We start from the raw sequence: 57,671 nt of genomic DNA, 5'->3' as shown, positions 1-57,671 counted from the left end.
CCGAACCGCATCCCGGCTGGGTCGACGTGATACACGTTGCCGCCGGGCACATTGAAGCGCGTCGCCAGGTCCGGAATGTTGAACACCCGTCGCTCGATGACCATCGAGTCCAGTCCTTTGTAGAAGTCGGCTGCTGCGCTCAATGCGCGGTCTCCTATCTTGTCCCGGACGTCCTCCCACGGCTCGTCCGGATGTGCCGGCGTGATGCCGGACCAGTACCAGAAGGTGTCCTTGCCGGCCGGTGCCTGGCTGGGGTCCAGGGCTGTCGGAATGATCCCGATGCCGCAGATCGGATCCGGCCAGCGACCGGCAATGGTGTCCTCCCACGCCCGGATATGCTCTTCGAATGTCTGCCAGGCGCAGATCGGTTCGCGCAGATCCAAGCCGTCATCTCGCCAAGCCTGGTGGCGCGGCAGGGACAACTGACCGTCGAGTGCGACATCGATCTTGAGCGTCGCAGCCTCGACCACATCGACCGGGATGGCGTCCGCGCGTCGTTGCATGGTGTCGTCGAGAACCCCGCGCGGCAAAAGCTCACACAGCGTGAGTTTCGGGCTGCACGACGCCAACACATAAGGCGCGCGCACTACCTCGCCCCCTTCGAGTCGAACACCGCTGATCTGACCGCGGTCGAGCAACAACTCTTCCACGCGTGCGGACAGACGTACCTTGCCACCATGCGCCTCGAACGAACGCTGAATGGCCCCCGGCAACGCGCCCGAACCTCCGACCATGCGAGACGAGTTGGTACGCATGCACATTGCGATATAGATCAACGCCCAGCCGGTGCCATCCTGAGTCATCCAGCAAAACGGCGGCATCGACGCCAGTGCGGCGCGCAATAACGGGGTGTCGAAACGCTCGGTGATGATCTCGGCATGCGAACGGGTCAGGAAGCTGATCAGAGGCAGCAGATCCTTGCGCCGACGCAGCGCCACGGGTATCGCATTGAGGATCGCTTTACCTGATGGGTGGGTCGGGTGGCCGTTCATAAATGGCAGCGCGAGATCCATTGCCGCGTCCAGCTGTTGGGCGAACTCGAGATAGGCGCGAGCGTCTTTGCGCGAGAAGTAGTTCAGTTCGTCAGCCGTACGCGCCGGGTCTTTCCAGAAAGCCAGCGATGGTCCGTCAGGATCGAGGTGCACGTGGAACGGATCGGCGATGACCTGCCGCAGACCGTGGCGTTGCAGGTCCAGATCGGCCTCGACGGTGCTCGAGCGGAACAGCGAAGCCTGAATACCGCCTTCGTTGATCAGATGCTCTGGCGCCTTGTCGAAGATGGCGTTCGTGCCCAGCATGCCACCAGACGTGGGCGAGGCCTCCAGCACGACCACCCGAAGTCCCGCCCGGGCGAGGTAGGCCGCGGCCGTCAGACCGTTGTGGCCGGCGCCGATCACTACGACGTCGTAGTCATTGCTCTTCGAATGAAACACTTCCTGCCCTCCCATCACGACTGCCATGCGGCCAGCGCACGGCGCTTCATCAGTTGCTGGTACTCGTCGAACCACAGTTCTTGGTACGTCGCGTAGGCGATTCGGCCCTGTTCGTCGGTCCAGCGATAGACGCTGTCGTGGAAAGACGTGTTAGGCCACGCCGGCAGCGACGCGCAGGCGATCGCCTCGCCCTGAAACCGGTACACCTCGCCAAGCTCGTCCTCGGTAGTGATCTCTTGACGCATCGGCAGGTAGGTTCGCTGGTGGTATTCGAGGACGTTGCGGCGTACCCACTTGATCGACCGGCTTTCGTCGCCGCGCTGAATCCAGGCGAAGTGATGTGAGGCGCGGTCGCCGACCTCGTAGAGCCCGGCCCACGCGGGATCGGTGTCCAGCGGTTCAAAGCTGATCTGGTTGAAGATCAAATCCGGACCGAAGTACATCGGTGACCAACCGACCGGCGGAACCGGGACTGCGCCGCGGCGTTCCACCCGGATCTGGCACCACGATCGATCTCTCGGTGCGTAGCAGTTGACCGCGTGAACGTCGCCGCGCAGTCGTAGTTCGCCGGTGACATGCATGAATTGCTCAGTGCCGCCGGGCATCCGGGATGCTTCGTGGTGATCGTCTTCCCCCGGCATCACATGCCCTCGCGCCAGAAGCGGAGTCACCGCCTCGGCGATGACATCGATCGCGGCGGCTCCATCACCGCTGTCGTAGGTAAGCCGCGCGGTCTTTCCGGGCTCGATGAAGTCGATCGTCAGCCCGTTGTCAGTGGTGATCGTGTTTCCCGACACTGTGGGCCACGGCATCGTTATCTCGTAGTCCAGGAAAGCCATGTCGGTGTATTCGATGTTGTCGGTGCCCTGAAAGATGCAGACGCCGCCTTGTGACAACGGGAACGCCGGCTGGTAGCGGACGTAGAGGAATACGCCGATTGCCGCCTCGGGAACCGAGAAGCCGAAGTAATGCGTATGGATGAGGTGTGGATCCCACTGCTCCCCTGCTGCAGGCAGCGGTAACAGCAGGTCGGTTTCGGCGGGATGAGTGTGTAGCGGCATGAAAGCTCCTATGCATCAACGGGTGTGACGGCAGACAGCAGCCGACGGGTGGGCCAGCCGTAACCAGCCCGAGGCACGCGCGACCGTGCTCCCGACGCCGCCACGCCGGACACCAAGGTGTTCACGATTGCCTTGCCGGCCCTGGGCATCGCCCGAAAGATCGGCGGCTTCGGGATCGCCTACAGCGGAGAAACCATCGGAATCTTCCTACTCATGTGAGCCAGTTCACGGCGCCACCTAACGAAGCTAACATGAACGTGAATAAGATTTCAAGCATGAATACGTATTCAGCGCGTATGAATTCGGGCGTGGCTTCTGCTCCCAAAAGCAAGACGCTGACCCGCGTCGAGCGTCAGCGACTCCGCACGCGGCAGTCGCTGATGGATGCCGCTCGCTCGCTGATCGCAGCGAAAGGCGTTGCTCGCGTGCGTATTCAGGACATCACCGAGGAAGCAGATATCGCCTTGGGCGGTTTCTACAACTACTTTTCCTCCAAAGAAGAGCTGCTGGAGGCGGTGATCACCGAGAGCCTGTCCAAACTCGCGTTGGCAACGATCAGCGACATCAACGCGGACACCGATCCGGCGATCGTGGTCGCGCTGGCCAACCTCAGGGTGATCCGACTGGCCTACGACGAACCTGACTTCGCCCGGCTGATCGTGAACATCGGCCATTCGGAGGCCCTGTTCGGCGAAGCGGTCCACCCCCATGCTCGGGTCGCTGTCGAACGCGGTATCGCGAGCGACCGCTTCGTCGTCGCCGACATCGAGGTGGTACTGACTGCCGTGATCGGCGGCGCCTTCGCTCTCATTCGCGAGGTCCTCGACGGACGGCACGGTCCAGACGCTGACCGGGCATTTGCCCAGCACGTCCTCGCGGCGCTCGGAGTGCCGGCCACCGAAGCCGAAACCATCGTTCGCACGGCTGCCGAAGAGCTGCTCTGATTCAGCCTGTCCTCGCGGAGCCGAAAGACACGCCCAACACAGCGTCGCGCTCTAGATCCCTTGAGTCGCGCCTACCACCGAAACAAAAGAGACACAACTGCCAGGACGCCCGCCCAGGTTGTGGGTAAGCGCGGTGTGCGGATCGCGCAGTTGTCGCTGGCCTGCCTCTCCGCGGAACTGCAGCCACGCCTCGTAGAGCATCCGCAGCCCGCTGGCGCCAACGGGATGCCCGAATGACTTCAGGCCACCGTCGGGGTTGATCGGCAACCGGCCGTCAGCGTCGAAGTCACCCGCCAGCACGTCCTTGCACGCCTGACCGGCGTCGGCGAATCCGAGATCTTCCATCAACACGATCTCCGTGGGAGTGAAGCAGTCGTGGACCTCGGCCAGAGAGAATGCGGTCCGCGGATCCACTATGCCCGCCTGCCGGTAGGCGTCCTGGGCCGAGCGCACAACCTCGGGGAAACTGGTGTAGTCGTAGCCGGGATCCATCGCGCCGCGGCCCGAGCCGGCCACCAGTGAGAGTCCGAGAACATACATCGGCGTTTCGGTGTATTCATGAGCGCGTTCGGCCGGCACGATTACTGCGCAGGCGGCACCGTCGGACACCCCAGAGCAGTCGAAAACGCCGAGCCGTCCGGCCACCTTCGGCGCCCTGTCGATGGTTTCCCTGGCGACGGCAGAACGGAACTGCGCCTTGGGGTTACGGGCTCCGTTGGTGTGGTTCTTCCAGGCAACGTGAGTCATCGCCGCACGCATCTCGTCGGCGTGGGTACCGTACTTCGCGCAGTAGGCCGGATCCAGCAGCGAGAAAGCCGCAGGTGCCGTCATCGACAGTTCGGGCGCGGTGCCGTCGCTGGGCGGATCTTGACGTAACAACCCGGAGAAGCCGGAATCCTTGAGCTTCTCCACCCCGACAGCCATGGCCACGTCGTAGGCACCACTGGCGACCGCGTAACAGGCGTTGCGGAAAGCCTCCGATCCGCTGGCGCACATGTTCTCCACCCGAGTCACCGGTTTGTCGCCGGTTCCCAGTGGTCGGCTCAGCGTCAGGCCCGACATCCCCGAGCTCAAGGTGCCCAGCCAGTAGGCGTCGATATCATTTGCCCTCAAGCCCGGAACCGACGTCATGCACTCGCTGTAGGCCTCGAGTAGCAAGTCGTCGGCAGAGTCCGCCCACCGTTCGCCGAATCGCGAGCAGCCCATCGCCACGACTGCGACCTTGCCCGCTATTCCCCTGCTAGCCATCGCCGCTCCCGTCCAATCGGGCTTTCCAGAAATAGTTGTGCACGTCGCCTGCGGTGAACAGGCGCCGGAAGGTGAATCCCACCGTTGAGCCGACCTGGATGCGTTCCGGCTCGGCATCGGCAACTTGGCAGGCGAGTCGGCCGCCACCGGACACGTCTACCACGGCCTGCACGACGGGCGGCGACGGTGAGTACGCCAGGTGGTCAACGGTGTAGGTAACGACGGTCCCTCGCATGGCCGCAACGGGTATCACGCCCATCTGGTCGGTCGCACCGCAACTCTTACAGACACGGCCCGGTGGGAGATGAACAAATCCGCAAGCCTCGCAGCACGATCCGCTGAGGCCAAACTTCCACGGTGCAGACCGCTGCGCCGCCGGGCCCGAGGGCCGGTCCGGCTCCGGACGGCGCGGGGGTTCCATCTCGACCAACCCGCGCCACGACAGGTACGTCAAGTGCGCGACGGGCAGGCCGTCGGCCCGTTGCTGGGTGACCGGCTGTGGTTGACGGGCGCCCGGCAGCGCGGTCGTCGCCCGCAACAACATCGCGTCACAGCCATCGACTGCCCACAACACAAGGATGGTGTCCCCCGCATCGGCGGTATCGAGCACGCTGCACAGTGCCAGTGCGGCATCACAGGCACCCGAGAAGCCTATGGGCGAGGTGACCACCGACTTCTCCCCTTTGACCAAGGTCGCCGCTCGCTTGACGATCGCGCTATTCGGGCAAGCGAGCACCACGTGGTCAACGTCGGCTACACCGGCAACTTTCACAACGCGTTCGACCGCGGCGCGGATGAGCGCCGCGTAACGCTCGGCACCGAACCGCTCCTCCCATTGCTCGCCAGTCACCGAAGTAACCGCGCGCCAACGATCCAGGAATTCCGCTGTCAGCGATGTGCTAGCGACGACCTCGGCGAGAGCCTCATCGCTGTCTCCGAAAAGCAATGCTGCCGCCCCGTCGCCGCCAAGCTTCTCGTCCGCCGACCCGGGCCGCCCCACCCGTATGTCGGCGCTCACCGCGAGGCCGCCGGTGCCCGCGGCGGCCAAGACTGCCGCGAACCCGCTTCGGCCCGTCCCGCAGAAGTCGACGGCCAGGCTGTCCTCCGCCAGACCGAGCGCGGCGTGGATCGCGGTGGCGTTGGTCTTGTCGGCGTAAGCCGGTGTGCTCGTCGCGAAATACAGCGCAGTGGTGTTCTGTACGCCGGGTATCGCCGCTGCGGCCGCCACCGCCATCGTCGTGCTGTCCTCGTCGAACCCACCGACTACCCGGTCTCCCCGACGTAACCCGATGTCGTTGCCGGCCAATCGGTAGCGGGGCAGGTATGCCGCGTAGCCGACCAGATCCTTCATCGGCACACAACCTTCGCCTCGACTCGTCGCGCACCCTGGTCGCCGGTCATGACGACGCTCCACGGAATATCGCGGCAATACCCTGCCCGCCACCGATACACATGGTCTCCAATGCCAAACCGCCCCCGCGCCTGCGCAACTCGTGCAACATCGTGGTGAGTATGCGGACCCCGGTGGCGCCGATGGGGTGTCCCAGCGAAATGCCCGAGCCATTGACGTTCAGCCGGTCTTCGACGTCGTCGAGCTTGACGCCCCATCCGGCCAGCACCGCCAAAACCTGCACTGCGAACGCTTCGTTCAGCTCGATCAGATCCAGGTCATCGAAGTTCAATCCTGTTCGACTGAAAAGCTTTTCCACTGCACCGACCGGGCCGATGCCCATCCGTGACGGCTCACAACCGACGGCGGCCCAGCCCTCGAAATAACCGAGCGGTTCCAGGCCGAGATCGTCTAGCCGATCTTCGGCCACCACCAGGCAGGCTGCCGCGGCATCGTTCTGCTGGCTCGAGTTGCCCGCGGTAACGGTGCCGTCGGGCATTACTGTGCGCAGGCGGCTCAGCGTGTCCAATGTGGTGTCTGGACGGACGCCCTCGTCACGGTCGAAAATCAGCGCCTCGCCTTTACGCTGCGGCACGTGCACCGCGACGATCTCCTCGTCGAACAGGCCTGACCGCTGGGCCGCCGCGGCGCGTTGATGGCTGCGCGCGGCGTAGCTGTCGGCGGCTTCGCGGTCGATGCCGTAATCGGTGGCCAGGTTCTCGGCCGTCTCGATCATGCCGCTGATCGAGCCGAATCGCGCGGGGGGCTGCGATAATTCGCGTCCGCGGTCGAGGCGGTCGTAGAGAGTCTGGTTGCCCGAACGGGATCCCCACCTCGCCGTCGTGGTGTAGTGCTCGATGTTGCTCATCGACTCGACGCCGCCGGCCAGCACGACGTCGGCGGCGCCGGTCTGCACTGTCATCGCCGCGGTGACAACCGCCTGCAGTCCCCCACCGCAGCGCCGGTCGATCTGCAGACCGGGGACACTGATCGGAAGATCGGCATGCAGTGCGGCCCACCGTCCGATGCACGGCGCCTCGGAATTCGCGTAGGACTGCGCGAATATGACGTCCTCGATGGCGGCCGGATCGACGGCGCTGTGCTCGACGACCGCGTCGATCACTCGCGCAGCGAGGTCCTCGGCGCGCAACGGCCGTAGAGTGCCGCCGAAGCCGCCGACGGCCGTGCGCAGCGGGCTGACTATCGCCGCGCGCCTCACGCGTCGCCCCGCCAACGATCGGACGAGGGATTCATCAGGGCGGTCAATCGATCCTCAGGCAGCCAGACGATGGTCTCCAATTCCAACGCATCAAGGTAACGCACGCGACCAGATCGAAGGTCCTCCAACCTCAGCCGCGGAGAATTACCTCTGGTATCGAAATTTACTGACACTTGGGCGAACTCACTGCCGATAACCGGACCCACACCGGCCGCGCTCACGGCACCGCCGTCGCCGAATTCAATCGTCATCAAGGACTCAGATCAGAAATCCGAGGGTAGGAATCGGCCGGTCTTTATCCACCAGATCCACCTTCTTGTACACCAGTCGTAACTCCCCGTCCAGGCGACGCACCCGGTACGTGACGCGGCCGCCCCACAGGTGATTGCCGCGAGCCCGCGATTCCAGCACCATGAAGTTAGCGCCCACCTCCAAGTCGACTCCGCCGCTGGGATTTGGTTGAGTACCGAGGATTTCGATGTTGGACAGCAGACGACGAAGATTCGACGGCGGCGCCTGGGCGTAACGCTTGCCGGTGCGAACCTGCTTGAGGCGAGTCGCGATGCGACTGCGGTTGTCGTAGATCACCGACATCGCGCGCAGCGGATCGTCGGTCGAGGCGACCGGAACCCAGTAGAGCGCGTCATCGGTCCACAACGCCTCCCAGGCGTCGTAGTCGGACTCGTCTGCATAGCGCGCTTCCCGGTACAGGAATTGCTCGACCTCCCAGCGGTCGAAGCCCTCAGGCAGTCGCCCTACGGTGGCGGCGTCATCGCGTGTGCTCGTCACGATTCAGTCTCCATCAGCATCTTGTAATGCGACCAGAAACCGCGCATCCCAGTCTCATCGGTGGCTCCGCCGATAGTGAAGCCGTTCTCGTCGACGCTTTCGCGACTGAGTCCACGACGAACGTCGAGCCATTCTGGCGTCAGGTTCTCGAGGCCCAGTTGGTTACGCTCATACATCTCGGTGTCGTCGGCCAGCAGCATTCCGGCTGGCCCCACCGAACCCATGCACTGCGACACCATGCGCTTGTTCATCTCCGGCGCGCCGGCCAGTTGCACAGCCGTGGAGTACTGGATGCACTCACCCACCGACACCGGTTGGATGTTGAATACCTGGATCTCCGCGATGAACAGGTTGGGGAAGATCATCACGTGCGGCCCACCTTCGATGAGGATTTCATCTGCCTCATCGCCGTATCGCTTGCGGATCGCCGCGACATAGTTGGGCACCCGGTCCTCGCTGGTGCCGAACCACCGCAATGGCTGGGCGAACTTGCGGAACTCCGGCCGCAAGTCGTTTTCGCTATGACCGTTTCCCAGGTCTCGGGTCACCGCGGTCGACGATTCGCTGTACAGAGCACCGATCGGGCTACCGGTGACGCCGAAGATCGAGCCGTGCACGAACTGGGGGTGGTAACCGTCGGTTTCGTTCTCCGCCAACAATTTCCAGTTGGCACGGGTCTGATGCTGCAACCAGCCGGCGGTGAGCTGGACTTCACCCTCCGGCGAGAGCCTGACTAGCCGGTCTATCTCACCGGCGGCTGCGCCGAGGTGCTCGCTAAGGCTGGGGCCGTCGGCGGCGAAGCTGCCGAACACGAACCCGCGGTAGGTATCCATTCGCGGCACCCTGCCCATTGGCAAGTCCAGCGTGCGTTCGCCGTAGCCCTTGAAGAACGGGAACCCTACGAGTTCACCGTCGTTGCGGTAGGTCCATCCGTGATACGGACAACGGAAGGTCGACGAGTTGCCCTTTGCGTCGTCGCAGACCTGATTGCCTCGGTGCGCGCAACGATTGAGCAGTAGGTGCAGCTGCCCGTCGCGGTCGCGGGTCATGATGACGTCTTGCAATCCGAGGCGCTTACGCACATAGTCGCCCGCCTGGGATACTTCGCTCTCGTGACCGACGAAAACCCAGGACCGATACCAAACCTTGCGTAGCTCCTCGGCAAAGATGGTGGGGTCGGTATAGAGCGATCCATGCACCTTGTCGCGTTTGATCAACTGGTCGTAGCGACTGCCGGTCGCGGAGGCTGACTCGATCAACGAAGTCATTCTTGGGGCTCCTCTCGGGAGATCTCGCGCACGCTACCGTTTGCGATGAGGTCGGGTAAGGCGAACTTGCGCACCTTGCCGGTGGACGTTCTGGGAAGGTCTTCAGTGAAGAACCAACGTTGCGGAACCTTATGCGGTGTCAAGTGTTTGCGCGCATGCGCATGCAACCGATCAACGAGATCTGTCGGCAACGGATCGTGGGTCTCGATCACCGCGCCCACAACTTCGCCCAAGCGGTCATCGGGAAGACCGAAGACGCACACCCGAGCGTTCGCGTCATGCGTGGACAGACATGCCTCGATTTCTGCTGGGGCGATGTTCTCGCCACCGCGGATGATCAGCTCTTTGAGCCGGCCGGTGATGGTCAGGTAGCCACGCTCGTCCATGGCACCGATATCGCCGGTGTGCACAAAGCCGTCCGTATCAACCGTCGCAGCTGTGGCCTCAGGATCGTGCAGGTATCCGATCATCTGCTGGTAGCCGCGCGCGCAGATCTCGCCTGGCTGCCCGACCGGTAATACCACACCTGTGGCCGGGTCGACGACCTTGCAATCAACCTGCGGCAGTGCGCGACCCACGGTATGGAGCTGATCGGCACGGGCGTCGTCGGGCCGCGTTGCAGTGAGAACCGACGCCAGCTCGGTCTGACCAAAGACGGTCACCACCGCCGCGCCGAAAGTGCGTTCGGTCGCCTCGATGAGCTCCGCCGATACGGCGGACGCCCCGCCGAGGCAGATGGAAAGGCGGGGTGGAGGATTGGTGGAGGTGCGCTGCGCTGCGACGAGACTGGACAGAATCGTGGGTACGAAGAACAGCACCGACGCCTGTGTGCGACGCAGGGTCTCCAGCACCGCGGTGGGCTCGAACCGGCCGATCAGCACCTCGGTACCGCCGATCCACATCGGACCCAGCGTGCTGATCACGCAGGCGGCGGTGTGAAACATCGGCAGCGGGTTCACGGTTACCGCGCCGGCGGGGATGCCCGCATACTGGACGGTCAGCTTCGCGACGTTGATCAGCGAACGGTGGCGCAGCAGTACTCCTTTCGTCGTGCCGGTGGTGCCCGAGGTGTACTGCAGCATGACTGCTTCATCAGGGTCGGTTGGAGCCGCGGCGATCACCGCGCCGTCGACAGCGTCAGCTCGCCACTGCGGTCGGGACGACAAGCTGATGGTGCGCAAGGCCGGGAGCGACTGGGCGATCTCGGCTACGACGGAGGCACAGTCGTAGTCGCGGCTGCGGTCAGCATGGATCAGCACCGAGGCACCAGAATGCTGCAGCGCGTAGCGCAGTTCGCTGGCACGCATCGCAGGGTTGAGCGCGACAAGGACCACGCCGGCAAGGGCCGCGCCATACTGAATTACCGGCCACTCCACCACATTCGGCGCCCACAACGCGACATAATCACCGGGCTGCGTCAACCGGGACAGCGCGGTCGCTACCCGGGAGGCCTCATCCAGCAGCTCTCCGTACGTGAATCGCAGCTGCGCCCCATCGCCATGACGCGGGCCGACCAAGGCCTCCACATCGTGGTGGGTATGGGCACGTTTGGTCAGCAGGCCACCGACGGTGTGGTCCACCAACTCCGTTCCGGTGTCGGCGTCCAGGTACGACCAGTCAAGGCGCCCGGCTAGTTTCGCGCTCACCGCGCCGGCGCTCCGAATTCCGGTCGTCGCTTGGTGCGGAAAGCGTCTATCCCCTCGGCGAAGTCGTCGGTGCCGAACAATTGTGCCTGGTGCTGAGCCTCGCGATCCAAGACGTCGAACGGGTCCATCGAAGGCCCCCGTGCGAGTAGCGATTTGATTACGCCGTATGCGTGCGTGGGACCGGCGGCGAGTCGCTCAGCGTCGATTAATCCGGCTTGTAACGCAGATCCCGGCTCGGCGAGCGCATCGACGAGACCCATGCTCAATGCCTCGATCGCGTCAAACGGCGTCGGCATCATCAGCATCTGTCGGGCGCGGGCCACGCCGACACGGGCCGGCAGCGAGACGAAGGTGCCCATGTCGCCCGCCAGGCCCACATTGGTGAAAGTCGTCGCAAAGCGTACGTTTCGGGCGGCGACCACACGGTCGCACGCGGCCGCGAGCGCGACGCCCGCACCGTAGGCGGAGCCTTCCAAAGCGGCGACGACGGGCTTTGGGGTTCTCCAAATCGCGCGAATCACCTGCTGTGCCAGCTGAGCCCGTTCCAACGCCGGCTCGGGTTCCATACGTTGCATTGATGTGATGTCGCCACCCGAGCAGAATGCCGGGCCCGCACCTGTGAGCAGGATTGCATGGATCGCAGTTTCGGCGTCGGCCCGCTCGAACGCGCCGGCAAGCTCGATTCGGACCCGAAGATCGATGGCGTTGCGCTTGTCTGGCCGGTTCAAGGTGATGATCCGCACCGCACCGCGGTCTTCGGTGACTACACAATCGGCGTTCATTGTCCGGTGAATTTCGGCTTGCGGCGTTCGATGACAGCCCGCAGGCCCTCGAGTGCGTCGGCGGTTCCGGAGAGTTCGGAAACCGTGCGCGCCTCTTCGGCCAAGCGTTCTTCGACCGACGACCCCAGTCCGCTCCATACCAAGCGCTTGGTGGCCGACAGGGCGCGGTTCGGCAGCGTCGCCAGCTCGGCCGCCAATTCCTCTGCGCGATTGAGCAATTCGTCATCGTCGACGACCTCGGTGATCAACCCGATATCAAGCGCCTCGTCGGCTGTCAGGGTGGGATTGGTCAGCAGGATCCGCAACGCCTGCCGCAGACCAACCAATTGCGCCAGCGTCACTGATGAGCCACCATCTGGTGCCATGCCGACCCGGACCGCGCCGGAGAAGAATTTTGCTGATCGCGCCGAGATGACGATGTCGGAAGCGCACACCAATCCCAGTCCGCCTCCCCCGGCAGCGAAGCCCTGGACGGCCGTCACCACCGGGGCTCGAAGCTGGATCAGCGCGGCAGTGGCCAGTTGCAGCCATGCCGTGGCCTCGCGCAGATAATCGGGGAGATCTGCACCCTTGGACTCGAAGGTGTGAATATCGCCGCCGGCGCAGAAATTGCGCCCCTCGCCGGTGAGCAACACCACGCGTACCGCGGGATCCGCATGACACGCCAGCACCTTCTCGTGCAGGGCCTTGAGGAACTCGACATTCATCCCGTTGGACGCCTTCGGCCGGTTCAGACGCAGCCTGGCAACGCCGTCCGCGACATCGAGGGCGACCGGCGCCACGGTTTCTTTGACGCTCATCGTTTGACTCCTCGCTGTCTGAATGCGGCCGCCCCGTTCTGTCCGGCACCCTCGCAGATGTGGTTGACCACCGTGTCGATTTCGTCATCCAATCCGCGGGGTGATGCCACCTCGACTCCGGCGTAGACGAGGCGCTTGATCGATGTGACAGCCTCTCGGCGCCGCTCGGCCAACGCGGTGACGAACCGTCTCACGCCCTCGTCGAAACCGGCTTGCGGAAAACTTCGATATGCCAAACCGTGGCGCACCGCCTCGGCGCCGGAAAGTCGATCGCCGGAGAGCAGCAGTCCCAGTGCCTGCTGACGCCCCACCAGCCGGGCCAGCCGCTGACTGCTACCGCCGCCGGGAACCATCCCGAACTTGATGTGGTTGTCAGCGATTTTGGCGTCGTCGCTGACCAGCGCAATGTCTGCGGCTTGCATCAGCTCGAAACCGCCGGCCATTGCGACACCCTCGACCGCCGCGATGACCGGAACCTCGACGCGGGCAATGGCTTCACACGCACGCCGAAACCCCACAAAAAGTTCCCGCAGCGCATCAGGTCCCTTCGACCGCAGGCGCTCTACTTCCTCGAAATCGCCTCCCGCGCAGAAGTTTCCGTTGGCGCCCCGGATGACGGCAACAGTGACGTCGGGGTTGTCACTTACCTCCAGGATGGTCTGCGACAATTCCTCGTTCAGGCCGACGCTGATCGCATTGAGCTTCTCCGGTCGATTGAGCGTGACCCACGCTATTCCATCGACGACATCGCGTCTCACCAGCGTCATCGCTTGGGTCCTCCGGTGAACTGCGTTACGGTAACGGTCAATTCGGCCAAAATCAGCGGTACCCCTCACCCGACGCCCTTGTCGGCTATCGCCCTGTGGGCGTCCAGCCCCATTCCCGGTCGTAGCGCCGGACGGCCGGAGCCGCTGCCATCGCCAGTGGTAGCGCGAGCGCACTGGTCGATCAACGACTCAGCCATCGTGACCTCTCTCTATCGAATCCAGTTACCCCTATTTCTAATCCACATTAAACTAAGATGACGGCGGTCACAACAGCCGCCCCAATGAGGAGCTTGGAATGGACCTTGGACTGAAAGCTGCCCGCGTGGTAGTGACCGGCGGCGCTTCGAACATCGGACGCGGCATCGTGCATGTGTTCGCCTCGGAGGGTGCTCGAATCGTGATCAGCGATATCGATAAAGCTCAGGCGGACCGGGTTCGCCGCGAAGCGCAAGATGGGGGCGCCGCCGAGGTCGAAGTCGCGATAGGTGATCTTACGGCTCCCGACCAAGCCGAGGCCGCAATTGGCGTCTCGGTCGATAGTTGGGGCGGCATCGACGTCTTGGTCAACAATGCCGGTTGGAGTGTGCCCGGTTTCATCGCGACCGACACCGACCGCGAAAAGTGGGAACGCACCATCGAAGTCAACCTGTTCACCGCGATCGCGGCCACGCAGGCCGCGATCGGCCCGGTGAAGGAGGCCGGCAGCGGCGCGATCGCGTTTATCGCCAGCGACGCTGCATTCGGTCAGATACGTCAAGGCGTTTACGGTGCGTCGAAAGCAGCGATGGTCGCCCTGGCCCGCACCGTGGCGCGCAAACACGGCCGCCATGGGATCAGGTCCAATGTCATCTGCCCGGGCCTGGTGATTCCCGAGGGCCCGGAGGCGATCGGCGAATCGAGCCTGTGGTCCCCGTCGGCCAGGATGAGGTCTTCAACCAGGATCAAATCGACTACATGATCAAGGGCACTCCGCTTCGCCGCTTGACCAGCGCCGAGGACGTCGCGAAGGCAGTGGCGTGGTTCTGTTCGCCGACGGCGGCGCGGCAGGTCACCGGCCAACTCATCTCGGTCAGCGGCGGCTACACGATCCCGTAACAGCGGCCATCCCGGCAAGGGCAAGCGCCAGCATCGGCGCGCCGGCAGCAGAGCCCGTGAGCAGTCGCGATTTCGCGTTCTAGCTTTGCGACTTCGTCACTACGAGTAGCACGGGCCGCCGCCGGGTGGCGCACACGATGCCGGCCCGAGCTGGACCCAGGCCAGGTCTATCCACGGCGCCGACAGCCAGGTCTTGGTGGGTTCGATGACGAATCTCATTGGCCCGCGCTCACAGTAGGTTCTGTTGTCACCAGTTGCCGCGCAGCTCGTTCCCTCGTGGTCGATGCGGGCGTGCGGCGGCAACGGTTTGTCGGCTTGGTTGCCGGGAAACCGCGCCGCTACCGACCAGTCATAGTGCACTGCCCGGTCTCCCTCGATCCAGCCGATATGGCCGATTCCCGGACCGGTGCCGGGAATATCACCGGCACAGCCGAAGCTGCCCCGGCGCCAGATCCCACACGTCTGTCCTGTCGGGGACAAGAAAAACACTCCGCCCGGAGATGCGAAGTCTTCAGCGTTGACCTCGTCGTAGAACCGGATATCCGGAAAAGGGTCAGGCCCGGCGCCCGGTGCCGGATCGGCCTGCGCCACCCCGGGACCGCCGAGAGCCAGCATGCCTACCCCGACAGCGGCCGCAGTGCGGAAGAGGCCACCTCTGATCCCTCGAGCGAGTCCGCGTCCGCGTCGAACAGTTCTTGGCTTTGACCTGATCACCAATTCTCCCGACCACCTCTCACGGCCCGCTTAGCGAAACGATGGAAATCTGCTCTGGCTACTAAGGCGATAAGGGTGGGTCTCATCGCTGCCTACGTAATACGTGGCGTAATGCCGTAGCAAGCGGCATCACCGACATCGAGAGTGTTCTGGCACAGGAGCTTGCCCTGGTAAAAGATGCGCGCACTTACCCATTTGGACGGGCCCGCGGTCGGACGCCAATCTGCGCGAACCTGGCTTCCACTCGGTGGCGGAGCTTTTACCGAGGCTATCGTCGCTTCAATTCGCCAGGGCAGCGGCACGTTCGGTATCGCCACCCGCCCTGACGAATCCTCGTATTCGATGTTTGCCACGGTAATCACGTCGGACACGACTTCATAGGTGACGGATTCATCAGCCCGCGCAGTCGATGGGTTTATGAGCGCGGAAATGCTGATCGCCGCCAAGGCGGCGATCGATCCCGCGGCGCGCCGGAGACCGCGACTCCGCCGTTGCGCGCGCTGACCAGCCGGGATCATTTGCCCGCCAGGACGACGACAGCAAGCGAGAGGCCGGTATCTGCATTGTGGAGAAGGCTGACACCGAAATCGGTGTAGGAGCAATTCGCCAATGGCGCTGGACCCGTATCTTCCAGCGTCTTGAACACACCCGGGCTGACATTCAAGCTAACGCCGGCGCCCTGCGTAGTCCCTTCCAGTATCGCTCCTTTGATCGCGTCGGCGTCGCTGTCGTGCCCAGCGCCCTGCAGCGACCACGATTTGCCCGCGCTGCTGCCGAGGTCCTTGAGGATGGGCAGTGCGCCTGTCGGCGAGTCCGCGGGGGAATTCCTCGTCGTGTGGCTGACGTAGGCGTCGGTCGAGTGATTCACGATCTCCGCAGCGTGCTCGACGATCGGGTCATACCGCAGCGGCGGGCAACTTGTGCCACTGCGCGCCGACACGACGGCTTGTTGGAGCGCGGGGGACGGATCGGCAGTGCTCGGCGGAGCGCACAGTACAGCGCTACTCAAAGTCGCGGCGAGCGCGACCAACGTCGCGCCGACTGCCGGCGCGCGACCTTGACGTGCCCGTGCCGGCACAGCCGTGCCGACATGGATTTTCAACACGTGTGCCTCCTCATCGAGATGCCGCCCACCGGACCGCGTTCAGTCGCAGACATGGGACCGCTGGATCTTGCTGCCGTAGTGCATTACCCGCTGAAACGATGGTCCGGTGAACCAGGTCGGCTGATGGCCCTTGATGCCCGCGCTGACGTTCGACAGGTTCTGCCAGAGGATGTAAAAGCTTTGACCCTCGTAAATCGGGAAATACATATCTCCTGCGTGGTCATAGCTCTGAGTCAGCGACTGAGTACGGGGAGCAAGGAAGTCCACCGACTGATCAATATTCGCAGTCATGGCAGCTTGCCGCTCCGGGATCCCCTCAGCATCCCAGTTACCGTTCCTGCTCAATACGCTGTTGTTGAATCTCTCGATCTGGAGCCTCAAATCCGCGTAATCCGCATTGAACCACCCACACATTTCTCGCTCGGCATTGATATCCGCGTCGGTGACGTTCCCCCGAGTCTGGTCGAACGGAAATGGAAATTTGGGCTGCCAATTTGCCATGGGCTTGACCGGCGCCAACGGCGGAGGGACCGTGTCGCGGCCCGGTGGATCTAGCGGGTCAGCGCCGGCGCGAGCCATGAGAGTTGCCGTTCCAGAGAGAACGAGCAGCACGCACATCATCACCAGACTGCCCCGGAGACGAGTTCCGGTCCGGCCGGTTGCTACGGATTCCATCCCTCAGCACATCCTTTGAAACATCGCCCGTTATTTCTGTCCAAGAGCTGCGGCGATGCCGCCGACGTCGCTGATTTGCCAGTCTTTGTTGCTGTCGATTGTGAGACTGTAGGTAGCGGTCGACTGCAGTCCCTCAGGAGCTTGCATTGTCTTGGTCAGAACGCTGACGAAGGAGTCGACGACATAGGTCCCGCCCACATCTGAGCGAACTTTCGCGGCCAAGGGCCGCGCGGTCGAAACCCATTGCAGCGGAGTAAGGATCTGTTCCATCTCACCCGCGGCCTTGGTGAGCTTTTCCTTCAGTTCCGGGGAGGTGCCCTTCACGAGTTGCACCTTCCAAGCGTTGAGGTCCTGGAAGTTCATCTCGGCGGCATGCACGGCGTAGTCCTGGGCTATTTCTTCCGCATGCTTCTTGTTGCTGGTAGCGCGCGCTTCCGCACTCAATTTGTTCTGCGCGCCGATGTACAGCCACGCCAGCACTCCGATCGCGCTGGCAGCAACGCAGATAACGGCCGCGATCACCAACGTCCGCACCGATATCGACACCCGCGCGCGCGACTTCTCAGAGTCCGCCTTGGACTTGCTCTTGACGGTCGCTGCTTCGTCAGGTTCTGAAGTTGTTTCCTCTGGCTTCTGGTCCTTTGCCGGCTTCTTGTCGGCTTCTGGCTCCTCGTTCACTTCTGGCTTCTCGTCGTCGACGACGTCCGACGACGCGTTCTCGATGTCGTGGTCAGTGATGGACACGGCTTCCCCTCAAAACTTCGATGATTGCCCGGCCTACCGGTCGGGAACGGCAACGTGCAGTGTAATCGCGCCCTCCTTCGGGATGCTCTTCAATATGTTTGAGAGAATCTGTCCACTGTCGAAATTCATCAGGGCTCCGCCAATGCCTTTGAAATGCGGCAAAAGCGTCTCCGTCAGAACTTTGACGTCAGGACCCCGCGTGTCCAGGAATTTCTGAATTCGGTCCAGGTAATCACCGAACAGCGCCATGTCTCGCGGGTTATTCCATTCCAAGGTGTGCATCATGCCTTGATAAGTACCGGCGGCTCCGAAACCCGCCGCTCGAATGGGCGAAATGAGATCACCGAGCAGGGGGCCAACCCAGCCCGCGTTGCGCAGCAGCGCCTGGAAATTGTCGATCACTTCCTGTCCCCGGCCATGCATGCTGGTCGCCTGACTCCGAAGTAGCGAGCTCGCATGTGCCAGGTTGGGCAGCACCTGCTCGGGCGCGGGCAGAGCAGCGTCGGCCTCGCCCAGAATTCGTTTGAGCTGGCCGGGGTCGAGCTGGTTGAGCACGCGCACCACGCTGGTGGCCAGCTCCGAGATGGACGGCGGCGCTTCTATCGTCTTCGGCGAGATACGTTGGCCGTCCTTGTATACCGAGCCTCCGCTCGTCCGTGGCGCCAGTCCGATGTAGGCCTCCCCGAGCGCGGACAGATTGTCCAGCCGCACGTCGGTGTCGACAGGAATGTGGTGATCGCCGTCGACGTAGAACTGCACGGTAGCGTCGCTAGTGGCCGTGTTGATTTCGGTCACCTTGCCGACCGGCTGACCGCGGAGCAGCACATTCGAACCGACAACGAGGCCCTTGATGTCGGGGACCGCCATACTCAGGTTGGTCCGCTGAGCAGGCGGGCCGGTCCGAACACCGAACGACCAGATCACGCTGAGGGCGAACGCGATGATCACTCCGAACATCGCGAACGACAAGGCGCCCTTTAATTTCACGGCGTCGCTCCAAGAATCCGCAGCACGTCCTGCACGTTGTCGATGAGCTCTTTCCCATCCGGCCCTTTTATCGACGTGATGTTTATCGCCGGGTACTTATCTGCGGGAAGGAAGTAGTCCGTGAGTAGCCGCTGCCACGCGGGCGCTTCGTTCTCGAATGCCCATTTGCTCTCTTTCAGGGCTCCAAGCGCACCGCCGAGCGACTTCAGCAGGGGCACAAGCCAATAGCCACCGCTGTAGATACTACCGATCGAGGGCAACACGGTAGCGATGTAAGACCCGACTTGGAATGAGCGTTTCCAGCCGAGCATCCCCTCCGTCGACCAGAAGTACTTGTATTCGGGTAGGTCGTTGTACATGACCTGGGCTGTTCCGGATACACCCGTGAGCCACTGATCGACCATGTCCATGTTGTTGCTCAGATCCGCGAGGTCGGTGTCTACCCGCTTCACCAGGTCGCGGAATTCACCGCTTCGTGCCGGCGTCACCCTGTTGATCCCGATGATGGTGTTTTGGGCACGCTGAATGGATCCGCTGCCGACGAAGTTCGCCAAGTTGGCGATCGTGTCCTCCAGTTGGGGAGGAGACGTGGTCTGTGCCAACGGAACTGTCCCGGCCGGGCGCAGTGCCGGCGCCGGCGGACCCGACTCAGGACGCTCGAGCGCGACATAGGTGTCACCGAGCACCGTGGCTTGCTGCAACGTCGCATGCACGTTTGCCGGCACCACCACGTCGGGGTCGATCCGCGTTACGACGTCGACGTGATTGCTCGCCAGATTGATCTTGGTGACCAGTCCGACGGTCGTACCGTCCTGCACGACCTTCGCACGGTCGGGCAGGCTCAGGACGTTGGCGAACTGCAGGACGATTTCGTAACCGTCGCGGTAGCTCTTACCCGGTTGGGGTAACGAGTTGACGGTCATGGAAGCACACGACGGAACCAACATGGCACTTGCCGCGACGGCGACAGCCGACCATATCCGCCGCCTCATCGCTTCGCCGCCTGCTGTAGCACGTACTGCAGGAGCGCGACGTCGACGGCAAAGGGCTGGCCGTTGACATCCGCGCAACTGCCCGGCATCGACGCGTTCATCATGCCGCAGAGCGCGAGCCCGTCGTGGGTCCGAACCCGATACAGCGGGGGCCGATAGGCGAGGTTGAACGTGTGGAAATCACGCCTGTTGAAGTGATTGGCGATCGTGTTGATCCACCACGGCACCGGGGTGAAAAGATCCGACATCGCGGTCGCGTGGGGAGTCAGCTTCCGCACCGTGACGCTGACCGTGTCGAGCGCTTGCTGTGTTTCGTCACCCAATCTGGTTTGCAGGATCGCCACCAACTCGGCCAGTGGCCCGAGGGTCCCCATTCCGCCGCCGGGACCGGCGAGCCCTGTCGTACCGTCCAGCGCCAACGCCAAGTCCGGCGTCGTCTTGCGCGCGTCGTACATGATCTGCTTCAACGGCGGCATCAGTTCGCGCAGTACACCGGTCAGCTCGGCGGTGTTGCGGATGATCGAGCCGATGTCACTGATCGCTTCGTCCGGGCTGTCAAGTAGCGCGGACGTCCTGGTCACGAGCTGGTTGATCCCGGCTCCGTTGTTGTGCGCCAGTTCGTCAAGCCCGCGAACTGTGTCACCGACGTTCGTCGACCCGTTCGGGTTGATCGAGTTGAGAAAGGTGTAGGTCGATCCGACCACCTGCGAAATCGTCTTGGCCGAAAACGAGTGGTCGAGCCGAATGCACTTGCCGGCCTGGAGGCGCGGACCGGAACTGTAGTTGCCGACCAGTTCCAACGAACGGTCGGCAAGGATCGATGGCGACCGGATGACTGCCCTGACGTCGGGCGGGAGTGGCCTGCTCTGTGTGATTGAGAAGTCGACCCGGACCTGGGTGGGGCCAGCGGCGATGGACGTGACCTTGCCGATCTGATAGCCCATCTGGGTCACCGGGTTGCCGGCGTACAGACCGATGGTGTCTGGGAACATCGCGCAATAGGCGACGCTCTTCTCGCCGCCCATCATGGCGCACGACGAGGCACCGGCGACGGTTGCAGCGCCCGTGAGTGTAGCTACGGCGGTACGAAATATGCGGCGAACCACTTGCGAGACCATCAGCACGGACTCCCCGCCATAGGGATGCAAAGATCTGTGGCAAGCAACTCGGGCGGCGCGTTCTGCGCGTCCAGCATCCGCTCGATCTTGTTCCTGATTCGCCGAAGTCTGGGAATGATCCGGCTGTTGTGGTCCTTCCACCGGGTGACTCTGTCCTGCCAATCGCGAACCTTCTCGATGAACTCCTCGCGGTGGTTCACCCAGAAGTCGCCGAAGGGACGCAGGAACGCATCACCGACGTCGCCCATACCTTTCAGGGCCTCGCCGAAACCCTTGCCGTACAGAACGAGCGTCTCCTCGAGGATGGCAAGCTTGCTCACCAGGACCTTCAATTCGCCCGTGAAATTGCGCAGCGCCTCGATGTACTCATCGGAAAGATTGAGTATCGATGTAACCTGCCTCCGCTGACGCTCGATCGTGGACGTGAGGGCATTGCCCGCATCGATAACGGCGGAAAGGGTCTGCACGTTTGTGCCGGTGAGTCCCTCCTTGATTTGATCCAATGATTCGCGAATCGGCTTCGGATTAACTCGCTCGGTGATTTTTGTCGAATCGGTCAGCGCCCGCATCAGGCTGTACGGCATCGTCACGCGCTCTACCGGGATCGGATTTGCACCCAGTGGCTTTCTGCCCAGCGATACCAAATTGACATAATAACCGCCGACCACGGTGAGCATACGGACCTGAATTTGTGACTGATCACCGACAAATGCGTCGTGATCCACGGTTGCGCGAACCTTGACCTGATTCGGTTCGATTGACAGATCTTTCACTTTGCCGACCGTGATCCCGGCAATCCGCACGGTATCACCGGGATGGATCGCCGCCGCATCATCGGTGTAGAAGGAGATCATCTTCTGGCCCGGAGGACTGATGTTGATTTCGGCAGCAGTGATCGCCAGCACGGCGACCAGTACCAGCGCGGCGACACCCCAGAACGTCGAACTCTTGAGAAGTTTCATCGATTGCACAAGATCACCCTTTGGCCATTCAAGAGCACGTCCATTGAGTCGGGCAGTTGCGCGCGACCCCGCGAACAGGGCAATGGCGTATCAGGCGCCCCTGGCGGGGGAACGTTATCCCACATCACCGGTATCAGCTTGAGGACGTCGCGACTGTAGTCATCGAAACGCGTGATTGCCTTGTCGAGACCGTCGGCGATGTCACTCCGCGAGGAGTCGACGACGTCGATTCTGCCGTCGGGTTGCTGCACCCGAGTGGCGGGCCCGAGCGGAAACCCTGCGTTGGCAAGGACTTGGAGAGTAGGCGCGGTGAAGGCAGGCCCATACAGTTCCGACTTACGAAACTCGTCCATGACCGAGATCGCCGCGTCCAACGGCTGATTCAGCCACTTCAGGACCTGGACGAAATCTTTCGAATGCCCGCCGAACGTGTCGGCCACAGCGTCGAGGTTGCGCATCACCGTCGCGATGACTTGTTCGCGGTCGGACGCGAACTGAGTCAGCTTTCGGACGCTGTCGAGCATCGGCTTGAGTCCGCCCTCGCCCGACAGATACGTTGCGGCATTCTCGGTGAAGGTGTCGATATCGCTGGGACTCAAGGTCGCGATGACGGGCTGCAGCCCGTTGAACAGAGTGGTGATGTCGAACGACGGTTGCGTCATGGTGATCGGAACATGCGACACAATGCTCGCCGCTGGCGCCGTCTCGGACGGATTGACGACATCGACGTAGCGCAACCCGGTGAGCGCCTGGTACTTGATGGCCAACCGCGACGTGGACACCACTGCATAGCGCTTGTCGAGACTGAACTCGACCATTGCGAGGCTCTGTCCAGCCGTACGCTCGAGCGTCAGCGATTTGACTTTCCCGACCCGCACTCCCCTGACCCGCACGTCAGCGTCGACGTGCAGGCCCGACGCATCCGTGAATTGAGCTGTGTAGGAGCGTGTGGGTGCGGCAACTGGTTGTCGCAGGACATTGACCAGGACGATGAACACCGCCAGTGCGGCGGCGGCGGCCAACGCAAATCGCCATAATGCGGCCTTGGGCGTGATCACTGGGCTCCTATCGCACCGAGCGGGGCAGCCACACCGGGTAATTCATCCAGGACGATGTGTGTCTGTATCGCCCGTTGTTCAGGGGATCCCGCATACAGATTTTCCAGTCGAGTTCGCAATTCCACCAAGTCAGAGGAGATATTGGCCGGTGTTATCAGACCGGGCACTACATCGGTCAGAGTTTTGACCAGATCGACCGCAGGCATCAAATCTTGCGGGTGGGATGACAATAGCTTGCCCAATGCACCGAAGAACCTATTCGCCAGCAGGTCAAGCGTCGCTATAGACCGCTTGTTCCAATATTCATCTGTTTGATACTGCCCGATGGAAGGGGCAAGGTTGACAAAATCTTGACCGGGCAGGCAGCCGTCGGCGGTCTGCATGAACCTCACGAATCCAGAGTTGTGATCGAAGTTATAGCCAGCAGAAGTAATCGAGTCCAGCGTGCCTGGGAATGCCACACTCACACCGGTCGTATTTCTCAAAAGTTGCTCGGTACTTACCGTCTGCACCTTGGTCACCGCCTCGGCCGCGACCACGATCGTCTCGATGAGTGGATTGAGCCCGTCGGTGAACCGCGTGGCGCGGTCCATCACGCGCACCAATTGCGGCGTCACCACGCCGCCGGTGATCTCACCCAGCCGGTAGAGCAACGCCTGCAGGGTGAAGTTTCCCTTTGGAACGGTGTCGATTCGCGAGCCATTTCGCAGCGGTGCCCCGCCCGTGCCGGCAACCAGGTTGATGGCGGTGACGCCGAAATAATTGGACGGCCGAAAGTCGACGTTCATCTTGTCTGTTAACCCGGCAGTGGGTCCCGACCGGACGTCAGCGTTGAGGCGGACACCACCGCTGGCAAGGCTCGACACGGAGGTGACTTGGCCGACGTTGACCCCGTGCATTATCAGCGCGGTACCCGCGGTGACTCCCTGACCCAGATACGGCAGGTCCATGACGATCGAGATGCGGTTCGCCGGACGGCCACGGAATGGGTTCACGGCGATCAACACGCCCGTCACCAACAAGCACAGCGCGAGCACCGCGCCGATGGTGGTCAGCCGACGCGCTTCGGCAGCCTCCGACATCCGGAATAGCAAGCGTTTCCCCTAGCCCTTGAACTCGAATTTCGGCGTCCAGCCCCAAATCATGACGGTCGTCATAATGTCGAGGACCATAATGGTGACGAGACTCGCGCGAATTGCGCGTCCGGAAGCCTGCCCGACCCCAACGGGTCCGCCCGATGCAAAATAACCGTAATAACAATGAATCAACGTCGCGGCGGCGCAGTAAATAATCGCCTTAATGAGCGAATAAGCAATGTCTGTCGGGGAGAGAAATTGAACAAAATAGTGATTGTATGTTCCGGCTGGTTGATTGTAGGAAACGCGAATTACCAGATCCGAGGTGAAGAAAGCAACCATCAACTCGAGCAGAAAGCCGGGTACCACACATATCATTCCGCCGACGAGACGCGTGCCCACGACGAAGGGTATCGATCGCAGCCCCATCGACTCGGTGGCATCGATTTCATCCGCGATCCGCATGGAGCCGATTTCGGCAGTCATCCGGCAGCCGGCTTGGGAGGCGAACGCGACGCCGGTGACCAGCGGTGCCATCTCTCGGACGTTTCCCCACCCGCCGATGATTCCGGACAGCGCGCCGAGGCCGATCAAGTTGAGCGTCGCATAAGCTTCGATGGCCACCATCGCGCCGATGGTCACACCAAGGATTGTCAGGATGCTGATCACGCCGCCGTCGACGACTATTGAACCCCGGCCCCACGCCAGGCTGTTCATCACTCGCACTGTTTCCCGTGAGTACCGCCGAATAGTTGTCGGTAGCAGCCACAGGGTCTGGGCGATGAACACCACCCATTGGCCCGCGGTTCTCAGTGTCCCATTAACGAGTCTGACCGGTGCCCGGCCAAAATTAAGATACTTTGACGGGACGGCGCGAGAGCCTGGCAGTATCGGCGGCGCCACTACGCCACCGCCATGGGGAAGAACATCGTCTCCAGCTGAGTGATCGCCAGATTTGCGGTCACGATGCAGACGACGTTGAGTACGACAGCGGCGTTGACTGCATCCGCCACACCACGCGGTCCGCCCTTGGCCTCCATGCCCCGCATCGAGGAGATGATTGCGACAAAGGCGGCGAAGGTGACGGTCTTGCCCATCGCAAACCAGACGTCGACCATCTTCGCAAACGAACCGAATGACAGCCAGAAGCTTCCGGGCGTCACGTCGTTGACGGTGACGGAGATCGTGAAGGCTGCTGCCACGCCGGATGCGACGACGATGGTGCACAAGATCGGCGCGGTGAGGACGAGGGCCAGAAAGCGCGGCACGACCAGACGCTGCACCGGATCGATACCGAGTGTTCTCAGTGCATCGAGTTCCTCGCGGATCGCCCTGGCCCCGAAGTCGGCAGCGATCGCCGAGGCCGCGGCGCCACCCATCAGCAAACCCGCGGTCATCGGTGCGCCCTGACGAACCACACCGACCCCGATTGCCGACCCGATAAGTGAGTTTGCCCCCACCTCGTTGACAAGGCCGGACACCTGGACAGCGATCATCGCGCCGAAGGGCACCGCCATCAGCACCGCTGGAACTGCCGTCACCTTGAGCAGGGTCCAGGCCTGCACGATGAGCTCACCGACGGGCAACCGCATCGAAATTGTGTCGATGACGGCATAACGCAACACCGCGGCCGCCATCAGTACAGCGCGACCCGTGGTCGCCGTACTGCGCGCCGGAATCGTGCCGACTCGCGATGCAGCCTTGGCAACGCTGGCGCCGGGCTGCGTCAGTACCGCGCGCCAGCCATCCGGCGGGGCGCCGTTCCCGAAAGGTGCGCGATGCAGGGCGCCGCGGTGCCCGCTGTCGCCGTTTGCTGACCCGGCGTGCGTAGTCGCCGCCGTCGGCGTCTCTGTTGCCATCGAAAACTCGCCTCCTCCCCGTCGCGCTGACCACTGTCGTTTGCCCTGTGCTCCGGCTCACAACGCTGCTCCTGGGGCAGGGTACACCACATCGGAGCATTTTTGAACATAGTCTCAAAAATTCTCGATAGAACTTCCAAGGAACGAGACCGCGCGACGCCGACACACGTGCAGCGGCTCCCGAGTCGTCCCGCAAGACGAAGTAAGGCCGAAGGTCAGACGAGTCGATTCCATTGATGGGCAAGGACATTCGCGTGACCCGGGGCTCAGCGCGGACATGGGTGTCATTGACGACGCCGATCGCGTCGCCCGTCGGCCACCTCGGACAGGATGCCTCGTCGGGGCGCACGGCAGGCCGCGGCGCCACCTCGTACCCCCTTGCGGGCGGACTTACCGGCTACTTGCGGGTCCAGGCGCGGCATGCCCCTACTCCTCATACGACAGCCCTTAGAGGCACCGCCGTGCCACCGCGAACGCTGACTGTAACGGCTGTCACAGTAGCCCTCCGCCAACGCAGTTGTCAAATACTCGTCATCACCGTAACCTGGCGTCCGGCGGCGTCGAAGTTATGGCAGGAATGGCCAGGTCCGCACGCGTTCCTAACATCGCCAGGTCTCCCTATGGTCGGTGACCCGGCGCTCGTGTCTGGACCGTTCTGGACTTCACCAAGCGCACGGTGACTCCCGGGTAGGGGAGGTTAATCAGCTCGACAACATCCCGCTTGGTGGTGGGGGACTTGCCATTTCGGGTGAACGGCGATACTTCGGAGAATCCGCGCCGCAGGCAAGCCGCCGAGAGGTCTCGGTGTCGGTAATGCACGTCCCCGAGAGGAGCGTGACGGCCCTGCGTGCATCGCGGGCGCGGTTCTGGCCCCGGCCCGCAGCTCGGTGATTTCTGTTGGAAGATTGCCTCCACCGCCCAAGGCCAAACGCCGGAGCCCGTCGAGGCATCGGGGTCGTACACCGTACGGCGCAACTATCTGTCTCTGTTCGGATTTCGAACCACCTCAGGCGAGGTGAGATGCCTGACCGCCAGCCGGCTTGACACCAGTTTAGGTCATGTTCGAAAAGTCGCCCGCGGTAATCATCCATGGCAGCACGTCGGCGACGACCAAACCCGACTTGATCGCCGGGTCGTTTTCCGCGATGCGGGAAGCCTCAGCCGCGTCGACGCGGGGACTGAGGACCATCAGGCCACCAGCGCCGTCGGCCAGCAGCGGTCCACTCAGCAGGATCGCCCCCGACTCTTCGAGTTGCCGGACATATGCAAAGTGTTCGGCGACGCCGTCCTGTTCGGTGGGCGCGACCTCAGGTCGAAAGTTCGGGCCTGGGAGGTGCCTGATTACGAACAGAGTTGGACGGTTATCAAACTGGTCGGCCATTGCTTTCATACCTTTCGCTACCCACGACGAAGGGCGCTCACTATCGGCAGTGGCGCGCCACCCGACAGACGATGCTACGTTTGCGTTGATAAATCAACTACATCGTAGATCTGCCAACGATTGCTGCTCAACTGCTCGGTGGCCGGGCTGCGGCCCAGCCAGGTATCAATTCAGGCGGCGGCATCGGCGGCGAAAACGTCGACGGCGCAGAGCTTGTCGCCGATCAAGCCGGCGCGAAGATCCCGCGGTGGAGCCTGATTTGATGACTCAGTCCGTAAGCGGTCCCAAGCCGTCACCCGCGCTCGTGCTCTAGATCGAGTTCGGCGGCAAAATCCGCAGCCTCGAGGCGACGCTTGATCGTACTCAAGAAACGGCCGGCATCGGCGCCATCCACCAGTCGATGGTCATAGGTCATTGACAGGTAGCAGACCGACCGCACGCCGATTGACTCGTTGCCCATGGCGTCGAGCACCACCCTGGGTTCCTTACGGATCACTCCGGTGGCCAGGATCGCCGCCTGGGGTTGCACCAGGATCGGCGTATCAAACAGCCCACCCTCACTGCCGATGTTGGTGATGGTGAAGGTTCCACCCGACAATTCGATTGGAGCCAGGTCGCCAGAACGCGCCCGCGCGGCAACGTCGACGATTGCCCGCGCCAACCCGCCAAGCGAGAGGTCACCGGCATTGGACACCACAGGCGCCAGCAGTCCTCTCGCCGTATCGACGGCGAAACCAAGGTGTTCGGCGTCATGGTAGGTAATGGTTTTGGACTCCTCGTCATAGCTGGCATTGATGTTGGGATGGGCTTTCAACGCATCGATCGCGGCGGTCGCAATGAACGGAAGGAACGTCAAGTTGACTCCTTCCCGCTCGGCGAAGGATTTTTTTACCCGCGCCCGAAGCGCCGCGATCGCCGTCATGTCGACCTCGTGGGTCTGCGTCAATTGCGCTGTGCTCAAGAGTGATTCGTGGGTCTTTGCGGCGGTGAGCTGGCGGATCCTGCTGGCCTTCTGGACCGTGCCGCGCACCGGCGCATCGGCACGCGACGGTGAGATTTGCTGACTGCGCTCTGCTGGGTGCGTGTGTCCGGCAGTGGGGCGCCCGTCCACCGGTACCGGCGCGGGCGGTGCGGCGGGCTTGCGGGCGGGCTCGGGGGCGAGCCTGGTTGCCGGGGCGGCACCGGGCGCGGGGTCGTCACGGGGCTCCGCGTCCGCTACGAACTGGGGTGCCGGCTCTCTTGCCGTCTGAGCTTCTCGTTGGGATTGTGACGGCGCCTCTGATGCTCGCGGTGGCGTGGATGAAAGTGTCCGAGGCGCGCCGATCTTGCCCAGCTCGGCGCCGACTGGGACGACCTGGTCTGCAGCGGCGGTGATGGCCAACAGCGTCCCCGCAGCCGGCGACGGGATCTCCGTATCGACCTTGTCGGTGGACACTTCTACGAGCGCATCATTCACTTCCACGTAGTCGCCGACGTCCTTCAGCCAGCGAGTCACCGTGCCCTCCGTGATCGACTCGCCCAGCTCGGGCATCGTCACCGACAACGTCTCGGCGTCCCCGCTGGCGGTCTGTTCTGCGGCGTCGAGTTCCGATCCGGACTGCCTGTCGGGAGTGGGCCCCCGGACGGGTTCGGGGGGCGCACCGACATGAGTCGGCGGCGGCCGATCGTCGACCATTACGTCGGTGGGTGCGGAATCAGCTTCGCCGATGAGCGCCAGATCGCTGCCCACCGCGACGGTTTCATCCTCGCGCGCGAGGATCTCTGTGAGCACGCCCGCCGCCGGGGAGGGTATTTCGGTGTCGACTTTGTCTGTCGACACCTCCAGCAGAGGCTCGTCGAGGGCGACGGTGTCCCCCTGCTGCTTGAGCCACCGGGTCACTGTCCCTTCCGTGACGCTTTCGCCGAGCGTCGGCATTTGGACGGTGACGACCATGTGGCGACTCCTTGAGTCAGAAGAAGCTGTGAACGACATGAGTTTACACATACGACTGATAGTTGACTTTAGCGTTGATTCGACCACTGGCGCGACATCGGGTTGCGGTTCGGAGACACCCGACGAATGACTGTCACCGCCCCGCAGGATGACCCGACGGGTGCCGCGCGTCTTCGGCGAGCGTGGCGTGGGGCCTCTTGGCGCACCGTGCGTCCGGATCTCCGAAGATTAAGCATTTCACCAATTAAGATGGTTCGATGGCGAAAGCGACAGAGACCGCGTCGGGTTCCGGAGCACGTGAGGCAACCCGGGACGGCAATGCGCAGTCCCAGCCGGCGGTCAGCATGCGCAAAGAGCTAGTCGAAAACCAGATGTACGAAACCGCGGCCAAGCTTTTCGCCGAGCGCGGCTTCGCCGGCACCAGTCTCCAAGATATCGCCGACGCCATGGGCATCACCCGTCCGGCTCTTTACTACTACGTCAAGAGCAAGGAAGATCTGCTCTCCAGGCTCGTCACCGAGATCACGGCGGGAAACACGGCGCAGATCCTGCGGGTGACAAACAATAAGACGATCGACCCTGTGCAGAAACTGTCCGAGGTCGCCTATCTGATGGCGCATAACCGTGCCCTGCACCCCACGCGCTTCTTACTGCTGGCGCGTTCCGAAGCCGAATTGCCCGAAGATCTGGCGAAGGTTCACGAGACCACCAAGCGCAAGATGTTGCGCAACCTCATCGAAGTCATCCAAGCTGGCATTGACGCAGGCCAGTTTCGCCCGGTGAATCCGCGGATCGCCGCGTTGGCCGTGATCGGTATGTGCAACTGGGTAGCGTGGTGGTTCCACGAAGACGACGCGGCCAGCGCTGAGCAGGTCGCCACCGACGTCGCCGACATGGCAGTGGCGAGCGTGCTGCAGGCGGAGAACCGGGTGACAGCGGCGACTGGACCGCGAGCCGCGTTGTCGCTGCTCCGTCAGGATGTCGCCTACCTCGAGCGCTTGCTCGACGATGCCGATAAGAAGCGCTGATCATCCCCTACCAGCCGAGCTAGGTCCGCCAGCACCGGTGCGGTTCGCGATTGGCCGCCGTCAAGCTTGCCCGGAAGACAGTGGAGACTCCTGCTGCCACTGCGATCTGAGCGAGGCCATACGTTCCCAGAAGACTTCTCGACCGCTCCTGGCGTCGAGTCGACGAGCCCACAACGCGGCGAAAAGTGCGTCGTATGCCTCCATCGACGCATCGATGATCGCTTGGTCGTCGCCGCGCTGAAGCATTAGGCCCTCAGATAAGAGAGCCCACGCAACGCCCAGTTGGATCACCGAGTCCGGGGTATCGCCCTGATCTTCTTGCAGGACATGGTGCACGCCCGCGCGAATGACAGCGGCCATATCCGCCAGGACCGGTGATTGCAGGCCGTAGGCGCGCAGAATCTTGTCGAAAGTCGTGCCGTCGTGATCATGCATCCCCAACGCTGCGCCCGGAAGTGCGAACGGTGTGGCGTCTTCGGGCCAGGGCCCGTCGGCATCGACAAAGAGAAATTGCGCCTCCGGATCCACGAAGCGTTTGATGAGCCACGGCGAGGCGACACGATCGAGGTGCACCGTCTGGCGCGTGACCCATTTCATCGACGATTACCTTTCGTCGGCGAGCAATGTCGCGATCTCTTCGCGAAGAATCGCCTTATTCACTTTGTGGATGTTGGTCAGCGGGAGTTCAGTTCGGATCTCAAGGCGCTCAGGCCATTTGAACTTTGCCACGCCTTGATCCGAAAGGAATTGCTTGATGGTCTCGAGCTCGATTGCCTCGGATCCCTGGCGTAAAACCACGAAGGCGCAGGCCCGCTCGCCTAAACGCGAGTCGGGCATCGCCACCAGTGCCGCACGCTCGATGCCCTCGTGCCTGAGTAGTAAGAGCTCGACCTCTTCGGCGTTGATCTTCTCGCCACCGCGATTGATCAGGTCCTTTATCCGGTCCTCGAGTCGGTAGTAGGACTTGTCGCCGTCGAGGATCTCTGTGACGATGTCGCCCGTACGGTAGAAGCCTTCGGAAGTGAAGGCTTCGGCGTTGCGTTCCGGGGCAGCGAAATAACCGCGGATGGTGTATGGACCCCTGGCGCACAGCTCCCCCGACGTTCCCGGCGGTACCTGTCGCTCACTGCCGGGTTCGAGTACCCGCACTTCGTCCCCGGGAGAGATTGGGGTTCCCTGTGTTCCGTGCCGGATCTCCGCCGATGCGTCGCGCGGCGAGAACATGCACATGCCCTCGCCCATACCGAACATCTGGATGACCTTGCACGCTCCGGTCTCGTACTCATCGATCACTGCGCTGGGCACTGAGCGGTCGGCCCAGGCGACCGTGCGCAGCCCCGCCAGGGCCGCCCGCAGCCGTGTATCAGCCTCGATGACACGCGCGATCGGTCGCGTCATCAGCATGTGGGTGATAGTTACAGTCGACGCCAACCGCAAGAAGGCCGCGGTATCCGGCGGGCTGGTGGCAAAACACGCCCCGACTGAATGTGCCGCGTGAAGGGCACACACGATACCGGCATTGTGGATCAACGGAAGCAGATGCACGGCAACGCTGGTCGAGTCCATGTTCATCGCGTCGCCCCACTGAGCGGCGTTGTACCAGTACTCGGTGCTCAGGCGCGGAATGAGTTTGGGGACACTCGTTGTTCCGCCGGAGAGTTGTAGCACCGCCAGACTCTCCGGGGAGAGTTGGCGTTGCACCTGCTCTACGGTGAGGCGTCGCTGCTGACCCGTAGATTCGTTGGCTTCGGCCAGCGATTCGATCGAAAGTTCGTCCGAGGCAGGTGCGGTCGTTCCGACCGTGAGCTTGATGCGCAGGCTCGGTTGCGCGTCTGCGATTTCTGTTGCGAGGCTGCGCAAATCATGACCGGCGAACCCGGGCTCGTACAGGTGCGCGGCCGGCGCACACTGCCCGGCGATCGCACTGATTTCGTGCCAACGATGCTGGGCCAGCGTTGCAACCGGAACGAGGCCGGCTTTCAGCACGCCGTACCAGCCCAGCACGGCCCAGACGTGATTGGTCGTCTGGAACAAGACACGCTCGCCGGGCTTCAGACCCGCCTGAAGCAAGCCGGTCGCAATCCGATCGGTGAGATCTCCCAGCTCGGCGTAGGTCAACCTGACACCGGGATCGACCACAGCGAGCCGATCGGAAAAGCGTTCGACAGACTCCTGCAACTCCTGACACAGCGTCCGAGGCCGCCAGAACCCGGCTGCCCGATAGCGCGCGGCCAACGAATCAGGATAGGGAGTTACCTTGTCCGCGATGTCCACGTCTTCGGTCCCGATCATCGCGAAGCCCGTTCGCTGGCCCAAGTGGTTATCTTGTGTCCCGCCAACGGCATACCGTCAGGCTCACCATCGGCGAGCGGTCGACCGAAGTGGTCGGCGCGAATCGGATGATGCGTCACGTCATCAGACGCAGCACTCGCCATCGCCTCGCTGATGTCGCTGGGGAACACCGAGCAGTCACCGGTGAACTCGATGATGAGTACTGGCACGGATACACCCGCCAGGGAGCGGGCCACCGATGCGTTGGCCGACAGACCAGACCATGTCGACAGCCAGGCCTCGGGTGTGGTCAGCCGACCGAACCCGTTGACACCGTAATTCGACACTGACGGCTTGGCGCTGATCACCGAACCGTAGGGCCGCTCGGATTTGTCCAGCCGCAGGTCCGTACAGCGGAGGTCTGCGTCGGTGCGGTAGGTGGTGATGACCGGGGTGAGGATGCTGCGGCGCTTATCCGCGCGAGTAGCGGTACCGGCCTTGATCTTCTTGCGGGCCGATAGCTGCTCGGCAATCAGTTCACGCGCTCGCGCGTCGATGCGGGCCACCCGCTGTGCCTGCGCGTCCCGGTAGGCGATAACAAAAGCCTCCGAATACTGTGAGCCGCCCTCTTCAGCGGTTCCAAAGCCATTGGCAGGATCGAAGGGATCCAGGGCCGGATCGACCGAGAAAGGATCGGCTTCGTCGGTAACCGATGGGTCGATGGCCGCTTGCAAGAGTTTGCCTTGGCCTGGATGCGGAGCGATGAGCACCAGGCCGTCGGGTGCAGGCATCGGCGCATCCCCGAGCTTCGTTGGCGCGCCGCCCGGGGTACGTGAGATTCGCGAATCCGGTTGCGCTTCTGCTTGTTCAGCGTAGTACGAATAGAGGCCGCCGCCTCCCGAGTGGCCGATCAGGAAGATGTGTTCAAAGCCTTCCCGCCGCAGCCACTCCATCGCAGCGGCCACGTCGAGTAACGCGTTTTCGTGCACAAGCCGCAGATCGTTGCCGACATCACGCCCCACCTGTGCCCATACCGCACTCCCCGATCTCAGTAACTCGGGGATCAGCGGGTGTTGACGAAGGTCTTGACGTGGATGCATCAGGCAGAACACGGTGTGTGCGCGTGCATTCGGTTGATACAGCGTTCCGCGGGTGACTTCGCCGTCGAAGGTAATCAGGGTTTCCGAACGCGCGGATACGCCATCGGGGAGGCGTGCGGGCCAAAAGTCGATCGCGAGCGCCGCGCGGCCCCTGCCCGAGGGTTGATAGCCGGCTGGTGCCGGCGCATGCCCGGTGGTGGTTTGAGTCATCTGTCCCTACCTAGTGCTGCTATTACGTCCGTGTTGCCGTGTTGCTCAGTGCTTCAGCTAATTTGGGAAGCAGGCGGACCGATCGGAGACCGGACCCATCCACAGCGGCCTGAACCTGCTTCACACGCACGATCACCGCCGGGCTCGTTTCGCCGACCTTGGTGAATTCGGAACGAAAGGTGACCGATCGCTCGGAGAGCGTGTCGACCGACAATGTGGCCTGCACTCGATCATCGAGCCGCAGCGCTGACGCGTATTCCATTTCGCACCGCACGGCGGGCAGACCATACCCGTTGGCCAGCGCGTCAAAGGTTCCGCAGCCCACGTCGGCGAGCCAGGTGGAAACCAGCCGCTCGGCCCATAGCAGCGGGGCTCCGAAGTAGATAACCTGCGCCGCGTCGGTGTCGGCCATCACCACTCGGAATGAGCTCCGTGTCAACAGAGACGAGCTATCAGGGGCCCGGTCTGACATAGACACGCGGAATTCGCTCCTCGGTGCGACGGCGGTGATCGGTGAGCCCGACAGATCAGAAGAACGGCACGTCCGGAGCCAGTCCGCAGCGGACCCGGCCGTGCAGTTCGGCATTTGTGCTGAAGACGAGGAACGAGTGGACCGTGAGCGCTTCGATGTCATCCACGATGCGGCCCATCGGATTCGACAGGGTCAGAGCGCTTGCGCCGGCGGCTTGGCGGATGACCTCGATCGCCTCACGGCTGCGGCGAAAGCACCAGGCTGCATCGGACCGGATTCGCACCCGGCTCGCCACATCGGCGAGGTTCTCAGAGACCTTCAAGGCGGTCTCGACGGCCCGCTCGGCATGGAAGCGCGCCTCGTCGATCTTCATGATCGCTTCATCCATCTGCAGATGCGTGACCACCGCGTCGGACTGCTTGGCGTAAGTCGTGTACGTGATACCACGCTTGTGAATTCGCGATGCGAACAAATCCATTGCCGCCCTCGCCATTCCGAGTGGGGCACCGGTGGCTCCGGCAGTAAAGAACGGGATATGAGGCACCTTGAAGTAGCTATCGGAGGCCAGCGATTCAGAACGGGTCTCCGCCATGGCTGCAACCGCGATGGGCTGCACCATGTGCTCAGGAACGAACAAATCCTCAACCGAGAGCGTGTTGGATCCCGATCCGCGCAGACCACTGACGTGCCAGTCGTCAGCGGCCGCCATGTCGGAACGTCGGATGATGAACGTGGCGGGCTCGGGATCTTGACCGTCGCGCACGATCATCGAGGCCATCAAGCCCCAGTCAGCGTGATGCTGGCCGCTGCAGAACCGCCACGAGGCCGTGATGCGATAGCCGCCATCGGTGGGAATGGCCTGCCCTGAGGGTGTGAAGTTCGAACACATCAACGGCGCACCATCGGCGAACACCTCGTCGAGCGCCCGGTCCGGGAAGGTGCAGCTCATATAGATGCCGCCGTTGTAGATGCTGGTGACCCACGACGTTGATGCACACCCGCGCGCCAACTCTTCGCCGATCCTGATGAAGGTCGGTAGCGACACCTGGTAGCCGCCGCGTGATCGAGGCGTCGTCAGCTTGAACATGCCGGCGTCACGAAGCGCCTCGATGACGGTATCAGCCGGCCGGGTCAGTTGCGACGCTTCGTCGGCGTGCTCGCTCAGCAGCGTGGACAACTCCGCGGCCTTGGCGATCAGCTGCTCCTCTGTATCCGGTTCCAGGGCCTCGTCAGTGGTGGTCATTGCGGACACAGATTTCCTCCCAGGCGATGTTCTTGTGCGCGAGAATCGCTGTAATGCCAGTCACGTTAGGGGCACCCAACGCTATTGTCAAATAGTCGGCGTCACCGTAAGCTGACACCTGCCGGCTGGTGGCAACACCGCACAAGTAGCCGCGTCGCGAAACCAACCCGACATCAGGAGGCAGCGTTGTCACCGATCGGCATCGAGCGTGTCAACTACATCGCACTGAACGCTAAAAACCCGGAGACGGCCGCGGCATTCGCGGCTGAAAGGATGGGATTCTCGCTCGTCCACGCCGATCCTGACGGTACTCACTATCTCAGTGCGCACGGTGTCGATCGATACTCCCTGGTCTACACACCCGGCGACGATCACGGTCTGCACCACGTGAGTTATCTGGTGCACGATGCCAAGACACTGGACGCAGCGGTCAGCCGCTTGGAAGCGACGGGCGCCAAGGTATCCAAACTTGAATCGGCCGGGTGGGAGGGAGCGCCCGCGGTCAGGGTTTTGACGCCGGCCGGTCACTGTCTCGAGTTGACGACAGGCGTGAGCACTGCGATTCCGGTTGCCCATCTCATCGAGGCACCTGAGACCGGCGGGCCCGAACCCGTTGTCGCCGATCATCTCGGACTTGGAGCCGCGGATTTCGAGGCCGAGGAAGCCTTCATGCTCGACACGCTCGGTCAGCTGTACTCCAGCCGCATCATGGGTCCTGGCGGAGTACAGGTGATGGGCTTCATGCGTTCCCCTGGCCGCTACCTTTATCACGATGTGGTGTTGGTGAGGACGCCGGCCACTGCGCTGCACCATTTGCAGTTCAGCATGAAGAATGTCGATTCCTTCTACGCCACCGCCGAAGCTCTGCAAGCCAACGATGTACGCATCGAATGGGGCCCGTTGCGGCACGGTCCGGGACACAACATCGCTCTTTACTTCCGCGACGCCGAGGGCTACTGGTTCGAATACTCGGTGGAAGAGGAGATCATCCTCCACGACCCGACCTACGTGCCGCGCACGTGGACGGTCGCCGATTCACACGCCGTCGATGAATGGAACACCGGCGCACCCCCGGCCGAGTTGATGGGTCCGCCCCCACCCGATGCGTTGCTGGGAGCGGATCTCAACGAGACCTTTGCAGTCACCGACAGCTGATACCGGCGCGGCGGGTCTTCGTCGTGGTCTTGATCAGAGGAGTTTTACATGAGTGCGCTCACAGTGGGTTTCATCGGCGTGGGCCGGCTGGGTTTGCCCTTGGCAAAGGGGTTGCTTGACAACGGGTTTCATGTCGTCTCGACCAAGCGCGGCCGATCTGAGGAATTGATTGCCGCCGGCGGCGCTGTTGCGGGAGACGGCTCGCCCCGCGACGTGGCCGAGGCCGCCGACGTCATCGTGACCTGTATGCCGTCCGCAGCGGCGTTTCAGGACGTCATCGACGGCCCAGACGGAATTCTTCGAGCCAGTGCAGTGCCAACCGTCATCGAGTGCAGCACCCTGCCCTTGGATGTCAAGCAAGGCGCGCGAAAGCTGTTGATCGACAGGCGTTCTCAATTTATCGATGCGCCAGTGAGCGGTACGCCACCGATGGTGGCTATGAAGATCGCGATGATCTATGCCAGCGGCGACCGCGACGCGTACCTCAGTTACGAAGCGGTACTGCAGGCCATGTGCCCCAAGGTCACCTATGTCGGGACCGAATTCAACGGTTCGAAGATCAAGTTCGTCGCCCAGTTCTTGGCGACCATCCATGTCACGGCCGCCGTCGAGGCGATGGTGTACGCCCAACGTGCCGGTCTCGATCTCAGCCAGGTCGCCGAACTCATCTCAGCGAGCCCCGGCGCCACCTCGGGGCAGTTTCAGATCCGCGCCCCGATGATCGCCGCCGGTAACTTCGACGCAACACTTGTCACCGTCGACATGACATTGAAGGATGTCGACGAGGTCATTGCGTTCGCCCGAGAAATCGGTGCTCCCACTGATTTGTCGCAGATCGTCGCAGATCGCTATCACCGGCTCAGCGATGCAGGCCGCGGCAACGCTGAACCGGCGGCGCTGTTCCGCGCTCTGTGTGACGGCGAACAATGACCGCCTCCCGACGGTTCGCCGACGATCGAGGCGAGCAAGGATGAGGCTCGTCCGCGCACACGGTGGTGCCACCGGCCTGATACTCGAGGCCGATGGGCGCCTCGAGGTACTCGACATCGCTGCAGCCGGCGAGACGCTGCGCGCAGCGAAGCCCCACATCGCCGACGGGGTTCAGGCTTTGTTTGATGACAAGCGGCAGAGCTGGCTACCGATGATCGAGCGGTGGACCGAGGCGCGCGAGACGCTTCGGTTGCTTGCCGAGCATGCTTTTGGGTGCTGGGACAGCAGTACTCATGATCTCCCGCTGACACCCCTGAATGAGTTGGAGCTCGAACCCCCGTTGCCCGATCCGGGCTCTCGGATCTTTGCAATGGGCGGTAACTTTCCGGCCCACGCCTCGAAGATGTCCGGAGTGCTGAATCTGCCGGAGTCCGTGACGAATTCAGCTGCCCACGATGCGCCGCCCTGGGGGTTCTACGTGATTCCCGGCACGGTGGTCGGACCGAAGCACACGATCGTACCTCCGCCAGGAACCAAATACCTGGACTACGAAGCTGAAGTGGCCGTGGTGCTCGGCGGCGATGCGCACGACGAGCTATCCGCTCGTTTCTGGGGATATACAGCATGGAACGACTTCAGTATCCGCGACACAGCCCTCGGCGCTGCACAAACTGACCATGGACCCTTGACCTGGTCGTTGACTAAGAACTTCCGCACCGGGAATAGCTGCGGGCCCTGGATGGTCGTCAACTACCCGCCCGTCGACAATCTTTCGATCACCTGTCATGTCAACGACGAGTTACGGCAGTCGGGCAGCACCGCGCAGATGGCCCATTCGTTTGGCCGAATCGCCAGCTATATCAGCGAATTCGTTCCGCTGAGCGCTGGCGACATGATTCTGTCCGGCACACCCGCGGGGACCGCGATCGAAGGCGGAGTTAACGGCGCATTCCTGCAGGCCGGCGATCACGTTGATGTTCGGATCGATGGGGTCGACACGTTGCGCAACGTGATCGGCGCCGGTGACTGATCGTCTTCGCTTGATCGGAAGCCTCTTCCCATCACCTGCACAAATCTTCTGACGGAGGCATAGAGACACCATGCTCGTAAAGATCATCGGCGGTGGGCCCGCTGGCGCATTAACCGCCAGATTAGCAGCCTCGCGTCACCCCGACTGGACGATCGAGATTTTCGAAACGCTGCCGCCCGATGATACTTTCGGATTTGGCGTCGGTCTGACCAGGGCTCTGTTGCACGCCGTGCAAGTAGCCGATCCGGTGGTCTTTGATCGCTTGATGGCGGCTACCTTCCCCTTCTCTTCCGCCAGCTTCCGCCTTCCCCAGGGCACAACGCAATTCGGGCAATTCCATAGCGGTGCCATCAGGCGTTCGGAACTGCTCCGGATACTGCTCGAAAGTGCCGCAGAGGCCGGCGCCGACGTCAACATCGGCAAGAGCGTCCATGTCGACGATTTGACGGAAGAAGCCGACATCGTCGTCGGAGCCGACGGGCTATCGAGCTCAACCCGCGCACGATTCGCGCCGCAGCTGGGCGTCCACCAGTCCAACGGCCGCGGCGCCTTCATCTGGTGCGCCGCTGACATCGAGCTGGACGGCACTGTCTTTCATCCGGTGCAGACGTCGGCTGGAACTTTTGTGGCGCATGCCTACCCCTATGCTCCCGGTCTTTCGACGTTCGTCATCGAAGCCAGCGTTGACACGCTGGAGCGCGCCGGGTTCGTCAACCGCACGTGGGAATCGGAATCCTCCTCCGATGAGGAGGCTTTGAACTATCTGTCCGAGGCCTTCGGTGCGTTGCTCAAGGGCGGCCACTTCTTCGGCAACCGCTCACGTTGGACGCACTTCACCACGTTGGCATGTGACCGTTGGTCCTACCGCAATGTCGTGCTGTTGGGTGACGCGGTGGCGACCGTGCACCCGTCGCTGGGCTCGGGCACCAAGGTTGCCCTCGAAAGTGCCATCGCCCTTGTCGACTACCTGGACACCGTTGAGGGCCAGCCCGTCTCTGATGCCCTGGCCGGGTTCAGTCGCAGCCGGCGGCCCAGTGTCGCGCGCCTACAGGAGCGAGCGGCACGCAGCCAACTCTGGTGGGAGTCCTTTTCCCAGCGGCTGCACCTTTCGCCATCGCGCGTGGCAGTGGCCTATCTCAGTCGCGCCGGCGTGGTGTCGCTGGACAGCCTGGCTAAGACAGAGCCGGCGTTGGCGGCCAACGCAATTGCGGACTTCGCGGACGTTCCTGTCGACGATGTACCCGATTCCAACTTGACAGACTGGGTTTTGAATCTCCCGCTGCATACTGAGGCGATCAAGCTCGACGACCGCAGGTTGCCGCCGCCGTCCGGACACGACGCGGCTTCGGGCATCGCGACGATCGACGTCAACTCCGGGGATGCCTGGGGGCCGCACGGCGAAGACTATCTAGATCTGGCACGCGAATACATGCAGTCCGGCGCCACCGTGATCGCGTTGCACGGCGGCGACACCCGCTCCGAGGTGATGGATCGGTTGGCTGTCGCGGAGCGCATCCGCATCGAAACGGGCAGCGTCGTCGCCGTCCGAGCTCGACGAGACCACCAAGACATCGTCGCCGACGGCATTGTCGCTGGGCGAACAGACCTCATTCAACTCGAAGGAGTAAGGAGCCGTCCCGTGTCGAAGTTCAACAGCAATTCTCTGCTGCCCGAAGGATCGGTGCTGGCGATGCTCAAGGCGGCGGTCAACGCGGCGCGCGAACTCGAGGCGCCGTCGGGTGTGGCAATCGTGGACGCTACGGGTCTGTTGCGAGCCTGGGTCCTGATGGACGGCGCCACCCCGCTGGCCGTGGAAGTCGTGCCGAAAAAAGCACGCACTGCCGCGTTCAGCGGCCTACCCACCGGCGATGTGCCGGCCGAAATCTCAGCCCAGCTCGCCACGGCGTCGCAAACATTCGTCGCGTTGCCTGGCGGGTTGCCGATCGTCATCGACGGCGCCATCGTCGGTGGAATCGCCGCCGGAGGTGAGTCGGCGGAAAACGATGTCGCGATCGCTCAGGCCGGGCTCGACGTCCTGGCAACGCTTTAACCGGGTCGATCTAGCTCGGGCTCATCGCAAGGCATCGGGTACGTTTTCCTCGGCGACGCATGGGCTGGGCCGCTCGTAAAGTTTCAGCGATGCGGGGAACACGCGCCTGAGCGGTTGCCGCCCTGAGCGGGCGCGGTCATCGACTGCGCCCAGCCAGGCGGTTTCATCAGCCGACAACCGCGGCCGTTTCTGCCCGTGGGGTACTGACGATCGCGGATTCCCATCACCAGACCGGCGAAACCACGTGCTACCACACGTCGCCGACACACCGCCGCTCCCCGGCACCCTTCGAAGGCACCCCGGCTGCGGTCAACTCCCAATGCCGACGTCGCACCGACAACAGCTGAGGCTGGCCCGTCATCAACACCCCTGACTACGAAGTGTTGCAATCACCCCATGAGTCCAAGCCGGCGCCGATCGTAGTGTTCACCGACCCTGACCGGTAGCCATGACTGGCCACGTCATCCACCAGGCGGTGACGCGTCGATGCGGGGGTTGGCGTTATCTGTAGCGACGGCAATCAAAGGCCGGTCAAACGGCGCTAGTTGGGGTCGGATCGATATTCTTGTTGTATCGCAGCATGTTCTGCGGATCCCATTTGATCTTCGCATCGACTAGGCGGCGATATTTCTCGGGTGATCCCCACGCACCTTTGCGCCACGCGGAGCCCAGGTCGGTTGTGAGATTGATGTAGCAGTTATCCCTGAACTCAGGCCGCAGTTCAGCATCGAGGGCGTCAGCCCACGCCATGAACGTGGCGTCGTCGGACGGGTCATCCCATTGCGTCGCCACTTCCCAGAACCAGGTGGCGCCCTCTCGTGAGAAAGCGCAGGAATCTTCCTCGAAGTCGTCGCTGATCGCACCGCCGAGTGCCCAAAGGTTCTGCACGGTGCTGGGCGTCGGAGGTGCCGTGGGAGCAGGGGCGATCCCCGCGTGCTTGATGGTCGCGTCGATCGCACTGTCGGACAGCTCGCTCAGGTACCCGCCCTTGGTGTACACACGTCGCCCGTATGGCGCGATAACGTCGAGCATCGAATTGGCTGCGGGCCACGGAACCGGTTGCACAGCAACGGTAGCCGGCCTACCCAAACTTGCCAGTTGTGCCATCACCCGATCGGAGTCGCTTTGTGGACCGGTGAACACCACGACGAACATCAGAACGTCAGTGCCGTGTGCTTCGACCGGCACCGGCGGCAGGGGGGGACACTGGGTGAGGGCAGCAATCAGCGCCAATTCCCTTGGCGCCGTGGGCATATACTCGCGGAGAGACTGGAGGACCTCGGATGCCTGATCCAGCGAGAACGGGATCATGCCGGCTGACACCATCTGGGGTATGGGATGGGCCTGGAACTCGAAGTTGACCACCACGCCGAAGTTGCCGCCTCCACCGCGAACCGCCCAGAACAAGTCCGGATTCTCGTCGGCGCTCGCACGTACTAGGCGCCCGTCGGTCGTGACGATGTCGCATGCGAGAAGGCTGTCTACCGTCGCGCCGCGCGCGCGCATGTTGTAGCCCACGCCTCCGCCGATTGTGAGCCCGGCGACCCCGGTGGTGCTCACCGTCCCGGCGGGCACCACTAGACCATATTCGGCGAGCGCTCCATCCATCTCGCCCAGCAGCACGCCGGCGCCGAGTCGCACCCGACGCGAGTCGGGTTCGACGGAGATCTGCTTGAACTCACTGAGGTCAACTACCAGTGCATCGTCGGGCATCGCGCTTCCGTCCACCCCGTGCCCGCCGGCCCGGATCGCAAGACCGCGGCCCTGCTCGGCAGCGAATCGCACGGCGGCGATGACGTCATCGGCGTCCAAAGCACGTGCGATAGCCGATGGCTGTTGATCGCTCATCCGGGTGTTGTAAATGGCCCGCGATCGCACGAACATTTCGTCGCCGGGCGTATATACCGGTCCCCGAAAGTTGGAAAGGCCTTTCAACACAGGCACCGACATGTCACTCCTCCGAAATCTAATCGCGGTTGATTGCCAAAGAGCTGCCGAGGTGCAAGTTGTTCTCTCGTCAGATCGATTTCTTGCCGGTCGTCACTCCGGCTGGATATGCAGCTGGTCGCTGTCGAACTGGGTCACCTTGCCGTTGCTCAGTGCGCCGATCGCGCTGAACCAGACTGCGCGTCGCGCACGCGCTTTCTTTCGGTCGATGATCAACGAGCCTTCACTGCTGATCTCGACGTAGTGGCCGATCACCCGCGCATGGTCGGCGACGGCGCTGCCCTCGTCGATGACGGGCTTGAATTCGGGCACGTTGAGCACATACAGGCGGATCACCGAATGAGCTCCGCGGCCGGCGAGACATCCTCGCTGTGTTCCAGGATAAGTTCGGCTTTGCGCGCCCACAGCGCCGCCAGCGAAGGCTTTTCCGACGACGCCACCACATCGAGCAAAGCTCGCACGGTCAATTCGGCATCATCATCGTCGGCAACGGTGGTCGCCCTCGTGGGACAGGTGAATTCGACGAGATACCCGTTGGGGTCATGGGTGTAGATCGACTCGATCGTCTCGTGCTTGACCCGCATTTCGACATGCCAGTCGTTGGACTGCAGACGGCGTTGGTATTCCTCGAGGACGTCAACCGAATCCACATGGATCGCCAAGTGACGAGAATCTCGGAAGAACCCAGGAATTTCCGGGCCGTGGGTGGCGTACGCGTCGCCGTCGGGACTGAACCGCTCTACCCCGAAGTAATAGAAGAACGCGATTCGATCGCCTTTGCCGATGTCGAAGAAGAAGTGTACGAAATCCGGGTGGTCCGCCGGACCCCAGCCCACTGCGCAGACCGAGTGCACGATCGGAAAACCCAAAATGTCGTGGTAGAAGCGGACGGTGCCTGCGGGGTCGAACGTCGGGAATGCCGCATGGTCAACGCCGCGCGCCAAGTGGTCAAGCCCCGTGGGCGTGCTGTCAGCCACGTGTTCCACCTTCCTCGATCCAGGTGCTGCTGTCGTCCAGCCTAGGCGGCACTGGACCGCCTCGTCAACACCATCGTCAACTATTGGTCATATCCGTAAACCCCCTGTACGCGCTTATCCGTCGACGATGACCGCTTTGGTCGGGCACAGCTTTTGTGCGAATTCGACTTCTCCACGCATGCTCTCGGGGGGGCTTTCCAGTACGACGTGTGGGTATTCGTCGGAGTCCGCCATGTCGAAGACCTGCGGTGCTGCGCTTACGCATTGCCCGTGGCCCTCACAGAGTCCGGTATCGATCCTCACCTTCATGGTCACGACTTGAACACCGCCGGAAGCGATGGGATCGCCGCGGTTTCGGTCCCGCGGAACTCGTAGACCGCAGCCGCGGGATCGACCAGGGCGATATCGGGGGCCCGCGTCAGAAGCTCTTCGAGCGCCACCTTCATCTGCATGCGGGCAATGGGCGCTCCGGGGCAGGCGTGGATGCCGAAGCCGAAAGTCAGGTGCCTGTTACGTCGAGACTGCTTGCGGTCCAGGGAAAAAGCATCGGGGTCGTCGTAGACCTTCGGATCACGGTTGGCCGCAGCCCAGCACAACAGCACCGACTCGTTCTCGGCAATGTCGGCGTCACCAATGGTCGCCGGCTTGACCGCACGGCGGAATAACCCGAAGAAGGGGGGGTGGAGACGCAGCGTCTCTTCGATGGCTATGGGAATCAGGTCGTGATCGGCAGAGAGCCGAGATTTCACTTCGGGTGCCGATAGAACGTCGCACAGCAGACTTGACAGAGCCGCCACGGTGGTGCCGTGACCGGCCACGAGGAAACTACTCATGGTCATGGCGATCTGCTCGACACTGAGCAACTCGCCATCAATCTCGGCGGTAGACAACTCGGTGAGGAAGTCGTCGCGCGGCTGGTCGCGTCGCGCGAGGACCTCTTCGACACCCAATTGAGCCAGGGCCATGAAAGTGGCCCCCGCAAGCTCTTGGTCGCCCAGGCTTCCCACCATCTCTAGTGCCTTCGCGCGGACGGCATCCCGCTTCTCGGCGTCGAAGCCGAGAAAGTGACACAGCGCCAACAAGGGCAACTCCTCGGCGAAATCCGCGACGAGATCGAAGGAGCCACTCTCACGCAGCCGGTCGATCAGTGTGATGACATCGGCCCGGACAAGAGGTTCGATCTGGGCGGCGGTCTCGTTGTTCAATATCCGGCTGAACAGCTCGCGCCATGAGGTGTGTTCGGGTGGATCCTGCTCCAGCGGTGGAAAGGCGGGGCGTTCGGCGAACGGGCGCGTCACGCTCGGTGACGATGCGTAGGTCTTCCAGTCACCCTGGACAGCCTTGACGTCGTCGTAGTTCAGCAGGAGCCGGAAGCCACCTTGCTTGTCACTGCGACCGACAGGGCAGGCTTCCCTGGCTTCCGCAAACAGTTCATAAGCGAGTTCAGGGGTGGTCTCGTCTGAGGAGAAATTGCGGAGTTTCTCGATGAGGTCTTCGTGGGACGCGGACAACGGGGGTGGCCTTTCACTCGAATTACTGGGTCGCTGGGTTCAGATATCGATAGTCAATTTTGGTCCGAGGCAGCGTGATACGCAGATCATCATCGACTCGTTCGACGCGCGCTCCTGAGGGCTGAGAAACGAGTCCCGATGGTCTGGTAGGCCTTCGAGTACATCTACCTCGCAGGTGCCGCAGGTGCCTTCCATGCATGAGCTGAGCAGCTCGAGTCCGGCTTCTTGGGCGACTTCGAGAATGGATTTACCGGGAGGCACGGTAAGGGTGAGATCTGAAGTACTGCAATAGACTTCGAATGCCGACTCGGGCTCGAGTATCGCGTTCTGCCTGGGCGCGAAGCGTTCGACGTGCAGTGTCACGTCGTCTCTGGTCTCGCAAATTTGCTCCGTGGCTTCGATCATCGGCTCCGGGCCGCAGCAGTACACCGCCGTCCCCGGCTCTAGCTCAGCACATATAGCTTGGAGGTCAAGCAGGCCCTCTTCGTCTTCAGGGCGGCTCACGACTCTGTTTCCGTAACTGGAGAGCTCGGCGAGAAAGGGCATCGCTGCGCGTGTCCGCCCACCATAGTGCAACTGCCAGTGCGCGCCCCGGCGCGCAAGCTCGGCCATCATGGGTAGCAGCGGCGTGATGCCTATGCCGCCGGCGAGAAAGACATACCGTGGAGCGTCGCTGACGAGCGGAAAGCCATTCCGCGGGCCGCGGACAGTCAGCACCGACCCCTCAGTCACTTGGTCGTGCAGTCGAATGGATCCCCCTCGGCCGTCGGGCACTCGACGCACCGCAATCTGCCATCGGCGAACGTCGTCGGGGTCTCCGCACAGTGAGTACTGGCGAACGGTTGCCTCGTCGATGATCACATCGACGTGTGATCCCGGAGTCCAGATTGGCAGCGGCCCGCTGTCTTCGGCTCGTAAGGTGAGCTTGATGACGTCGGCAGCGGCGTGCTCGACGCTCTCGACGGTCATTTCTGCAACGGCCTCGCCCCCGGGTGGCGCGGCCGCACCCGTGGGGGTCCATGAGGTGTGGGTCACAGTCATTGAAGCGATAGTAAACTATTCGACGTTGCCGTAGCAATGCATCGGCCTATGCGGGCGTCGAACAGCGACGGGGCCGCCAGGAGGTGGCCGTAGGTCGCTCGAGTGATCGGTGCCTATACCGGTCGGTCTCCGCGCTACCGCGCACCAACTTTGATCGTTCTACGAGTATGATTATTTTTCGACAAAAAAGTCAGGGCCGAGGCACACTGTAAACCCGCCGCCGCGGCCGGCGTCACCAACGGCCAATTGCGCGTGACAACAGACAAGAGGTGCTTATTGTTCGAGCCTGAAAACCGTACTGCGGGGAACGCTGCGAACGCTGGCCGGATCCTGCATCGCACATCGTGCACGCGCCTACCGGGCCCCGGCCGGCCCCGATCCACCCGCGGCGTCGGGTGCCGGGCGCATCGCCTGACACGTCCGCATGAACCTGCCCTACTTGCCCGCCAGGAGCGCCCGTGACAACTGCTCAAGTTGATGACCACACGACCTCAACAACCGAACCCCTTCAGCGGATCGCCGACCACGTGCGGTGGCTGGCAACTGCGATCGTCCATCACGCGAACCACGTCCGGCCAAACCCCAGCGGGCTGAAAGTCGGTGGGCACCAGAGTTCATCCGCGTCGATGGTCGAGATAATGACCGCGCTCTACTTCGAAGAACTCCGAGAAGGTGACCGGGTCTCGGTCAAGCCGCATGCGTCGCCGGTCCTGCACGCGATCAACTACCTGCTTGGTTGGCTCGATGCGAAGTACTTGACCACGCTGCGCGATTTCGGTGGGCTGCAAAGCTATCCCAGCCGGTCGAAGGATCCTGATCCCGTCGACTATTCGACGGGATCAGTCGGCATCGGCGCCACCGCCCCCATCTGGGGGGCCTTCGCGCGCCGGTACGTCGACGCGAACTTCGGCAGCACCGGCATCGGTCGCCAGTATTCGCTCGTCGGAGACGCCGAACTGGACGAGGGTGCGGTCTGGGAAGCAATTCTGGATCCATCTGTTCAAGAGCTGGGCGAAATCGTCTGGATCGTCGACATGAATCGTCAATCGCTGGACCGCGTCGTTCCCAACATAGCCGCCGGCAGACTGGCGACGATGTTCGACGCCGCCGGCTGGCAGGTCATCAATGTCAAATTCGGTGCGCTGCTAGAAGAACTGTTCACCCGCCCGGGCGGTGCGGAGCTGAGAACCCGCATCGTCGAGATGGCCAACCCCGAATACCAGCGCCTGCTGCGCTGTCCGGCTGACGAGTTGCGCGCCCGACTGCCGGGTGACGGCCCCGGCTCGGCGGCGATCGCGCAACTTATCAGCGCACTCGACGACGAGACCGTCGTCGCGGCCATCAGCAACCTCGGTGGGCACGACCTCACAGCCCTGCGGAATGCGTTCGCACAGATCGACGACACTCGCCCCACGATCATCATCGCCTACACGATCAAGGGGTTCGGCCTTCCCACGCAAGGACATCCGCAGAATCACTCGTCGCTACTGAGCGTGGAGCAGTTCGAGCAACTCGCGGCAGCCACCGGCCAGGATGCTGCTCGCCCATGGTCAACGTTTGCGTCCGACACTCCAGAGGGCCAGATCTGCGAGGCCGCCGCTCGGCGGTTACGCCGCTCGATCGGCAAGCGCAAGTCGCCGCCGGCACTGCCCGTAGAGATCGGACGTACTCCGCTAGCCGTCACCACCACCCAGGCGGCCCTTGGGCGTACTCTGCTCGACCTGACCCGCGAGGCCCCCGAGGCCGCCCGCCGGGTCGTCACCGTCAGCCCCGACGTCAGCTCGAGTACCAATCTGGCCGGCTGGTTGAACAAAGTCGGCGTGTGGTCGGCGGCCGAGCGGCTCGATTGGTTCGCCGACGACGCGGAAACCATCATGCATTGGCGCGAAAAACCAACCGGCCAACACATGGAGCTCGGCATCGCTGAGACGAATCTCGTCGGACTCATCGGCGAACTCGGCGCCACCTGGAGCCGTTGGGGAGAGCCGCTATTGCCAATCGGTGTCTTGTACGACCCGTTCGTGGAGCGCGCGCTCGAGCCATGGTCCTACGGCATTTACGCCGGTGGGCAATCTATTCTCGTCGGCACACCCTCCGGTGTGACGTTGGCCGCCGAAGGTGGCGCGCACCAGTCGATCAAGACACCATCGATCGGTTTGGAGCAACCGGGCTGCCAGAGCTACGAGCCGGCTTTCGCCATCGAGGTCGAGTGGATGTTGTTGCACGCCCTGTCTCGATTGGGGCGCCCCGACGGTGAATCCGCCTACTTGCGCCTCTCGACGCGTCTGGTCAAGCAGGAGCTCGCCGATTTACCAACCGACCCGGCCGCGCGGGAACGTCGCCGCCAGCATGTCCTGGCCGGCGCATACACCATTCGAGCCTGCTCCAAGCCGCAGGCGACGATCGTGTCAATGGGTGCCGTCGTGACCGAAGCCCTTGACGCCGCAACCCGATTGGAGCAACTCGGGGTGCATTGCGAGGTCATCGTCGTCACGTGCCCAAGTCGGCTCTTCGAGGCCGTTCAGGCCCGACGAGGTCTCGCCGATGCGCCCTCGTGGATCGTCGACCAGGTGTTCCCCGCGCACCGCGCTGCACCTATGGTGACCGTTCTAGATGGACACCCCCACACGTTGGCATTTATATCGACGATCAACCGGGTGCCGACAAAATCCTTGGGAGTCAGCAAGTTTGGACAGGTCGGGTCTCTGGACGCCGTGTATCGCTACCACGGCATCGATACCGACAGCATCGTCCGGGCAGCTCTGGACCTTCAGGACTGACCGGAACCAACCTGCGCATTCTCCCGACCACACCCCACAGAAGGAACGATGACCGAGAACCTCACGGGTCCGCTCGCCGGGATACGCGTCCTCGAACTCGGCAATTTCATCGCGGCGCCCACCGCCGGCCGGATCCTCGCCGATTTCGGCGCCGACGTCATTAAAGTCGAGCGGCCTGGAGTCGGAGACGAACTGCGTCGGTGGCGGCTGCACGCAGGTTCGACGTCACTGCTGTTTCGCACCCTCGGCCGCAACAAGCGCAGCATCACCCTGGATGTCGGGACGCCGCAAGGCAAGCAGGTCGCGCTGCGGCTGATCGAGAAATCCGATGTGATCCTCGAGAATTTCCGACCGGGCACGCTCGAGAAATGGGGCCTTGGACCCAGCGAGATCAAACAAAGGAATCCCCAAGCCGTCCTCGTCCGCATCTCGGGCTATGGGCAAACCGGACCGTACCGCGACAGGCCTGGATTCGGTGGCGTCGCTGAAGCCATCGGCGGCCTGCGCCATGTCGTCGGTTACCCCGATCGCCCACCGGTGCGGGTAGGCGTCAGCCTTGCCGACACCGTCTCCGGCCTCTACGCGGTGATCGGCGCGTTGATGGGCTTACTGCAACGAGGCCGCGAGCCCAGCGGCGAAGTTGTCGATGTTGCGCTCTATGAAGCCGTGTATTCGCTGATGGAGTCGCTGGTGCCCGACCACGACGCCTTCGGTATCCGCCGCGCGCCAGAAGGAGCCGGCCTACCCGGCATCTCTCCGTCAAACACCTTCGCCTGTGCCGATGGCAAATACGTGGTCATCAGCGGTAACGGCGACGCCATCTTCAAACGGTTGATGAACACAATCGGACGCCCCGACCTCGCGCAGAACCCAGAGCTTTCCGACAACGCCGGGCGGGTGGCCCACAATCAGGAATTGGAGGACGCGATCGCAGGCTGGGCGGCGACCCTGCCGTCCGACCAGATCCTCGCCGAACTCGAAAGAGCCGCAGTACCTTCCGGTCCGATATATCAAGCCAGCGACATCCTTGCCGACCCGCACTTCGCTGATCGAGGGATGCTGGAAACACACTGCGTCGATATCGGGCACGATCGCCAGCAGCCGGTCGTGTTCCCCGGCATCGTGCCGGCGCTACAGAACCGCCCCGGCGCCACGCGATGGCTTGGACCGGAACTGGGAGCGCACACCAGCGAAGTTCTCCGCGAACTGGGCTTCGACAGTGAAGCCGAAAACGAACTGCGCGAACAAGGAGTGATATAGCGATGCCTGCAGACGACACAGTGGTGGTCACCGAGGTCTCGCTCCGGGACGGTCTGCAGATCGAGCCCGTGATCGTCCCCACCGACAAGAAGGTGGCCTTTGCTCATCGACTCGTCGATGCCGGCTTCACCCAGCTCGAAGTCGGTGCCTTCGTCAATGCGGCCAAGGTACCGGCCATGGCCGACTCTGCGGAGGTGGTGCACCAGCTCGGCGACCTTCCGGTGACCCTGCATGCGCTGGTGTTCAACCTGAAAGGCGCCCAGCGTGCCATCGCCAGCGGATGCCGCAACGTGCGATTCGTCGTGTCGGCCAGCGACGGGCACAGCCATGCCAACGCGGGAGTCTCGACCTCTGATGCACTCGACCGCGTCGACGAAGCCGCAGAACTGTTGCGCGACAACGCTATACACCTCGAAGCCACCATCGCCACCGCTTTTGTCTGTCCCTTCGACGGCGACACCCCGGTCCAACGGGTGTTGCGGGTCGCTGAGCGACTTATGCGTACCGGCATCGATGTGTTGCATCTCGCCGACACAATTGGCGCGGCGTCACCCGGCGATATCAGACGCACAATCAGTGCCGTCAGCGCTGAGTACACCGATGTGCAACTGGGACTGCACCTGCACAACACCTACGGCATGGCGGCCGCCAATGTCTGGGAGGGGTTGCAACTTGGAATCCGAAGGTTCGACGCCGCGCTCGGGGGTCTTGGCGGCTGTCCCTTCGCACCAGGAGCCGCCGGCAACATCGGCGCCGATGATTTGGTGCACTTCCTGCATCGCGAAGGCTTCGTTACCGGCGTTCAGCCAGATCGCCTGGCGGACGCGCGCGAGGAACTGACCCAATTGGTTGGCCACCAACTCGATTCGTCCCTCGCGCGTGCCAACAAGCCACCGGCCATGCTGCGGATCGCCTGACGGCTAGCGACGTGTAGGCCGGCCAGTGTCCGACGGTGTAGGCGCGGAACCAGCGGACGCCGGGACCCACAGCGCCAGCGGTGCACGCCACACGGAGCTCCTGACGGATGCAATCTTGGGTGCGCCGCGGGAGTTCACCAGCTACGAGATCGCCGCCGCAGCAGACGTTCCGGTGTACCGAGCCCGGCGTTTCTGGCGCGCGCTCGGGTTGGCCAACCCCGAGGAGGGTGCCGCAGAATTCACCGCTGCCGACGGTGATGCGCTACGACGCCTACTCCTTCTCATTTCCGACGGCATCGTTGACGAGAGCCACGCACTGCACATAACTCGATCACTGGGTGGGTCAACGGCACGGGTAGCGCGCGCATTCGTCGAGGCGATGCTCGATCCGCTCCCGCCCGACGCGGATGGGGCTGAACGCACATTCGCCGTCGGCACTGAGGAACTCATCCGTGCGCTGAGCGACATGGAGAGCCTTCTGGTCTACAGCTGGCGACGACAGGTCACCGCCGCGCTGCCGGTGCTTCAACGGCGCGGTCCACGCAGCAGCATTGCCGTCGGATTTGCAGACCTCGTTTCCTTCACGCATCTCAGTCGCCAACTCTCAGATCGCGAACTCACCAGTCTCGTCACTCGATTCGAGGAGCGAGCAGGCAACCTCATCACCGCCTACGGCGGACGGATAGTGAAGTCGATCGGTGACGAAATCTTTTTTGCCGCCGACTCCCCGTCCGTCGCAGCTACCATCGCGCACCGGATAGCCGAGAACGTCAAGCGGCGCCGTGTCCCCGGAATACGGATTGGAGTCGAATACGGGCCAGTCATCACCCACGGCGGGGATCTATTCGGTGACACAGTGAATCTTGCGAGTCGGCTCACCGCAATGGCCGCGCCCAACCAGATCGTGGTGGGGCCGTCGATGATGGCCGCCTTGGCGACGGTGGCGGGCTTCGAGATCCATCCGCTCCCAGTCACCGATGTGAAGGGTTTCGGCAGCGTGACGCCCGGAGTTCTGAAGGCGTGCGGCCGCTAACCGGCTCGGACTCGACCGCTCTGACGTAGGGCGAGGCGCCCGCGGTCACGCGCCGGCGGTCGCCAGCTCCCCGTGGTCAATCGAACCACCCAGCGCGGCTTTGAGTAGTCCGAGTTTCGATCTGACGTGCACCTCGTCTTCGGCGCGACCGACAACGAACGACAACGCCCACACGAAGGTCAGAGCCAACCCGAGTGTGACCAACCAAGCCAGATGGGTCACCCATAGTGGTGCGCTGCGGTTGAGTGCCGTCCACACGGGCCATGCGGCCGCGCCGTTACCGATTCCGTCGGCCATCGGTATGAAGGGGATGACGAGCGCCAACCTCCAACCCGGTAGGTGTGGCCGCAATCGGTAGATCAGAGTGCCCGCGGTGAGTGGCATGAGGGGATTCACGCACACCCACCACAGCGGGAGCCCCCAGAAGTTCAGCGGTTGCGGGCCGTAGTACTCGTAGGCCCCCATCAGGACTCCCGGACTTTCCAGCCAGATGTTGATGAACACATCGATCAGGTAGATGGCGAACACCATCCGGCGGGTGATTCCCACGTTGAAGATTCGATAGGCGAGGTAGGCCAGTCCCCCGACGTACCAGATGTAGACGAAGTTGATGAACAACGGGAAGTCTCTGCCCATCGAGTAAAACGTCGTCGTAGCTGCTCCCTGCCGGATATAGCAGAGACCGAGGGTGTCGACGATCGGCTCGAACAGGCACGCAATCCCGCCGCCGATCAAGCAGTACGTCAGCAGCGGACCGCGCCCGTTCAGCAGGTGTTTGACGGCGAAGAAACAGCCGATCAGAACGGGCACGCCCAGGAAGATCGTGAACAACACCTCGGGCATGAACGGCATCGGAGTCTGAGGGTGCGCGGGAACGGCGCGCGCGGCCACGATCTCGTAATGCGAGGTCATTGTCGTCTCATCACCCGTCTATGCGTTGATGCTCAATCAGGAGTCGTGCGGCCCTTGGTGGGCTGTTCGAGGTTTTAAGCCCTGCTCTGGGTCAGCATAGCCTTGTGTTGAACTTATTTTCAAGGATGAACCTCAATTCATTTGACGGCCGCCCGGGGTCTGTATCCCTGCCCCTAAGGGTCCGCGGCACTCCGTCCTGATGATTTCTAATGTGGAATCATTTCTGGCCTGCGTCTCGAACCGACGCGCCGTCAGATGAATATCAGCCACAGAGCGGTCTCATGCGTCGTCCCGGTCTCCTCCGCGGCATCATCCAGAGTTTCGCCCAGCTGCACTGCGCCATCTTCGGACCTCGCGCAGCAGCGGCGGTCGAGCAAGTGGCGCAGGATGATTCGCCGCTGCGCTCGGCAAAATTTCCGTGACAGCGCCGGGACCCGTTCCGGGTAGCCGGCCATCGGCAGACCGGTGCGACGGGAGGCCGTCCTCCCGGTACGGCGGCTCAACGGATACCCGAGGACGGGGCGCCGGATCGTCCCGGACAAGCTCGACGAGATTCGAGCGAAATTACTCGGCTAGTACGCGTTGGCCGAGAGTCGACGCACCCTGCTCATCGCGCAGCCAACCGGTGAAAGCCACTGCGGTGAAAGATGATCGGTTGCACGTCGGAGTAAAGAGTCACGCCCAGAACCGAAAGCACCACCATGGTGTGGTCACCGACACTGACGAGCTCGTGGATCGCCGTCTGCAGCCAGGCACTGGTCCCTTCGAGGAACACCGCACCCGTCTCGGCGGTCACCGTGGTTAGCTTCACGAACCGGTCGCCGCTCTTGGCCGCGAGCAACCGTGCAGCATTCTCGTGGTCTTCTGCGAGCAGGCTCAGGCCGAGCCGCGGCCGGGCGACCAGCTTCGGCCAGGTGGTCGACGTGTTCTGCACGAAGAACGCCACCAGCGGTGGATCCAGGGATACCGGCACGAAGGTGCTCGCGGCAAATCCCACCGGCTGATCGTCGACGGTCGCGGCGACGGCGACCACCCCCGAAGGAAAGTGGCCATACGCAGCGCGGAGCGAGAGTTGGTCGATTCCTACACCAGCTGGATCCACCGCGTCACCCCTCTACCCAATTCAACGGATACGCCAATTATTCAACGCTACCGTATCCGCGGGATGTCGGGCGCGGAGGGCGAGGTTGGGGCCGTCACGTCTCGATCCGTGGCTCTACGATTGCCGCCACGCGGGTATGCCGCCCGCGAAGCACCACCTCCGCGAACTGATACAGCAAGGCTCCAGTCGCGGCGTGGATGATGACGCCGAGCAGCGGGAACTCGATCAACGCGAGGCCAGTCTGGGGATCGCGCGGAAATCGCGGGGTCACCAGCAGATCGGCTAGCGGCACGAAGTACGCGCGAGCGACCTCGCCAGGATTCGGACGAATCGTCGGGTGAGATTCTGCCCAGCACACGATCGTGCTGATGAGATGATCGGAGCGCGTCACATAGTCATCAAGGCGCCCCAACACATCCTGGCGCCCCAACACGATCCCCGTTTCTTCTTCGAGTTCGCGTAGACCGGTGGCGATGACGTCCTCGCCCGGTTCAGACCGCCCGCCCGGCAATGCGTATTGGCCTGGAGCATGACGCAGTCCCGACGCCCGTTCAATGATCCAGATTCCGAATTCCTCGCCCCGACGGTGAACGACAATCACCACGGTTGCTCGTCGCAGCCCGCCGCCGGCGAACGCCCAATGCGAGAAGCGTTGCAGTGCAGCGATGATGGCTTCGCGGGCCAGGTTCAAACGCTCTGGTCCAACTTGCCGGCCTGCGCCATCGACATCGATGTCGGTTGGTGAGTCCGTCACGGCGTAGTCAACGGCGGACTGTACTCCCTCGCTGCCACGTCGTCGATCGTTGCCGGCGGCCGTCCCAGGAGCTGGGTGAGCACGAACGGGTTACCGCGAAACCCGTGGCGGTCGTAGTGGGCGTAGGTGGAGATCATGTCAGCGGCCGCCACCGGGTCATCAACCGCTCGGGGCGGCAGGGGGCCGCTGGCAACTGGAACCGTGCAGGCGTGCAGGTCCCTTCCGCGCGCCCGGCCGAGCGCGCGGACAGCCTCTCGCATCGTCGTTGCGGGACCGGCTAACTCGTAGCCCGCGTAGTCGTGCGCACCGGGCTCGAGCAACGTTCGCAACGCAACCGCAGCCCAGTCATCGAGATCGATCATCGACACGTCGGCGTCGATGTCGAACGGGACCATCACGGTGCTGTCAGGAGTCGGGCCGAACATCGCCAAGACCACCTGCGCATACATCGACGGTTGCAGGATGGTCCATTTCAGCGAGGAACTCGCGCGCAACACGCATTCGACACTGGCCTTGCGCTGATGGTTGCGTAGGAAGGGCGTATTCGAGTGCAGCACGGAGTGATAAATGAATCGTTCCACGCCGACGGCTTCGGCCGCCCGAATGGCGTTGATGAGGTATTCATCCTCGCGAGGATGCAAGGCGGGCGGGATTGCATATACCACAGAGGTATTCGCCAACGCCGGAGCCAAGCTCGCGGGCTCACCCAGGTCCGCAACGACAGGTCTGGGCGCTCCAGCCTTCACCAACCGGGCCGCGCCCACGTCGCTATGGCTGACCACGCGATAGTCGGCCCGTGCAGCGTTGAGGGCGCGGACCAGGCGTAGACCGGCCGTGCCGGCCGCACCGATGAGAACGATCTCACTCATCGCACTCCATTCCCGGCTCCGTGACAGAATGGCCGTGCAGGCAGATCTACGGGGCCGCGTGTGCGCTCGCGCCCGGGTCCCGCACCGTCACCAGGTCAGTCATTTCGAGCATCCGTCGCCGGCCCTGAAGGATAGCGGCGCCTGTCAGCATCGTCAACGAATTGGTCAAGAATTAGTCCCCAGCGTAAGCTGCTGATCAACTTGCTGGGTTCCGCATTCGGTAGACCCAGCGCGACAAGAGCGGGGAGATGGTGACACCCTCCGACGGCGCCAGGCCTGCTCGCCTCAAGCGACAACGCTCAGAAGAGAGCTCATCGAGTCTGCGTCGAGACCTCGTCGAGCACCGGATGTATGCCACCGCAACCGAATTGTTCGCGCAGCGCGGTTTTGCCGGCACCAGCTTGCAGGACATCGCCGACGCAATGGGCATCACCCGGCCTGCGCTCTACTACTACGTCAAGAGCAAGGACGACTTACTGGCTCGACTCATCGCCGAGATCACCGCGGGCAACACAGCACAGATTCGCGCGGTCGCAGAAAACGCGGCCTTGGACCCGGTCGCGAAGCTCTCGCAGGCCGCCGAAATCATGGCGCTCAACCGAGCACGGCAACCGTCCCGGTTCGTCCTGCTGGCCCGCTCCGAAGCGGCGCTTCCGACCGATCTGGCCACGATCCACGAAACGACCAAGCGCGCAATGCTGCGCATACTCATCGGCGTGATCCGTGATGGCATCGACACCGGCCACTTCCGCCACGTGGAGCCGCGGATGGCGGCATTGCAGATCATCGGCATGTGTAACTGGGTCGCGTGGTGGTTTCACAAAGATGACGCGACCAGTGCCGAGATTGTCGCCGCCGATATCGCCGATCTGGCGGTCGCAAGCCTGGTTCGGTCGGGCGAACCGGCAGCGGCCGCAAGCGGCCCCCGCGCGGCGGTAGAACTGTTGCGCCGCGACCTGGACTATCTTGAACGCCTCATTGCTGAATCCGAACAGCCCGAGCCGATTTAGTCTTCGGTCGACTCGAGGCGTTCGCGAAATACCTGGGTCATCGATCGGCAGTGGGTTCGACGGCCCGAGGCCGCATGACAGTGTCCAGGATGAGGATCAACTCCCGCCGAGTCGGCGGCCGCCCGGTGACAACGAAGTGCTGGCTGACGAGCGCCGGGCCAATCTGTACGCTCCATGGCGTCACTGAGGCCGAATCGATCTCACCCTGCTCCACAGCTGTTCGCATTGACCGACAAACAACACGTGCGATTCGAACTTGCCGAAATGTCGACGGAGATCGACATCGCTCAGGCATACGTAGACAGATCCGTGTTGGCCTACAACGCCGGCCGCTGCCTACAATTGCACGGCGGCTACGGGTATATGACCGAATACCCGGTAGCACGAGCGTATCTCGATACCCGTATTCAAACGATCTACGGCGGCACCGCCGAAATAATGGAAAAAGATCATCGGGCGAGACATCGCCGCCACCTGAGCACAAGGCGGTGCGACCGAGCCGCCAAGCGGGAATGCGGTCTGGGCTTTGTCACCGTGGTGGCTGCTATTGCAGCGCACCGCAACAGGATGCACCCACTTGCCAACGGCTCTGCACCATGTGCTGTCCAGTACCTGCGCGCAAAGGACGGTGTCGCGGCACCAACATGCGCTATGGCAATGCGTCTCCCTGCTAACGGCGGTAGCAAGGTTGCTGCGACGATATGCCTCCAGCTGGGTTCGTGATTTAGTCCGTATGCCCCTTAGCCACTCGTCAACCATGAGGTTGCGACCAAGTCATCGTTTAAGCGGATCGCTCGAATAGATCCTCGATGAAACGCCGTCGTTCAGGCCAATCGGCCGAACGCAGAGCGGCATGGCCGAATTCGGTAACGATCACTTCGATATCGTGCGCGGCGGTGGAGACTGGCCGCTCAGCTGTTCGACAAAGGGTGAGCGTCCCTTAAAGTGGCTGTGACAGCCTGATTTGGCCCCGGGTGGGCGGTCGAAAGTGGCCCCACCTGTGTGGTCGCGGGTGTGCTGTTG

The 57,671-nt window shown here is 62.7% G+C and carries 53 protein-coding genes and 2 pseudogenes (1 of these 55 running past the window's edge); 13 read left to right on the top strand and 42 right to left on the bottom strand.

Annotated elements, in window-relative coordinates; all coding sequences use genetic code 11:
• Together AWC19_RS20565 and AWC19_RS20560 are read right to left on the bottom strand one after the other, a co-directional pair.
• Positions 1-1,448, bottom strand: the 5' portion of a protein-coding gene (locus tag AWC19_RS20565) for a phytoene desaturase family protein (protein WP_085079837.1). 199 nt of this gene lie to the left of the window's left edge; 1,448 of the gene's 1,647 nt are visible here — the first part of the coding sequence; the start codon lies at positions 1,446-1,448; the stop codon falls past the left edge of the window.
• Positions 1,448-2,494 carry a DUF7064 domain-containing protein gene (locus tag AWC19_RS20560; RefSeq protein WP_085079835.1) on the bottom strand — a complete coding sequence of 349 codons (1,047 nt, stop codon included), beginning with the start codon at positions 2,492-2,494 and terminating at the stop codon, positions 1,448-1,450. Before AWC19_RS20560 ends, AWC19_RS20565 begins: the two co-directional genes overlap by 1 nt.
• 296 nt (positions 2,495-2,790) lie before the next feature.
• Between AWC19_RS20560 and AWC19_RS20555 the strand changes: the two genes are divergently transcribed.
• Positions 2,791-3,438, top strand: coding sequence for a TetR/AcrR family transcriptional regulator (locus AWC19_RS20555; protein ID WP_085079834.1), 648 nt, complete (start codon positions 2,791-2,793; stop codon positions 3,436-3,438).
• 51 nt (positions 3,439-3,489) lie between these two features.
• On the opposite strand, the gene AWC19_RS20550 is transcribed toward AWC19_RS20555, so the two are convergent.
• The 10 genes from AWC19_RS20550 to AWC19_RS20505 are packed head-to-tail and all read right to left on the bottom strand — an operon-like array spanning position 3,490 to position 13,347.
• Positions 3,490-4,686: an acetyl-CoA acetyltransferase gene (locus AWC19_RS20550; protein ID WP_085079832.1), complete on the bottom strand. Its 1,197-nt coding sequence runs from the start codon at positions 4,684-4,686 to the stop codon at positions 3,490-3,492.
• A complete protein-coding gene (locus tag AWC19_RS20545) occupies positions 4,679-6,037 on the bottom strand; it encodes an OB-fold domain-containing protein (RefSeq protein ID WP_085079831.1) in 1,359 nt (452 codons plus the stop codon). Before AWC19_RS20545 ends, AWC19_RS20550 begins: the two co-directional genes overlap by 8 nt.
• 46 nt (positions 6,038-6,083) lie before the next feature.
• The gene (locus tag AWC19_RS20540; protein ID WP_041297804.1) at positions 6,084-7,295 is read right to left on the bottom strand and encodes an acetyl-CoA C-acetyltransferase; all 1,212 of its coding nucleotides are present in this window, start codon (positions 7,293-7,295) and stop codon (positions 6,084-6,086) included.
• The gene (locus tag AWC19_RS20535) at positions 7,292-7,546 is read right to left on the bottom strand and encodes a hypothetical protein (RefSeq protein WP_041297803.1); all 255 of its coding nucleotides are present in this window, start codon (positions 7,544-7,546) and stop codon (positions 7,292-7,294) included. Before AWC19_RS20535 ends, AWC19_RS20540 begins: the two co-directional genes overlap by 4 nt.
• Before the next feature lie 7 nt (positions 7,547-7,553).
• On the bottom strand, positions 7,554-8,084 hold the full coding sequence (locus AWC19_RS20530; RefSeq protein WP_014711215.1) for an aromatic-ring-hydroxylating dioxygenase subunit beta: 531 nt from the start codon (positions 8,082-8,084) through the stop codon (positions 7,554-7,556).
• Positions 8,081-9,352: an aromatic ring-hydroxylating oxygenase subunit alpha gene (locus AWC19_RS20525; RefSeq protein ID WP_085079829.1), complete on the bottom strand. Its 1,272-nt coding sequence runs from the start codon at positions 9,350-9,352 to the stop codon at positions 8,081-8,083. Before AWC19_RS20525 ends, AWC19_RS20530 begins: the two co-directional genes overlap by 4 nt.
• Positions 9,349-10,998, bottom strand: coding sequence for a class I adenylate-forming enzyme family protein (locus AWC19_RS20520; protein WP_014711213.1), 1,650 nt, complete (start codon positions 10,996-10,998; stop codon positions 9,349-9,351). The genes AWC19_RS20525 and AWC19_RS20520 overlap by 4 nt, the downstream gene beginning before the upstream one ends.
• Complete coding sequence (locus tag AWC19_RS20515) at positions 10,995-11,780, bottom strand: enoyl-CoA hydratase/isomerase family protein (RefSeq protein ID WP_014711212.1); 786 nt, start codon at positions 11,778-11,780, stop codon at positions 10,995-10,997. The genes AWC19_RS20520 and AWC19_RS20515 overlap by 4 nt, the downstream gene beginning before the upstream one ends.
• Complete coding sequence (locus AWC19_RS20510; protein WP_014711211.1) at positions 11,777-12,580, bottom strand: enoyl-CoA hydratase/isomerase family protein; 804 nt, start codon at positions 12,578-12,580, stop codon at positions 11,777-11,779. Before AWC19_RS20510 ends, AWC19_RS20515 begins: the two co-directional genes overlap by 4 nt.
• Positions 12,577-13,347: an enoyl-CoA hydratase/isomerase family protein gene (locus AWC19_RS20505; RefSeq protein ID WP_014711210.1), complete on the bottom strand. Its 771-nt coding sequence runs from the start codon at positions 13,345-13,347 to the stop codon at positions 12,577-12,579. Before AWC19_RS20505 ends, AWC19_RS20510 begins: the two co-directional genes overlap by 4 nt.
• 295 nt (positions 13,348-13,642) lie before the next feature.
• Between AWC19_RS20505 and AWC19_RS20500 the strand changes: the two are divergent.
• Positions 13,643-14,442: pseudogene (locus tag AWC19_RS20500) on the top strand (SDR family NAD(P)-dependent oxidoreductase).
• A 99-nt stretch (positions 14,443-14,541) separates the two neighbouring features.
• On the opposite strand, the gene AWC19_RS20495 reads toward AWC19_RS20500, so the two are convergent.
• The 15 genes from AWC19_RS20495 to AWC19_RS20425 form a co-directional block, all read right to left on the bottom strand.
• Positions 14,542-15,057: a hypothetical protein gene (locus AWC19_RS20495; protein ID WP_014711209.1), complete on the bottom strand. Its 516-nt coding sequence runs from the start codon at positions 15,055-15,057 to the stop codon at positions 14,542-14,544.
• 191 nt (positions 15,058-15,248) lie between these two features.
• Positions 15,249-15,602: a hypothetical protein gene (locus AWC19_RS20490; RefSeq protein WP_081490153.1), complete on the bottom strand. Its 354-nt coding sequence runs from the start codon at positions 15,600-15,602 to the stop codon at positions 15,249-15,251.
• A 68-nt stretch (positions 15,603-15,670) separates the two neighbouring features.
• Positions 15,671-16,261 (bottom strand): hypothetical protein, encoded by a 591-nt coding sequence (locus AWC19_RS20485; protein ID WP_425436902.1) that lies wholly within the window; start codon positions 16,259-16,261, stop codon positions 15,671-15,673.
• 39 nt (positions 16,262-16,300) lie between these two features.
• Positions 16,301-16,882: a hypothetical protein gene (locus tag AWC19_RS20480; RefSeq protein WP_085079908.1), complete on the bottom strand. Its 582-nt coding sequence runs from the start codon at positions 16,880-16,882 to the stop codon at positions 16,301-16,303.
• Positions 16,883-16,966: 84 nt separating this feature from the next.
• Entirely contained in the window at positions 16,967-17,680 is a 714-nt protein-coding gene (locus AWC19_RS20475; RefSeq protein ID WP_014711205.1) for a hypothetical protein, read from the bottom strand.
• A gap of 33 nt (positions 17,681-17,713) precedes the next feature.
• Complete coding sequence (locus AWC19_RS20470; protein ID WP_085079827.1) at positions 17,714-18,667, bottom strand: MlaD family protein; 954 nt, start codon at positions 18,665-18,667, stop codon at positions 17,714-17,716.
• Positions 18,664-19,659, bottom strand: coding sequence for an MlaD family protein (locus tag AWC19_RS20465; protein ID WP_211284968.1), 996 nt, complete (start codon positions 19,657-19,659; stop codon positions 18,664-18,666). Before AWC19_RS20465 ends, AWC19_RS20470 begins: the two co-directional genes overlap by 4 nt.
• Positions 19,656-20,687: an MlaD family protein gene (locus AWC19_RS20460; RefSeq protein WP_085079825.1), complete on the bottom strand. Its 1,032-nt coding sequence runs from the start codon at positions 20,685-20,687 to the stop codon at positions 19,656-19,658. The genes AWC19_RS20465 and AWC19_RS20460 overlap by 4 nt, the downstream gene beginning before the upstream one ends.
• 89 nt (positions 20,688-20,776) lie before the next feature.
• Positions 20,777-21,739, bottom strand: a complete 963-nt coding sequence (locus AWC19_RS20455; RefSeq protein ID WP_085079824.1) for an MlaD family protein — start codon at positions 21,737-21,739, stop codon at positions 20,777-20,779.
• Positions 21,736-22,797, bottom strand: a complete 1,062-nt coding sequence (locus AWC19_RS20450) for an MlaD family protein (protein ID WP_085079822.1) — start codon at positions 22,795-22,797, stop codon at positions 21,736-21,738. Before AWC19_RS20450 ends, AWC19_RS20455 begins: the two co-directional genes overlap by 4 nt.
• Positions 22,794-23,879 carry an MlaD family protein gene (locus AWC19_RS20445; protein ID WP_085079821.1) on the bottom strand — a complete coding sequence of 362 codons (1,086 nt, stop codon included), beginning with the start codon at positions 23,877-23,879 and terminating at the stop codon, positions 22,794-22,796. Before AWC19_RS20445 ends, AWC19_RS20450 begins: the two co-directional genes overlap by 4 nt.
• Before the next feature lie 21 nt (positions 23,880-23,900).
• Entirely contained in the window at positions 23,901-24,665 is a 765-nt protein-coding gene (locus AWC19_RS20440) for an ABC transporter permease (RefSeq protein ID WP_085079819.1), read from the bottom strand.
• Between the two features lie 110 nt (positions 24,666-24,775).
• Positions 24,776-25,732, bottom strand: coding sequence for an MlaE family ABC transporter permease (locus AWC19_RS20435; protein WP_085079818.1), 957 nt, complete (start codon positions 25,730-25,732; stop codon positions 24,776-24,778).
• A gap of 1,051 nt (positions 25,733-26,783) precedes the next feature.
• Positions 26,784-27,113: a YciI family protein gene (locus tag AWC19_RS20430; RefSeq protein WP_085079817.1), complete on the bottom strand. Its 330-nt coding sequence runs from the start codon at positions 27,111-27,113 to the stop codon at positions 26,784-26,786.
• 292 nt (positions 27,114-27,405) lie between these two features.
• A complete protein-coding gene (locus AWC19_RS20425) occupies positions 27,406-29,046 on the bottom strand; it encodes a 2-oxo acid dehydrogenase subunit E2 (protein ID WP_085079815.1) in 1,641 nt (546 codons plus the stop codon).
• 257 nt (positions 29,047-29,303) lie between these two features.
• Between AWC19_RS20425 and AWC19_RS20420 the strand changes: the two genes are divergently transcribed.
• Positions 29,304-30,074 (top strand): TetR/AcrR family transcriptional regulator, encoded by a 771-nt coding sequence (locus AWC19_RS20420; RefSeq protein WP_142281324.1) that lies wholly within the window; start codon positions 29,304-29,306, stop codon positions 30,072-30,074.
• 60 nt (positions 30,075-30,134) lie between these two features.
• Here AWC19_RS20420 and AWC19_RS20415 read toward each other — a convergent pair whose 3' ends face one another.
• The 5 genes from AWC19_RS20415 to AWC19_RS20395 all read right to left on the bottom strand — a co-directional run bounded on the left by AWC19_RS20415 (position 30,135) and on the right by AWC19_RS20395 (position 35,370).
• Positions 30,135-30,671, bottom strand: a complete 537-nt coding sequence (locus AWC19_RS20415) for a chromate resistance protein ChrB domain-containing protein (RefSeq protein ID WP_014711194.1) — start codon at positions 30,669-30,671, stop codon at positions 30,135-30,137.
• A 6-nt stretch (positions 30,672-30,677) separates the two neighbouring features.
• Complete coding sequence (locus tag AWC19_RS20410; RefSeq protein ID WP_085079814.1) at positions 30,678-32,390, bottom strand: AMP-binding protein; 1,713 nt, start codon at positions 32,388-32,390, stop codon at positions 30,678-30,680.
• The gene (locus AWC19_RS20405; protein WP_085079812.1) at positions 32,363-33,655 is read right to left on the bottom strand and encodes an alpha/beta hydrolase; all 1,293 of its coding nucleotides are present in this window, start codon (positions 33,653-33,655) and stop codon (positions 32,363-32,365) included. The genes AWC19_RS20410 and AWC19_RS20405 overlap by 28 nt, the downstream gene beginning before the upstream one ends.
• Before the next feature lie 22 nt (positions 33,656-33,677).
• Positions 33,678-34,067: an acyl-CoA thioesterase gene (locus AWC19_RS20400; protein ID WP_245849183.1), complete on the bottom strand. Its 390-nt coding sequence runs from the start codon at positions 34,065-34,067 to the stop codon at positions 33,678-33,680.
• 115 nt (positions 34,068-34,182) lie between these two features.
• A complete protein-coding gene (locus AWC19_RS20395) occupies positions 34,183-35,370 on the bottom strand; it encodes an acyl-CoA dehydrogenase family protein (RefSeq protein ID WP_085079810.1) in 1,188 nt (395 codons plus the stop codon).
• A gap of 186 nt (positions 35,371-35,556) precedes the next feature.
• Here AWC19_RS20395 and AWC19_RS20390 point away from each other — a divergent pair, with 186 nt between their 5' ends.
• The 4 genes from AWC19_RS20390 to AWC19_RS20375 all read left to right on the top strand — a co-directional run bounded on the left by AWC19_RS20390 (position 35,557) and on the right by AWC19_RS20375 (position 40,535).
• Positions 35,557-36,525, top strand: coding sequence for a VOC family protein (locus AWC19_RS20390; protein ID WP_085079809.1), 969 nt, complete (start codon positions 35,557-35,559; stop codon positions 36,523-36,525).
• A gap of 48 nt (positions 36,526-36,573) precedes the next feature.
• Complete coding sequence (locus tag AWC19_RS20385; RefSeq protein ID WP_085079807.1) at positions 36,574-37,455, top strand: NAD(P)-dependent oxidoreductase; 882 nt, start codon at positions 36,574-36,576, stop codon at positions 37,453-37,455.
• A gap of 40 nt (positions 37,456-37,495) precedes the next feature.
• Positions 37,496-38,485 carry a fumarylacetoacetate hydrolase family protein gene (locus AWC19_RS20380; protein ID WP_085079806.1) on the top strand — a complete coding sequence of 330 codons (990 nt, stop codon included), beginning with the start codon at positions 37,496-37,498 and terminating at the stop codon, positions 38,483-38,485.
• Between the two features lie 70 nt (positions 38,486-38,555).
• Positions 38,556-40,535: a heme-binding protein gene (locus AWC19_RS20375; protein WP_085079805.1), complete on the top strand. Its 1,980-nt coding sequence runs from the start codon at positions 38,556-38,558 to the stop codon at positions 40,533-40,535.
• Positions 40,536-41,066: 531 nt separating this feature from the next.
• On the opposite strand, the gene AWC19_RS20365 is transcribed toward AWC19_RS20375, so the two are convergent.
• The 6 genes from AWC19_RS20365 to AWC19_RS20340 all read right to left on the bottom strand — a co-directional run bounded on the left by AWC19_RS20365 (position 41,067) and on the right by AWC19_RS20340 (position 45,939).
• Positions 41,067-42,485 carry an FAD-binding oxidoreductase gene (locus AWC19_RS20365; protein ID WP_014711185.1) on the bottom strand — a complete coding sequence of 473 codons (1,419 nt, stop codon included), beginning with the start codon at positions 42,483-42,485 and terminating at the stop codon, positions 41,067-41,069.
• 90 nt (positions 42,486-42,575) lie between these two features.
• Positions 42,576-42,818, bottom strand: a complete 243-nt coding sequence (locus AWC19_RS20360) for a hypothetical protein (RefSeq protein ID WP_014711184.1) — start codon at positions 42,816-42,818, stop codon at positions 42,576-42,578.
• The gene (locus AWC19_RS20355; protein ID WP_085079803.1) at positions 42,815-43,468 is read right to left on the bottom strand and encodes a VOC family protein; all 654 of its coding nucleotides are present in this window, start codon (positions 43,466-43,468) and stop codon (positions 42,815-42,817) included. The genes AWC19_RS20360 and AWC19_RS20355 overlap by 4 nt, the downstream gene beginning before the upstream one ends.
• Before the next feature lie 105 nt (positions 43,469-43,573).
• Positions 43,574-43,768, bottom strand: coding sequence for a ferredoxin (locus tag AWC19_RS20350; protein WP_081490079.1), 195 nt, complete (start codon positions 43,766-43,768; stop codon positions 43,574-43,576).
• Positions 43,769-43,770: 2 nt separating this feature from the next.
• Entirely contained in the window at positions 43,771-44,970 is a 1,200-nt protein-coding gene (locus AWC19_RS20345; RefSeq protein WP_014711182.1) for a cytochrome P450, read from the bottom strand.
• 39 nt (positions 44,971-45,009) lie between these two features.
• Positions 45,010-45,939: a PDR/VanB family oxidoreductase gene (locus AWC19_RS20340; protein ID WP_014711181.1), complete on the bottom strand. Its 930-nt coding sequence runs from the start codon at positions 45,937-45,939 to the stop codon at positions 45,010-45,012.
• A 530-nt stretch (positions 45,940-46,469) separates the two neighbouring features.
• Here AWC19_RS20340 and AWC19_RS20335 point away from each other — a divergent pair.
• The 4 genes from AWC19_RS20335 (at position 46,470) to AWC19_RS20320 (ending at position 52,001) form a co-directional block, all read left to right on the top strand.
• Positions 46,470-48,791, top strand: coding sequence for a transketolase-like TK C-terminal-containing protein (locus tag AWC19_RS20335; protein WP_085079801.1), 2,322 nt, complete (start codon positions 46,470-46,472; stop codon positions 48,789-48,791).
• Between the two features lie 48 nt (positions 48,792-48,839).
• Complete coding sequence (locus AWC19_RS20330; protein ID WP_014711179.1) at positions 48,840-50,051, top strand: CaiB/BaiF CoA transferase family protein; 1,212 nt, start codon at positions 48,840-48,842, stop codon at positions 50,049-50,051.
• A gap of 2 nt (positions 50,052-50,053) precedes the next feature.
• Positions 50,054-50,968 (top strand): hydroxymethylglutaryl-CoA lyase, encoded by a 915-nt coding sequence (locus tag AWC19_RS20325; protein ID WP_014711178.1) that lies wholly within the window; start codon positions 50,054-50,056, stop codon positions 50,966-50,968.
• A gap of 115 nt (positions 50,969-51,083) precedes the next feature.
• Positions 51,084-52,001 carry an adenylate/guanylate cyclase domain-containing protein gene (locus AWC19_RS20320; protein ID WP_238535828.1) on the top strand — a complete coding sequence of 306 codons (918 nt, stop codon included), beginning with the start codon at positions 51,084-51,086 and terminating at the stop codon, positions 51,999-52,001.
• 45 nt (positions 52,002-52,046) lie between these two features.
• Here AWC19_RS20320 and AWC19_RS20315 read toward each other — a convergent pair whose 3' ends face one another.
• From AWC19_RS20315 to AWC19_RS20295, 4 genes are all read right to left on the bottom strand, one after another.
• Positions 52,047-52,913 carry a hypothetical protein gene (locus tag AWC19_RS20315; RefSeq protein ID WP_085079800.1) on the bottom strand — a complete coding sequence of 289 codons (867 nt, stop codon included), beginning with the start codon at positions 52,911-52,913 and terminating at the stop codon, positions 52,047-52,049.
• Positions 52,914-53,520: 607 nt separating this feature from the next.
• Positions 53,521-53,994, bottom strand: a complete 474-nt coding sequence (locus AWC19_RS20305; protein ID WP_050989412.1) for a flavin reductase family protein — start codon at positions 53,992-53,994, stop codon at positions 53,521-53,523.
• A 115-nt stretch (positions 53,995-54,109) separates the two neighbouring features.
• Complete coding sequence (locus tag AWC19_RS20300; RefSeq protein WP_041297799.1) at positions 54,110-54,769, bottom strand: NUDIX hydrolase; 660 nt, start codon at positions 54,767-54,769, stop codon at positions 54,110-54,112.
• A complete protein-coding gene (locus tag AWC19_RS20295; RefSeq protein ID WP_014711173.1) occupies positions 54,766-55,638 on the bottom strand; it encodes an SDR family oxidoreductase in 873 nt (290 codons plus the stop codon). The genes AWC19_RS20300 and AWC19_RS20295 overlap by 4 nt, the downstream gene beginning before the upstream one ends.
• 248 nt (positions 55,639-55,886) lie before the next feature.
• Here AWC19_RS20295 and AWC19_RS20290 point away from each other — a divergent pair, with 248 nt between their 5' ends.
• Positions 55,887-56,648, top strand: coding sequence for a TetR/AcrR family transcriptional regulator (locus AWC19_RS20290; RefSeq protein ID WP_041297798.1), 762 nt, complete (start codon positions 55,887-55,889; stop codon positions 56,646-56,648).
• 330 nt (positions 56,649-56,978) lie between these two features.
• Positions 56,979-57,126: pseudogene (locus AWC19_RS29930) on the top strand (acyl-CoA dehydrogenase family protein); the annotation flags it as partial.
• Positions 57,127-57,671 lie beyond the last annotated feature (545 nt).

The sequence above is a fragment of the Mycobacterium palustre genome, from assembly GCF_002101785.1.
Classification (GTDB): domain Bacteria; phylum Actinomycetota; class Actinomycetes; order Mycobacteriales; family Mycobacteriaceae; genus Mycobacterium; species Mycobacterium palustre.
The sequence above is the reverse complement of the archived record's forward strand: the minus strand, read 5'-3'. Positions and strand labels throughout refer to the sequence as shown.

What these genes read in the sequence shown, in the direction of transcription:
- AWC19_RS20560 (WP_085079835.1), bottom strand. Translation starts at nt 2,494, where the DNA reads ATGCCGCTACACACTCATCCCGCCGAAACCGACCTGCTGTTACCGCTG.
- AWC19_RS20555 (WP_085079834.1), top strand. Translation starts at nt 2,791, where the DNA reads ATGAATTCGGGCGTGGCTTCTGCTCCCAAAAGCAAGACGCTGACCCGC.
- AWC19_RS20550 (WP_085079832.1), bottom strand. Translation starts at nt 4,686, where the DNA reads ATGGCTAGCAGGGGAATAGCGGGCAAGGTCGCAGTCGTGGCGATGGGC.
- AWC19_RS20545 (WP_085079831.1), bottom strand. Translation starts at nt 6,037, where the DNA reads ATGAAGGATCTGGTCGGCTACGCGGCATACCTGCCCCGCTACCGATTG.
- AWC19_RS20535 (WP_041297803.1), bottom strand. Translation starts at nt 7,546, where the DNA reads ATGACGATTGAATTCGGCGACGGCGGTGCCGTGAGCGCGGCCGGTGTG.
- AWC19_RS20525 (WP_085079829.1), bottom strand. Translation starts at nt 9,352, where the DNA reads ATGACTTCGTTGATCGAGTCAGCCTCCGCGACCGGCAGTCGCTACGAC.
- AWC19_RS20515 (WP_014711212.1), bottom strand. Translation starts at nt 11,780, where the DNA reads ATGAACGCCGATTGTGTAGTCACCGAAGACCGCGGTGCGGTGCGGATC.
- AWC19_RS20510 (WP_014711211.1), bottom strand. Translation starts at nt 12,580, where the DNA reads ATGAGCGTCAAAGAAACCGTGGCGCCGGTCGCCCTCGATGTCGCGGAC.
- AWC19_RS20505 (WP_014711210.1), bottom strand. Translation starts at nt 13,347, where the DNA reads ATGACGCTGGTGAGACGCGATGTCGTCGATGGAATAGCGTGGGTCACG.
- AWC19_RS20495 (WP_014711209.1), bottom strand. Translation starts at nt 15,057, where the DNA reads ATGCTGGCTCTCGGCGGTCCCGGGGTGGCGCAGGCCGATCCGGCACCG.
- AWC19_RS20480 (WP_085079908.1), bottom strand. Translation starts at nt 16,882, where the DNA reads ATGATGTGCGTGCTGCTCGTTCTCTCTGGAACGGCAACTCTCATGGCT.
- AWC19_RS20465 (WP_211284968.1), bottom strand. Translation starts at nt 19,659, where the DNA reads ATGAGGCGGCGGATATGGTCGGCTGTCGCCGTCGCGGCAAGTGCCATG.
- AWC19_RS20460 (WP_085079825.1), bottom strand. Translation starts at nt 20,687, where the DNA reads ATGATGGGCGGCGAGAAGAGCGTCGCCTATTGCGCGATGTTCCCAGAC.
- AWC19_RS20455 (WP_085079824.1), bottom strand. Translation starts at nt 21,739, where the DNA reads ATGAAACTTCTCAAGAGTTCGACGTTCTGGGGTGTCGCCGCGCTGGTA.
- AWC19_RS20445 (WP_085079821.1), bottom strand. Translation starts at nt 23,879, where the DNA reads ATGTCGGAGGCTGCCGAAGCGCGTCGGCTGACCACCATCGGCGCGGTG.
- AWC19_RS20435 (WP_085079818.1), bottom strand. Translation starts at nt 25,732, where the DNA reads ATGGCAACAGAGACGCCGACGGCGGCGACTACGCACGCCGGGTCAGCA.
- AWC19_RS20430 (WP_085079817.1), bottom strand. Translation starts at nt 27,113, where the DNA reads ATGGCCGACCAGTTTGATAACCGTCCAACTCTGTTCGTAATCAGGCAC.
- AWC19_RS20425 (WP_085079815.1), bottom strand. Translation starts at nt 29,046, where the DNA reads ATGGTCGTCACCGTCCAAATGCCGACGCTCGGCGAAAGCGTCACGGAA.
- AWC19_RS20420 (WP_142281324.1), top strand. Translation starts at nt 29,304, where the DNA reads ATGGCGAAAGCGACAGAGACCGCGTCGGGTTCCGGAGCACGTGAGGCA.
- AWC19_RS20415 (WP_014711194.1), bottom strand. Translation starts at nt 30,671, where the DNA reads ATGAAATGGGTCACGCGCCAGACGGTGCACCTCGATCGTGTCGCCTCG.
- AWC19_RS20405 (WP_085079812.1), bottom strand. Translation starts at nt 33,655, where the DNA reads ATGACTCAAACCACCACCGGGCATGCGCCGGCACCAGCCGGCTATCAA.
- AWC19_RS20400 (WP_245849183.1), bottom strand. Translation starts at nt 34,067, where the DNA reads ATGGCCGACACCGACGCGGCGCAGGTTATCTACTTCGGAGCCCCGCTG.
- AWC19_RS20395 (WP_085079810.1), bottom strand. Translation starts at nt 35,370, where the DNA reads ATGACCACCACTGACGAGGCCCTGGAACCGGATACAGAGGAGCAGCTG.
- AWC19_RS20385 (WP_085079807.1), top strand. Translation starts at nt 36,574, where the DNA reads ATGAGTGCGCTCACAGTGGGTTTCATCGGCGTGGGCCGGCTGGGTTTG.
- AWC19_RS20380 (WP_085079806.1), top strand. Translation starts at nt 37,496, where the DNA reads ATGAGGCTCGTCCGCGCACACGGTGGTGCCACCGGCCTGATACTCGAG.
- AWC19_RS20375 (WP_085079805.1), top strand. Translation starts at nt 38,556, where the DNA reads ATGCTCGTAAAGATCATCGGCGGTGGGCCCGCTGGCGCATTAACCGCC.
- AWC19_RS20365 (WP_014711185.1), bottom strand. Translation starts at nt 42,485, where the DNA reads ATGTCGGTGCCTGTGTTGAAAGGCCTTTCCAACTTTCGGGGACCGGTA.
- AWC19_RS20350 (WP_081490079.1), bottom strand. Translation starts at nt 43,768, where the DNA reads ATGAAGGTGAGGATCGATACCGGACTCTGTGAGGGCCACGGGCAATGC.
- AWC19_RS20340 (WP_014711181.1), bottom strand. Translation starts at nt 45,939, where the DNA reads ATGACCGTCGAGAGCGTCGAGCACGCCGCTGCCGACGTCATCAAGCTC.
- AWC19_RS20330 (WP_014711179.1), top strand. Translation starts at nt 48,840, where the DNA reads ATGACCGAGAACCTCACGGGTCCGCTCGCCGGGATACGCGTCCTCGAA.
- AWC19_RS20325 (WP_014711178.1), top strand. Translation starts at nt 50,054, where the DNA reads ATGCCTGCAGACGACACAGTGGTGGTCACCGAGGTCTCGCTCCGGGAC.
- AWC19_RS20315 (WP_085079800.1), bottom strand. Translation starts at nt 52,913, where the DNA reads ATGACCTCGCATTACGAGATCGTGGCCGCGCGCGCCGTTCCCGCGCAC.
- AWC19_RS20295 (WP_014711173.1), bottom strand. Translation starts at nt 55,638, where the DNA reads ATGAGTGAGATCGTTCTCATCGGTGCGGCCGGCACGGCCGGTCTACGC.
- AWC19_RS20290 (WP_041297798.1), top strand. Translation starts at nt 55,887, where the DNA reads ATGGTGACACCCTCCGACGGCGCCAGGCCTGCTCGCCTCAAGCGACAA.